This is a genomic window from Parasphingorhabdus pacifica, assembly GCF_054779195.1.
On sequence record NZ_BAAGYS010000004.1, the window covers coordinates 1 to 57671 of the forward strand.

At 67.6% G+C, this 57671-nt stretch carries 56 protein-coding genes and 1 pseudogene (1 of these 57 running past the window's edge); 13 read left to right on the plus strand and 44 right to left on the minus strand.

Annotated elements, in window-relative coordinates:
* The 5 genes from metK to mihF all read right to left on the minus strand — a co-directional run.
* A partial coding sequence (gene metK, locus ACYVAN_RS03950) for a methionine adenosyltransferase (protein WP_460955735.1) occupies nucleotides 1–761 on the minus strand: 761 nt, incomplete at its 3' end.
* A gap of 142 nt (nucleotides 762–903) precedes the next feature.
* On the minus strand, nucleotides 904–2157 hold the full coding sequence (gene coaBC, locus ACYVAN_RS03955; RefSeq protein WP_460955737.1) for a bifunctional phosphopantothenoylcysteine decarboxylase/phosphopantothenate--cysteine ligase CoaBC: 1254 nt from the start codon (nucleotides 2155–2157) through the stop codon (nucleotides 904–906).
* Nucleotides 2154–2450, minus strand: a complete 297-nt coding sequence (gene rpoZ / locus ACYVAN_RS03960; RefSeq protein ID WP_460955739.1) for a DNA-directed RNA polymerase subunit omega — start codon at nucleotides 2448–2450, stop codon at nucleotides 2154–2156. Before rpoZ ends, coaBC begins: the two co-directional genes overlap by 4 nt.
* A 179-nt stretch (nucleotides 2451–2629) precedes the next feature.
* Nucleotides 2630–3235, minus strand: coding sequence for a guanylate kinase (gene gmk, locus ACYVAN_RS03965; protein ID WP_460955741.1), 606 nt, complete (start codon nucleotides 3233–3235; stop codon nucleotides 2630–2632).
* Nucleotides 3232–3549, minus strand: a complete 318-nt coding sequence (gene mihF, locus ACYVAN_RS03970; protein ID WP_460956362.1) for an integration host factor, actinobacterial type — start codon at nucleotides 3547–3549, stop codon at nucleotides 3232–3234. Before mihF ends, gmk begins: the two co-directional genes overlap by 4 nt.
* Nucleotides 3550–4136: 587 nt before the next feature.
* Between mihF and ACYVAN_RS03975 the strand changes: the two genes are divergently transcribed.
* Together ACYVAN_RS03975 and ACYVAN_RS03980 are read left to right on the plus strand one after the other, a co-directional pair.
* Complete coding sequence (locus ACYVAN_RS03975; RefSeq protein WP_460955743.1) at nucleotides 4137–4730, plus strand: TetR/AcrR family transcriptional regulator; 594 nt, start codon at nucleotides 4137–4139, stop codon at nucleotides 4728–4730.
* Nucleotides 4731–4799: 69 nt separating this feature from the next.
* Nucleotides 4800–5729 carry an alpha/beta hydrolase gene (locus tag ACYVAN_RS03980; protein WP_460955745.1) on the plus strand — a complete coding sequence of 310 codons (930 nt, stop codon included), beginning with the start codon at nucleotides 4800–4802 and terminating at the stop codon, nucleotides 5727–5729.
* A 21-nt stretch (nucleotides 5730–5750) separates the two neighbouring features.
* On the opposite strand, the gene ACYVAN_RS03985 is transcribed toward ACYVAN_RS03980, so the two are convergent.
* The 3 genes from ACYVAN_RS03985 to ACYVAN_RS03995 all read right to left on the minus strand — a co-directional run bounded on the left by ACYVAN_RS03985 (nucleotide 5751) and on the right by ACYVAN_RS03995 (nucleotide 8742).
* Nucleotides 5751–6260, minus strand: a complete 510-nt coding sequence (locus ACYVAN_RS03985; RefSeq protein WP_460955747.1) for a hypothetical protein — start codon at nucleotides 6258–6260, stop codon at nucleotides 5751–5753.
* Nucleotides 6257–7435, minus strand: a complete 1179-nt coding sequence (locus tag ACYVAN_RS03990; protein ID WP_460955749.1) for a serine/threonine-protein kinase — start codon at nucleotides 7433–7435, stop codon at nucleotides 6257–6259. Before ACYVAN_RS03990 ends, ACYVAN_RS03985 begins: the two co-directional genes overlap by 4 nt.
* A gap of 425 nt (nucleotides 7436–7860) precedes the next feature.
* Nucleotides 7861–8742 (minus strand): LysR family transcriptional regulator, encoded by an 882-nt coding sequence (locus ACYVAN_RS03995; protein WP_460955751.1) that lies wholly within the window; start codon nucleotides 8740–8742, stop codon nucleotides 7861–7863.
* 138 nt (nucleotides 8743–8880) lie between these two features.
* Between ACYVAN_RS03995 and kdgD the strand changes: the two genes are divergently transcribed.
* From kdgD to ACYVAN_RS04020, 5 genes are all read left to right on the plus strand, one after another.
* Nucleotides 8881–9807, plus strand: a complete 927-nt coding sequence (gene kdgD / locus ACYVAN_RS04000) for a 5-dehydro-4-deoxyglucarate dehydratase (RefSeq protein ID WP_460955753.1) — start codon at nucleotides 8881–8883, stop codon at nucleotides 9805–9807.
* A gap of 29 nt (nucleotides 9808–9836) precedes the next feature.
* The gene (locus tag ACYVAN_RS04005) at nucleotides 9837–11429 is read left to right on the plus strand and encodes an aldehyde dehydrogenase (NADP(+)) (RefSeq protein WP_460955755.1); all 1593 of its coding nucleotides are present in this window, start codon (nucleotides 9837–9839) and stop codon (nucleotides 11427–11429) included.
* Between the two features lie 127 nt (nucleotides 11430–11556).
* Nucleotides 11557–12912, plus strand: a complete 1356-nt coding sequence (gudD, locus tag ACYVAN_RS04010; RefSeq protein ID WP_460955757.1) for a glucarate dehydratase — start codon at nucleotides 11557–11559, stop codon at nucleotides 12910–12912.
* Between the two features lie 398 nt (nucleotides 12913–13310).
* On the plus strand, nucleotides 13311–13871 hold the full coding sequence (locus ACYVAN_RS04015) for a GntP family permease (RefSeq protein WP_460955759.1): 561 nt from the start codon (nucleotides 13311–13313) through the stop codon (nucleotides 13869–13871).
* Nucleotides 13872–14023: 152 nt separating this feature from the next.
* Nucleotides 14024–14758, plus strand: a complete 735-nt coding sequence (locus ACYVAN_RS04020; RefSeq protein WP_460956364.1) for a GntT/GntP/DsdX family permease — start codon at nucleotides 14024–14026, stop codon at nucleotides 14756–14758.
* Between the two features lie 83 nt (nucleotides 14759–14841).
* Here the strand turns inward: ACYVAN_RS04020 and pyrF are convergent, their stop codons facing one another.
* From pyrF to pyrR, 7 genes are read right to left on the minus strand one after another with little or no spacing between them, the layout of a single operon-like run.
* A complete protein-coding gene (gene pyrF / locus ACYVAN_RS04025; protein WP_460955761.1) occupies nucleotides 14842–15687 on the minus strand; it encodes an orotidine-5'-phosphate decarboxylase in 846 nt (281 codons plus the stop codon).
* Entirely contained in the window at nucleotides 15684–19004 is a 3321-nt protein-coding gene (carB, locus tag ACYVAN_RS04030; RefSeq protein ID WP_460955763.1) for a carbamoyl-phosphate synthase large subunit, read from the minus strand. Before carB ends, pyrF begins: the two co-directional genes overlap by 4 nt.
* Complete coding sequence (gene carA, locus ACYVAN_RS04035; protein WP_460955765.1) at nucleotides 19004–20140, minus strand: glutamine-hydrolyzing carbamoyl-phosphate synthase small subunit; 1137 nt, start codon at nucleotides 20138–20140, stop codon at nucleotides 19004–19006. Before carA ends, carB begins: the two co-directional genes overlap by 1 nt.
* The gene (locus ACYVAN_RS04040; RefSeq protein ID WP_460955767.1) at nucleotides 20137–20679 is read right to left on the minus strand and encodes a PH-like domain-containing protein; all 543 of its coding nucleotides are present in this window, start codon (nucleotides 20677–20679) and stop codon (nucleotides 20137–20139) included. The genes carA and ACYVAN_RS04040 overlap by 4 nt, the downstream gene beginning before the upstream one ends.
* Nucleotides 20679–21977, minus strand: a complete 1299-nt coding sequence (locus ACYVAN_RS04045; protein WP_460955769.1) for a dihydroorotase — start codon at nucleotides 21975–21977, stop codon at nucleotides 20679–20681. Before ACYVAN_RS04045 ends, ACYVAN_RS04040 begins: the two co-directional genes overlap by 1 nt.
* On the minus strand, nucleotides 21974–22906 hold the full coding sequence (locus ACYVAN_RS04050) for an aspartate carbamoyltransferase catalytic subunit (protein ID WP_460955771.1): 933 nt from the start codon (nucleotides 22904–22906) through the stop codon (nucleotides 21974–21976). Before ACYVAN_RS04050 ends, ACYVAN_RS04045 begins: the two co-directional genes overlap by 4 nt.
* Nucleotides 22906–23493: a bifunctional pyr operon transcriptional regulator/uracil phosphoribosyltransferase PyrR gene (gene pyrR / locus ACYVAN_RS04055; RefSeq protein WP_460955773.1), complete on the minus strand. Its 588-nt coding sequence runs from the start codon at nucleotides 23491–23493 to the stop codon at nucleotides 22906–22908. Before pyrR ends, ACYVAN_RS04050 begins: the two co-directional genes overlap by 1 nt.
* 260 nt (nucleotides 23494–23753) lie before the next feature.
* Here pyrR and bldD point away from each other — a divergent pair, with 260 nt between their 5' ends.
* Nucleotides 23754–24242 carry a transcriptional regulator BldD gene (bldD, locus tag ACYVAN_RS04060; protein ID WP_009943043.1) on the plus strand — a complete coding sequence of 163 codons (489 nt, stop codon included), beginning with the start codon at nucleotides 23754–23756 and terminating at the stop codon, nucleotides 24240–24242.
* A gap of 362 nt (nucleotides 24243–24604) precedes the next feature.
* Here bldD and nusB read toward each other — a convergent pair whose 3' ends face one another.
* From nusB to ACYVAN_RS04080, 4 genes are all read right to left on the minus strand, one after another.
* Nucleotides 24605–25060: a transcription antitermination factor NusB gene (nusB, locus tag ACYVAN_RS04065; protein ID WP_460955775.1), complete on the minus strand. Its 456-nt coding sequence runs from the start codon at nucleotides 25058–25060 to the stop codon at nucleotides 24605–24607.
* A 9-nt stretch (nucleotides 25061–25069) separates the two neighbouring features.
* Nucleotides 25070–25633, minus strand: coding sequence for an elongation factor P (gene efp, locus ACYVAN_RS04070; RefSeq protein ID WP_460955777.1), 564 nt, complete (start codon nucleotides 25631–25633; stop codon nucleotides 25070–25072).
* Nucleotides 25634–25870: 237 nt separating this feature from the next.
* Nucleotides 25871–26980, minus strand: coding sequence for an aminopeptidase P family protein (locus ACYVAN_RS04075; protein ID WP_460955779.1), 1110 nt, complete (start codon nucleotides 26978–26980; stop codon nucleotides 25871–25873).
* 248 nt (nucleotides 26981–27228) lie between these two features.
* Nucleotides 27229–27579 carry a hypothetical protein gene (locus ACYVAN_RS04080; protein ID WP_460955781.1) on the minus strand — a complete coding sequence of 117 codons (351 nt, stop codon included), beginning with the start codon at nucleotides 27577–27579 and terminating at the stop codon, nucleotides 27229–27231.
* A gap of 515 nt (nucleotides 27580–28094) precedes the next feature.
* On the opposite strand from ACYVAN_RS04080, the gene ACYVAN_RS04085 reads away from it, so the two are divergent.
* On the plus strand, nucleotides 28095–29270 hold the full coding sequence (locus ACYVAN_RS04085) for a glycoside hydrolase family 64 protein (RefSeq protein WP_460955783.1): 1176 nt from the start codon (nucleotides 28095–28097) through the stop codon (nucleotides 29268–29270).
* A gap of 110 nt (nucleotides 29271–29380) precedes the next feature.
* On the opposite strand, the gene ACYVAN_RS04090 is transcribed toward ACYVAN_RS04085, so the two are convergent.
* From ACYVAN_RS04090 to ACYVAN_RS04125, 8 genes are all read right to left on the minus strand, one after another.
* Complete coding sequence (locus ACYVAN_RS04090; protein ID WP_460955785.1) at nucleotides 29381–30871, minus strand: hypothetical protein; 1491 nt, start codon at nucleotides 30869–30871, stop codon at nucleotides 29381–29383.
* 195 nt (nucleotides 30872–31066) lie between these two features.
* The gene (gene aroQ / locus ACYVAN_RS04095) at nucleotides 31067–31498 is read right to left on the minus strand and encodes a type II 3-dehydroquinate dehydratase (protein WP_460955787.1); all 432 of its coding nucleotides are present in this window, start codon (nucleotides 31496–31498) and stop codon (nucleotides 31067–31069) included.
* Nucleotides 31495–32610 (minus strand): 3-dehydroquinate synthase, encoded by a 1116-nt coding sequence (gene aroB, locus ACYVAN_RS04100; RefSeq protein WP_460955789.1) that lies wholly within the window; start codon nucleotides 32608–32610, stop codon nucleotides 31495–31497. Before aroB ends, aroQ begins: the two co-directional genes overlap by 4 nt.
* A gap of 67 nt (nucleotides 32611–32677) precedes the next feature.
* Nucleotides 32678–33208, minus strand: coding sequence for a shikimate kinase (locus ACYVAN_RS04105; RefSeq protein ID WP_460955791.1), 531 nt, complete (start codon nucleotides 33206–33208; stop codon nucleotides 32678–32680).
* Nucleotides 33208–34401 (minus strand): chorismate synthase, encoded by a 1194-nt coding sequence (aroC, locus tag ACYVAN_RS04110; protein ID WP_460955793.1) that lies wholly within the window; start codon nucleotides 34399–34401, stop codon nucleotides 33208–33210. The genes ACYVAN_RS04105 and aroC overlap by 1 nt, the downstream gene beginning before the upstream one ends.
* Nucleotides 34402–34483: 82 nt before the next feature.
* On the minus strand, nucleotides 34484–35137 hold the full coding sequence (locus ACYVAN_RS04115) for a prepilin peptidase (RefSeq protein ID WP_460955795.1): 654 nt from the start codon (nucleotides 35135–35137) through the stop codon (nucleotides 34484–34486).
* Nucleotides 35138–35248: 111 nt separating this feature from the next.
* Nucleotides 35249–35704: a PTS sugar transporter subunit IIA gene (locus tag ACYVAN_RS04120; RefSeq protein WP_460955797.1), complete on the minus strand. Its 456-nt coding sequence runs from the start codon at nucleotides 35702–35704 to the stop codon at nucleotides 35249–35251.
* Entirely contained in the window at nucleotides 35701–35937 is a 237-nt protein-coding gene (locus ACYVAN_RS04125) for a glucose PTS transporter subunit EIIB (protein WP_460955799.1), read from the minus strand. Before ACYVAN_RS04125 ends, ACYVAN_RS04120 begins: the two co-directional genes overlap by 4 nt.
* 380 nt (nucleotides 35938–36317) lie before the next feature.
* Between ACYVAN_RS04125 and ACYVAN_RS04130 the strand changes: the two genes are divergently transcribed.
* The gene (locus ACYVAN_RS04130; RefSeq protein ID WP_460955801.1) at nucleotides 36318–37583 is read left to right on the plus strand and encodes a PTS transporter subunit EIIC; all 1266 of its coding nucleotides are present in this window, start codon (nucleotides 36318–36320) and stop codon (nucleotides 37581–37583) included.
* Between the two features lie 77 nt (nucleotides 37584–37660).
* Entirely contained in the window at nucleotides 37661–37936 is a 276-nt protein-coding gene (locus ACYVAN_RS04135) for an HPr family phosphocarrier protein (RefSeq protein ID WP_460955803.1), read from the plus strand.
* 101 nt (nucleotides 37937–38037) lie between these two features.
* On the opposite strand, the gene ACYVAN_RS04140 is transcribed toward ACYVAN_RS04135, so the two are convergent.
* From ACYVAN_RS04140 to aspS, 14 genes and pseudogenes are all read right to left on the minus strand, one after another.
* On the minus strand, nucleotides 38038–38892 hold the full coding sequence (locus tag ACYVAN_RS04140; protein WP_460955805.1) for a shikimate dehydrogenase: 855 nt from the start codon (nucleotides 38890–38892) through the stop codon (nucleotides 38038–38040).
* The gene (locus ACYVAN_RS04145; protein WP_460955807.1) at nucleotides 38882–40105 is read right to left on the minus strand and encodes an endolytic transglycosylase MltG; all 1224 of its coding nucleotides are present in this window, start codon (nucleotides 40103–40105) and stop codon (nucleotides 38882–38884) included. Before ACYVAN_RS04145 ends, ACYVAN_RS04140 begins: the two co-directional genes overlap by 11 nt.
* An 11-nt stretch (nucleotides 40106–40116) precedes the next feature.
* On the minus strand, nucleotides 40117–40599 hold the full coding sequence (gene ruvX / locus ACYVAN_RS04150) for a Holliday junction resolvase RuvX (RefSeq protein ID WP_460955810.1): 483 nt from the start codon (nucleotides 40597–40599) through the stop codon (nucleotides 40117–40119).
* The gene (gene alaS / locus ACYVAN_RS04155; RefSeq protein WP_460955812.1) at nucleotides 40596–43268 is read right to left on the minus strand and encodes an alanine--tRNA ligase; all 2673 of its coding nucleotides are present in this window, start codon (nucleotides 43266–43268) and stop codon (nucleotides 40596–40598) included. Before alaS ends, ruvX begins: the two co-directional genes overlap by 4 nt.
* A gap of 73 nt (nucleotides 43269–43341) precedes the next feature.
* On the minus strand, nucleotides 43342–43647 hold the full coding sequence (locus ACYVAN_RS04160; RefSeq protein WP_460955814.1) for a hypothetical protein: 306 nt from the start codon (nucleotides 43645–43647) through the stop codon (nucleotides 43342–43344).
* Nucleotides 43644–44045, minus strand: coding sequence for a DUF948 domain-containing protein (locus ACYVAN_RS04165; protein WP_460955816.1), 402 nt, complete (start codon nucleotides 44043–44045; stop codon nucleotides 43644–43646). Before ACYVAN_RS04165 ends, ACYVAN_RS04160 begins: the two co-directional genes overlap by 4 nt.
* A gap of 145 nt (nucleotides 44046–44190) precedes the next feature.
* Nucleotides 44191–45150 carry a 2-hydroxyacid dehydrogenase gene (locus tag ACYVAN_RS04170; protein WP_460955818.1) on the minus strand — a complete coding sequence of 320 codons (960 nt, stop codon included), beginning with the start codon at nucleotides 45148–45150 and terminating at the stop codon, nucleotides 44191–44193.
* A 35-nt stretch (nucleotides 45151–45185) separates the two neighbouring features.
* Complete coding sequence (locus tag ACYVAN_RS04175; protein ID WP_460956366.1) at nucleotides 45186–45407, minus strand: AAA family ATPase; 222 nt, start codon at nucleotides 45405–45407, stop codon at nucleotides 45186–45188.
* Nucleotides 45408–45469: 62 nt separating this feature from the next.
* Nucleotides 45470–46456: pseudogene (locus ACYVAN_RS04180) on the minus strand (replication-associated recombination protein A); the annotation flags it as partial.
* Between the two features lie 119 nt (nucleotides 46457–46575).
* A complete protein-coding gene (locus ACYVAN_RS04185) occupies nucleotides 46576–48156 on the minus strand; it encodes a SulP family inorganic anion transporter (RefSeq protein ID WP_460955820.1) in 1581 nt (526 codons plus the stop codon).
* A 114-nt stretch (nucleotides 48157–48270) separates the two neighbouring features.
* Nucleotides 48271–48873: a carbonic anhydrase gene (locus tag ACYVAN_RS04190; RefSeq protein ID WP_460955822.1), complete on the minus strand. Its 603-nt coding sequence runs from the start codon at nucleotides 48871–48873 to the stop codon at nucleotides 48271–48273.
* Nucleotides 48874–48943: 70 nt separating this feature from the next.
* Nucleotides 48944–49327: a hypothetical protein gene (locus ACYVAN_RS04195; protein ID WP_460955824.1), complete on the minus strand. Its 384-nt coding sequence runs from the start codon at nucleotides 49325–49327 to the stop codon at nucleotides 48944–48946.
* Between the two features lie 544 nt (nucleotides 49328–49871).
* A complete protein-coding gene (locus ACYVAN_RS04200; RefSeq protein WP_460955826.1) occupies nucleotides 49872–51089 on the minus strand; it encodes a phosphotransferase family protein in 1218 nt (405 codons plus the stop codon).
* A 344-nt stretch (nucleotides 51090–51433) separates the two neighbouring features.
* Nucleotides 51434–53248 carry an aspartate--tRNA ligase gene (aspS, locus tag ACYVAN_RS04205; protein WP_460956368.1) on the minus strand — a complete coding sequence of 605 codons (1815 nt, stop codon included), beginning with the start codon at nucleotides 53246–53248 and terminating at the stop codon, nucleotides 51434–51436.
* 432 nt (nucleotides 53249–53680) lie between these two features.
* Here aspS and ACYVAN_RS04210 point away from each other — a divergent pair, with 432 nt between their 5' ends.
* Nucleotides 53681–54700 (plus strand): hypothetical protein, encoded by a 1020-nt coding sequence (locus ACYVAN_RS04210; RefSeq protein WP_460955828.1) that lies wholly within the window; start codon nucleotides 53681–53683, stop codon nucleotides 54698–54700.
* A gap of 309 nt (nucleotides 54701–55009) precedes the next feature.
* On the opposite strand, the gene ACYVAN_RS04215 is transcribed toward ACYVAN_RS04210, so the two are convergent.
* Together ACYVAN_RS04215 and ACYVAN_RS04220 are read right to left on the minus strand one after the other, a co-directional pair.
* Nucleotides 55010–55441, minus strand: a complete 432-nt coding sequence (locus ACYVAN_RS04215; protein ID WP_460955830.1) for a radical SAM family protein — start codon at nucleotides 55439–55441, stop codon at nucleotides 55010–55012.
* A gap of 17 nt (nucleotides 55442–55458) precedes the next feature.
* Entirely contained in the window at nucleotides 55459–56022 is a 564-nt protein-coding gene (locus tag ACYVAN_RS04220; protein ID WP_460955832.1) for a radical SAM family protein, read from the minus strand.
* 111 nt (nucleotides 56023–56133) lie between these two features.
* On the opposite strand from ACYVAN_RS04220, the gene ACYVAN_RS04225 reads away from it, so the two are divergent.
* Nucleotides 56134–57501 (plus strand): YibE/F family protein, encoded by a 1368-nt coding sequence (locus tag ACYVAN_RS04225; protein ID WP_460955834.1) that lies wholly within the window; start codon nucleotides 56134–56136, stop codon nucleotides 57499–57501.
* Between the two features lie 91 nt (nucleotides 57502–57592).
* On the opposite strand, the gene ACYVAN_RS04230 is transcribed toward ACYVAN_RS04225, so the two are convergent.
* Nucleotides 57593–57671 carry the end of a hypothetical protein gene (locus ACYVAN_RS04230; RefSeq protein WP_460955836.1) on the minus strand. 554 nt of this gene lie beyond the right edge of the window, so 79 of the gene's 633 nt are visible here — the last part of the coding sequence; its start codon lies off the right edge, out of view — the gene reads right to left on this strand; the stop codon is at nucleotides 57593–57595.

Here is a 57671-nt window from a genome sequence, read left to right on the forward strand (position 1 = left end):
CCACAGTCACCCATCGGGCCACCCACCACGAACCGACCCGTCGGGTTGATCAGCAGACGAGTGTCCGAGGTATCGATGTCAAGGACCTCGATCTCCGGCTCGACGACCTTCTCGCGGATGTCCTTGTCCAGGGTCGCGTCCAGGTCCACGTCCTCGGCGTGCTGCGTCGACAGCACCGCCGTGTCCAGCCGCACCGGCTGGTCACCGGCGTACTCGATCGTCACCTGGGTCTTACCGTCCGGACGCAGGTACGGCAGCGTGCCGTCCTTACGCACCTTGGTCAGCCGACGGGACATCCGGTGCGCCAATGCGATCGGCAACGGCATGAGCTCGTCGGTGTCATCGCAGGCGTAACCGAACATCAAGCCCTGGTCACCAGCACCCTGCTTCGCGATCTCATCGATCACGCCCTCGACCCGGTTCTCATGAGCGGTGTCCACACCCTGCGCGATGTCCGGGGACTGCGCATCGATCGCGACGTTCACGCCACAGGAATTGCCGTCGAAACCCTTGTCCGACGAGTCGTACCCGATCTCCAGGACCTTGTCCCGCACGATCGTCGCGATATCGGCATAAGCCGCGGTGGTCACCTCACCGGCCACGTGCACCTGGCCGGTCGTCACCAACGCCTCGATCGCGACACGCGACCGAGGGTCCTGCCGTAGCAACTCGTCCAGCAACGCGTCACTGATCGCGTCACAAATCTTGTCCGGGTGACCTTCGGTCACCGACTCACTCGTGAACAACCTGCGCTGAGTCACGACACTCCCAAGGATTCAAAAGGTCCGACGGTGTCGGTCGACGACCGGGGGTCACCGGCCTGGCCCGGGTTCCGCGCTGGCCCTCACGACGCCACGGATCCTCAACCAGCCGGGTCACCACGGGTGACCTGCTACGATCAGCCTAATCGCGGTTGAGCCTGCGACTCACAGCATCCCACAATGTGGCCGCGAGTCGGGACTTCGCACCGTGCGGGATCGGCTCCTCGATACCCTCCGCGTCCAGCAGCCAGCCGGCGTTGTCCTCCACCTCGAACGCCATGCCGTCACCCACCGAATTGACCAGCAGCAGGTCGCAGCCCTTGCGCGCCAGTTTGGCCCTGCCGTGTTCCAGCACGGAGGTGTCCGGATCGCCCGTCTCCGCGGCGAAGCCGACCACCAGCGGCACCCGGATGCGGTCGTCTCGACGGGCCTCGATCAGTTCGGCCAGGATGTCCGGATTGCGGGTGAGCTTCACAGGATCGGGATCCGAGCCCGTCTTCTTTATCTTGTGCTCGGCCAGCCGGACGGGCCGGAAATCGGCAACGGCCGCCGCCATCACCACCACGTCGGCACCGTCGGACTCGGTCAGCATCGCCGACCGAAGCTCTTCTGCGGTGCTGACCGGCACAGTTCGCACACCGGAAGGTTCGCCAAGGTCGACGGTGTAGGCGGAGACCAGTGTGACCTGCGCGCCACGCTGGGCGGCCACCCGCGCCAAGGCGTAGCCCTGGCGACCGGAGGAACGGTTGCCGAGGTAGCGGACCGGATCCAGCGGTTCCCGCGTACCGCCCGCCGAAATCACCACTCGCCGACCTTCGAGGTCGCGGGGCAACGCTGCGGGAGCTGCCAGCAGGAGCCGTGCCAGATCCACGATCTCGGCGGGATCGGACAGCCGTCCCTTGCCGGTGTCGGCTCCGGTGAGGCGTCCGCTGGCGGGTTCGGCCACCATCACACCCCTCCGCCGCAGCAAGGCGATGTTGTCCTGCGTCGCAGGGTGCTCCCACATCTCGGTGTGCATCGCGGGCACCATCAGCACCGGGCAACGCGCGGTGAGCAGGGTGGAGGTCAGCAGATCGTCGGCCAGCCCGTTCGCCGCACGCGCGAGCACGTCCGCGGTGGCGGGGGCGACGACGACCAGGTCGGCTTCCTGCCCGAGCCGGACGTGCGGAACCTCATCGACGTTGCTGAAGACACCGGTCTGCACCGGCTGCCCGGACAACGCCTCGAAGGTCGCCGCTCCGACGAACCGGAGCGCCGCCTCCGTCGGGACCACCCGCACCTCGTGCCCGGACTCCGTCAACCGCCGCAGAACCTCGCAGGCCTTGTACGCGGCGATCCCACCACTCACCCCGAGGACCACCCGCGGTGGGCGATCCTCGGAGGCTTGCCGCGTCACTCGCCTTCGGTGTGCTCGAGCAGACCGGAGTGGATCTCACGAAGCGCGATCGACAACGGCTTCTCGCGCGGGCCGGGCTCGACCAGCGGGCCGACGTACTCCAGCAGACCCTCACCGAGCTGCGCGTAGTAGTCGTTGATCTGCCGCGCGCGCTTGGCCGAGTAGATCGCCAGCGCGTACTTCGAGCTGACCTGTTCGAGCAGGTCGTCGATCGGCGGGGTGGTGATGCCCTCCGAGTTGGAGGAAGAAGACGGGCTGTTGTTCAGCGCCGCAAGAGCGTTGGGCGTGTTCACGTGGAGGGCTCCTGGGAGAAGCTGCTGGTGGTCTGGTCCGGGCCGGGATCGAATCGCTCGCCCTGGCTCGATGTCGTCGGCCGTGGGCCGCCGTCACCGATCCGGCGTCCGGGTCGATCGCCGAGGAGTGTGGACGATACCGATCAAGCCGGACGATACCGATCAATCGGGGATATCCACTACTCGAGATCCCGGCCGACCACCAATCCTATCAATTCACTGGTCGCCGACCGCACATCGGCGTTTACCACAGTCCGGTCGAACTCCGGCTCGGCCGCGAGTTCGCGTCTGGCCGTATCGAGCCGGCGCCGAACAACCTCGGGATCCTCGGTGCCCCGACCGGTCAACCGGTCCACCAACACCTCCCAGGAGGGCGGCAAGAGCATGACCAGCTGTGCTTCGGGCATGCTCTGCCGAACCTGGCGCGCGCCCTGCAGTTCGATCTCGAGGACCGCGGCACGGCCGGACGCGAGCGCCCGTTCAACCGGCCCGCGGGGAGTTCCGTAGTAGTTGCCCGCGTAGTGGGCGTGTTCGAGCATCTCCCCGTCCGCGACCATCCGCTCGAACTCGGACTCGTCGACGAAGTGGTAGTGCTCCCCGTCGACTTCACCGGCACGGGGTGCTCTGGTGGTCACCGAAACGCTGAAGTACACCTCCGGGGCCCGCGCACGCAGCTCGGCGAGCACGCTGGACTTGCCGACCCCGGAAGGCCCGGAAACGACGGTGAGCCGGGGCTCGCCCTGACGGGCTCGCCCCGGCTCAACGCCGGTTTCAGTGTCGATCACTCGCCGCTGAACTCGGTGAGCAAAGCCTTGCGCTGCCGCTCGCCCAGTCCACGCAACCGACGGCTGTTGGCGATCTCCAGCCGTTCCATGATCTGCTGAGCTCGCACCTTGCCGACACCCGGAAGGGCCTCGAGCAGTGCGGACACCTTCATTTTGCCCAGAACCTCGTCGTTGTCGGCGGTGTCCAACACCTCCGACAGACTGGTTCCGCCGCGCTTGAGGCGCTCCTTGAGCTCAGCTCGGGCGCGACGGGCGGCAGCCGCCTTTTCCAATGCTGCTGCCCGCTGCTCCTCGGTCAGCTGGGGAAGGGCCACCATGTCCTCCGTGATGTGGGGTTTCTCTTGATCGGTGCGGCGACGGTACCGGCCCCACCGGACCTGCTTCCACGCGGGTCCAGCTTTTTGTGAACGGGATTCACCAGCAAGTCCGCCACCCGCCCCTTCGATTCGCTCGTACAAGGCGTGCACGAACGAAGGGCCGTAGCAAGTACTACCAACAATGCCGCTGAAGTGCACTAATCTCAGGCAAAACTCTTCCGATCTGTCCGATTTTCGGACGGTTAAGCCATGCTGATGGTGTCATCGCAGGTCATATCGACAACAGGCACCCCCTCCTCGGCGCGACTCCCCGGACGACGACCCCGAGAAGTCGATCAACCTTCGAGTTCCGCTCTTCGGCCGAGTACCGCTGGGCTGTTCGCCGGTGACCGATGACCACCATCCGGCGCAACATCCGCCGAACGCCGGCTCCGAGCACGCAGGCGACCGAGATCGCCCTCGCGCACCCATCCATTCCCGGTCATCCGGGCCGAGTGGACCGACCGCACTCGACAGGACCTCCATTCCCACTCACTCGTCCGGGCGACGTAAGCTACGCGCGCACCGGCCAGAAGTGAGAGAACTTGCCACGGATCACCAGCACCACGATCGCCGAGCACCGGCAGACGATCTCGGGTCGCCTGCTCGACGCGTTCGGCTCACTGCTCACCGAGCACGGCTACGAGCGCCTCGCGTTGCGAGACGTCGCGGAACGCGCCGAGGTCGCCCGGACCGCGATCTACAACTACTACCGGGACAAGCCGGGCCTGCTGTTGGCCTGGATGCAGCGGGAGGTCGCTCATTTCGACGAGGCGCTGCGCTCGGCCCTCACGGACTGCGACGAACCCGCGGACCGGCTCCACCTGTTCGTCGTCACGCTGCTCGCCGAGTTCACCTCCCGCCCCATCAGCGCCGGGACCAACCTCGCCGCCGCCCTACCTCCCGGCCAGCGCGAGGAGTTCCGCAACCAGATCGACCCGGTGCGCACCATCCTGATCGACATCCTGGCCGCCGGTCACGCGGCGGGCACCTTCCAGACGAACGAGATCGGCAGCACGGCGGACCTCATCCTGGCGTGCCTGGAAACCCAGCGCGTCCCGCTGGCTCGCGGCCAGGACCCGGATCGGGCGGCCGAACAGGTCCTGCCGTTCATCATCCGCGGCCTGGGTTTCCCGTAGGGCTACCGACCCGCGCGTCACACCCGGCCTCTCAGGAGGGGGTGGTCGGGGTACCGCACACTGATGTGTATGGCGAAGGACATCCTGGGCGAGCCTTACCGGGCTCGAACGCTGAAGTTGAGCGACGGCGCCGAAGCCACGCTGGTTCACCGGACCGCACCGCGCTCCGACCGGGGCGCGGTGCTGTACGTGCACGGGTTCTGCGACTACTTCTTCCAGAAGCACCTCGCCGAGCACTTCGTCGAGCTCGGCTACGACTTCTACGCCGTCGACCTGCGGGGCTACGGACGATCGCTGCGCGAGGGTCAGCTGCCGAACTACATCACCGACCTGGCCCAGCACTTCGAGGAACTCGACGCCGCCGCCGAGATCATCCGGGAGGAACACGGTCACCAGCGGCTGGTGGTGGTCGGCCACTCGACCGGTGGACTGATCACCTCGCTCTGGGCGAACGACCGCCCGGAGCGGGTCGACGCGCTCGTCCTGAACAGCCCCTGGCTCGATCTCGCCGAGTCCTGGTTCCACCGCACCATCGCGACCAAGGTCAACCACGTTTTGGGCAAGCTACTGCCGAAACTCGTGATGCGCCGGGGCAACTCCCCCGTCTACGCCCACAGCCTGCACTCCCGGCACCACGGCGAATGGGACTTCAACCTGGCTTGGAAGCCGTTGACGGCCTTCCCCGTGCGTGCGGGCTGGCTCCGCACCGTCCGAATCGGACACGCCAGGGTCCAACGCGGGTTGGCGGTACGAGTTCCGGTTCTCGTGCTGCACTCCGAACGCAGCCTGTTGCACCGCAAGCGGTGGGACCCGGGCGCCGGGAGCGCCGACACCGTGCTGGATGTCGGCCAGATCGCGCGCTGGGCGTCCAAAATTGGTCCGCACGTGACGACCGTGGCCATCCGGGATGGCTTGCACGACCTCGCGCTGTCCGCCAAACCCGCCCGTGAGCGGTTTTTCGCCGAGGTCGACAGCTGGCTGGCAAACCACGCGACCTGAAACGGGCGGGCCGTTCGTTCCCTATCCGTCGCCCTTCTCGTCGGCCTCTTCCTGCTTCTCTTCGGCCTTCTTCTTCGCCTCTTCGCGCTTCTTCTCGCCCTTGTTCTCGCCCTCTTCGGCCTTCTTCTCCGCCTCTTCGCGCCTCTTCTCCGCCTTCTCACCTTCCCCGTTCTGCTCGGGGGATTCGAGCGGCGCCTGCTCCGGAGTGGGCACCGTGACGGTCACCGGCGGTTCCGGCGCCGGATACCGCAGTGTTCGGACGTCCGCAGCGACCCGGTCGGTCGCGGTGAGCATCTTCCGCGCCGTTGCCGTGTCCAACTCGCCCCGTGCCTGCGCGGCGGCGATGTCCCGATGCAGCGCGGCCAACGCCTCCTCGGACGCGGGCCGGTCCTGCCTGCTCGCCGCCTCCTTCACCGCGGCCACGTCCGACACGAGCAAACTGCGGGTCTCACCGCTCAGGACGGCTTCCGAGCCGTCCGAGCACGCGCTCAGGGCGAACCCGACCGCCAATGCGGGAACAAGACGTCTCACCTTCGAACCAACCTCTCCAGATTGGCGAGATCCTCATCGAGTCGTTCGACCCCGGGAGGCCCCGAAGTGGGTGGCAACGGCGGGGATTCCTCCGATTCCGGCGACGAGGGCAGCAGCAGGAAAAGCAGTGCCACCAATCCGACCGCTCCACCTGCCGCGACGAACAACCAACCTCGCGGAATGCGCCGCTCGTGTTGATCCTCCCCGCCGTTCGGCGTGGTGTCCGGCGGGAACATGCGGGTATTCGGAGCCGTCGCGGCGCCGGCGTTCACCTGCGCCGTCGACTCCTCATTCGGCCACGGCCCGACCACGGTGCTGTCCTCGGTTCCCGGCCAGAGTGGGGATTCGGGCTCCGTCCGGACAACCGGGATCGTCTCGGTGACCTCGCTGCCGAGCAGGTCCGCGCAACGAACGGAAGACGGGCGTTCGGCCGGGTCATCGGCCAACATCGCCCGCAACGTCGAAGCCAGGTACTCCGGCAGGTGATCCGGAACCCTCGGCGGGCGGGTGAGCCGGGCCATCGCCGCCTCCGCGCCCACCCCGTCGTATTCGACCCGGCCGGTCACGCACTCCAGCAGGACCAGTCCGAGCGCATACACATCCACCGGGTAGGCGATGTCGGTGCCACGGACTTGCTCGGGAGCCATGTAGCTGGCAGTTCCCATGATCACGCCCGATGCGGTCATCCGACCCACCGCGTCCGCCAACCGGGAGACCCCGAAGTCGGCGAGGAAAACGCGGCCCTCTCGGGAGAGCAGCACGTTCGACGGTTTCACATCGCGGTGCACGATCCCGTTGCTGTGGACGTAGTCGAGCACCTCGGACAGCTGCCGCCCCAGCCCCGCGACTTCCGCCGGAGGCAACACTCCGCGGGCGATCAGGTCAGCCAGCGTCGACCCCTCCACCAGCTGCATCACCAGGTACAGCTCGTCGCCGCTGGCGCTGGCATCGTGCACGGGTACCAAACCGGGATGGCTGAGCCCCGCCAGCAGGCGAGCCTCTTCCTCGAAACGTTCCCGCCCCGCCGCGTCGGTGCCCGACCGGAACAGCTTGACCGCCACCGTCCGATCCAGCCGCGTGTCCTGCGCACGGTAGACATCGGCCATGCCGCCGCCACCAAGGCACGAACCGAGGCGGTAACGGCCTCCGAGCAGAGGCACGTCACCCTCGTCCATCGCTCCTCCGAACAGTCCTGGACCAGACCGCCGCGAGGCCTAGTCGACTCCACGAGAACTTTCCCAGGCCGCGACCGGCCGAAGCGCGGTACCCCGTCCGGAAACGGTCGCGAACACGGCAAGCACGACGAACGGGACAGCACGACTTCCCGGTTCGGCAACACCACGCCGATGCGGGTGATTCAGCTCTCGGCCCCGTTCGCGAGCGGTCACGTCGGAACGACTGGGAATCCCCGGAGCCGAGTTCTTCGCTCGAATGGACGCATCCGGTTTCAACCGGGCTCACCCCAGGTTCATGGGCGGCATGGCTGTCGTCAGGGTGGCGACGTGCCAGTTCCCGGTCAGCGTGAACATCCGAGATCAACGGCGTGCGCTGCGGTGCTCTCATCGTCCGCTCGCGAGAGGTCGACGAACGGGGCGCACTCTCAATCGCCGACCAAGGACAGCAGGGAATCCAGCGCGGGGTTTTCGTGGTCTCGCCGCCAGGCCAGGTGCAGTTCCACCGGGCGGGGGTCGGGCAACCGGACCTCTCGAAAGGCCACGCCCTCGAACCGCAGCCTCGCGGCCGACGCCGGAACGAGAGCGGCACCCAGGCCGGCTCGAACGAGTGCCAGCAAGGTGTGGACCTGACTGACGTATTGGGAGTACCTCGGTGTGACGTCCGCGCGGTTGAACATGCCGACGATCAGCTCGTGGAAATAGCGCGCGTCACTCGGCGAGTACATCACCACGTCCGCGCCGTCGAACTCGGATAGCTCCAAGGTTTCGCCACGGCAGGCACGCGGATCGCTCTCCTGGAACGCGGCCAACAACGGCTCCGAGAGGAGCGGGCGGCTGCAGAGTTCCTCACGGCTGATCGGTGGCCGCATCAGACCGAGATCCAGCGTCCCCGACGACAGCAGGTCCAGCTGGTCGCGGGTGACGAGTTCCCGCAGCACCAGCTCGACCTGCGGAAGACGATCGCGCGCCGTTTCCAGCAGGCTCCCCAGCACGCCGTAGGCGGACGTGGCGGTGAATCCGATCCGGACGAGCCCGGAACGGCCGTCGATCACCCGGTGGACCGCCAAGGCCGCGTCCTCGGACTCGCGCAGCAGGCGCCGCGCGTCCTGGAGGAATGAGCGGCCTGCCGGGGTCAGCCGAACCGATCGGCTGCTCCGGTCGAACAACTGTGCCTTCAGCTCCTTCTCGAGCTGTTGGATCTGGCGACTCAGTGGCGGCTGGCTCATGCGAAGGCGTTCAGCGGCCCGCCCGAAGTGCAGCTCCTCGGCGACGGCGACGAAGTTCGCCAACTGGTTGAAGGTAAACATCGATGCTCTTCCGGTATCAGTGGATATCTTTTTCGAGTTGGACGCACATCGATCGCCGACCCTACGGTTTTAAGCGACCCGCGACAGGTGATTCACACCACGACTTCGCGATTCCACGAAATGGAGAGAAGCACGCCGATGCCTTCCACCTCACCCGCCGAAATCGCAGAGCGGCTCGGCTCGGGGCTGCTGTCGTTTCCCGTGACCCACTTCCGGGAAACCGACCTCGTATTCGACGAAACCGCCTACCGGGAAAACATCGGTTGGCTGGGCCAGTTCGGTGCGGCCGGACTGTTCGCGGCAGGCGGCACCGGGGAATTCTTCTCCCTCACACCCGCCGAGGTCGAGACCGTGGTCACGGCAGCCGTGCAGGAAGCCCCCGCAGACGTCCCGGTGATCGCGCCCGCCGGTTACGGGACCGCCATCGCGGTCGAGATGGCGCGGTCGGCCGAGCGCGCCGGAGCCCACGGCATTCTGCTGTTGCCTCCTTACCTGACCGAGGCCGACCAGGAGGGTCTGGCCGCACACGTACGAGCCGTCTGCGCCGCCACCTCCCTCGGAGTGATCCTCTACAGCCGGGCCAACGCCGTCTTCGGCGACGCCACGGTCGCCTCCCTCGTCGAGACCTGTCCGAACCTGGTCGGCTTCAAGGACGGGGTCGGCAACATCGAGGCGATGACCCGCATCCACACGCGGATCGGCGAGCGACTCACCTACATCGGCGGGCTACCCACCGCGGAAACCTTCGCCCAGCCCTACCTGGAACTGGGCGTGACCACCTACTCGTCGGCCATGTTCAACTTCGTCCCCCGGTTCGCCATGAACTTCTACAACGCGGTCCGCGGCCACGATCACGAAGCGGTCCGCGGATACCTCGACGAATTCGTGCTGCCCTACTGCGACATCCGCAACCGCAGGCAGGGTTACGCCGTGAGCATCGTCAAGGCAGGCATGAAAGCCATCGGACGTCCTGCCGGACCGGTGCGCAGCCCGCTGGTCGACCTGGACGAGGACGAACTGCGCATGCTGGACGAGCTCATCGCAGACCTGAAGGCAGCGACGTGAAACCGACCCCGTTGAAGGAGACGACGAGCATGGGACTGAACAGCGAACCGAGCGGCCGGATGCTGATCGCGGGCAAACCGGTCTTCGGTGCCGGTGAGCAGATCCGCGCGGTGAATCCCAACACCGGCGCCGAGCTGGCACCCGCTTTCGGACACGGCAGCCGATCCGAAGTGGAGCGCGCATGCGCACAGGCGCAGGAAGCCTTCGCGACCTACCGCAACACCACGAACGACCAGCGAGCTCGCTTCCTGGAGACGATCGCCGACAACATCGAGGCGATTGGTGAGGCCCTCATCGAGCGCGCCAAGGCCGAGAGCGGTCTGCCCACGGGCCGAATCACGGGTGAATGCGGCCGTACCACCGGTCAACTCCGGCTGTTCGCCGAGGTGGTGCGCGAGGGCAGCTGGGCCGGTGCGCGCGTCGATCCGGCGCTGCCCGACCGCAAGCCCGCGCCGCGCGCCGACATCCGCCAGCGCAGGATCGCACTCGGCCCCGTCGCCGTGTTCGGTGCGAGCAACTTCCCCCTTGCGTTCTCGGTCGCCGGTGGGGACACCGCGTCGGCACTGGCCGCGGGATGCCCTGTCGTGGTCAAGGGACACGACGCGCACCCGGGAACGTCCGAACTCGTCGCCCGTGCCATTACCGATGCCGCTGCTTCGTGCGGTATGCCCGCGGGCACGTTCTCGCTGTTGTTCGGCGACGGTCCGACGTTGGGTACGGCACTGGTTACCGATCCGCGCGTCCAAGCGGTCGGATTCACCGGGTCCCGGTCGGGCGGCCTGGCCCTGGTGTCCGCCGCGGCCGCACGTCCGCAACCGATTCCGGTGTATGCGGAGATGAGCAGCATCAACCCCGTCTTCCCGCTTCCCGGTGCGTTCGCGGAACGTGCGGAGGAGCTCGGCGAGCAGTTCATCGGCTCGCTGACGCTGGGATCCGGACAGTTCTGCACCAACCCCGGACTCGTCGTCGCCGTGGACGGTCCCGAACTACGGACGTTCCTGGACGCCGCCGTTGCCGCGATCGGCGACAGCGCCGCGACGACGATGCTGACTCCGAACATCGCCAGAACCTACGGCGCCGGCGTCGAGACGCTGGGAGCGCACGAGAACGTCTCGGTTCTCGCTCGAGGTCCGGAGACCGATCAGCCGAACGCATGCCGACCGGCCCTGATGTCCACCGACGCCGCGAGCTTCCTCAACAGCGCGGCACTGCGTGACGAGGTTTTCGGAGCGTCCTCGCTCGTGGTCCGCTGCGCGGACACCGCCGAGGTACGTGCGGTCGCGGAGGCGGTCGAAGGCCAGCTCACCGCCACCGTGCTCACCGCCGACAGCGACCGGGCGCAGGCCGCGGACCTGCTGGGGGTGTTGGAGACCCGTGCCGGGCGAATCCTGTTCAACGGCTGGCCCACCGGTGTCGAGGTCGGGCACGCGATGGTCCACGGCGGCCCTTTCCCGTCCACTTCGGACTCGCGAACGACCTCGGTAGGCACCCTCGCGATCGAACGTTTTCTGCGTCCCGTCGCCTACCAGGACGTCCCCGCCGAACTGTTGCCCAGCGCGATCGCCGACGGCAACCCCGACGGGATCTGGCGCCGCCTGAACGGCGAGCTGGGCAAGCACTAGGAAATGCCGCGCCGCGGTCCCGGCGCGGCCACCCAATCGGGTCACGTCCGGTTCCACACCGCGGCACCGCCACCGAGGAAACCGAACCCCCGACGCTTCTCACCTCTGATGCGAAGGAACGACCGACATGACGAACACGGCCGCTCGGGAATGCCCGATGGTAACGCGAATGCGGGTGGTCCCGGTAGCGGGGCACGACAGCATGCTGCTCAACCTCAGTGGAGCGCACGCACCGTTGTTCACCCGCAACCTGGTGATCCTCACCGACTCCGCGGGCAACACCGGAGTCGGTGAGGTTCCCGGTGGCGAAGCGATCCGCAGCACCCTCGAAGCCGCCACCGAACTGGTCGTCGGCAAGTCCATCGGGCGATACAACTCGGTGCTCGGCAGCGTGCAGAGGAGCTTCGGCGACCGCGACTCCGCAGGACGAGGTGCTCAGACCTTCGATCTGCGCATCGCCGTGCACGCCGTCACCGCGATCGAAGCCGCGATGCTGGATCTGCTCGGCAAACACCTCGGTGTGCCCGTGGCGGAACTGCTCGGAAACGGTGTGCAACAGGACACGGTTCCGGTCCTGGGATACCTGTTCTTCATCGGAGACCGCACGCGCACCGACCTCGCCTATCGTTCGGGCGCCGACGAGTCCGCCGACGCGGACGACTGGATGCGACTACGGCACGAGGAAGCACTGACGCCGGAATCGGTGGTACGGCTCGCCGAGGCCGCGCACGAGCGATACGGGTTCCGCGACTTCAAGCTCAAGGGTGGTGTTCTCCCCGGGGCGGCGGAGGTCGACACCGTCCGTGCGCTGGCGGAACGCTTCCCCGATGCCCGCATCACGCTCGACCCCAACGGTGGCTGGTTGCTGGCCGATGCGGTGGAGCTGTGCCGCGACCTGCACGGGGTACTGGCCTACGCCGAGGATCCGTGCGGGCCGGAGCACGGCTACTCCGGCCGAGAGGTGATGGCGGAGTTCAAACGTGCGACGGGCCTGCCCACGGCAACGAACATGATCGCGACCGACTGGCGCCAGCTCGGACACGCCGTCCGCACCGACGCGATCGACATCCCGCTCGCCGATCCGCACTTCTGGACGATGAGCGGGTCGGTCCGAGTGGCGCAGCTCTGCGACGCGTGGGGACTGACGTGGGGTTCGCACTCCAACAACCACTTCGACGTGTCGCTGGCGATGTTCACCCACGTCGCCGCCGCTGCTCCCGGGAACATCACCGCGATCGACACGCACTGGATCTGGCAGGACGGCCAGCGGCTCACCCGTGCACCGTTGCCGATCGACGACGGGGCGATCGAGGTTCCTCGCGAGCCCGGCCTGGGCGTGGAGCTGGACCCGGACCAGCTCGAAGCCGCTCACGAACTCTACGAGCGCGAAGGGCTCGGAGCGCGCGATGACGCCGTCGCGATGCGGTACCTCGTTCCGGGGTGGACGTTCGACAGCAAACGCCCCGCTCTCGCACGGGACTGACGAACCGGAACCGTTCACCCGTTTCCGTTGGATTCGCGCGATCCGCGAGAACGCGTCATTCCCCGCGATAGCGGGTCTCCCCGCCGCACTCTCCGCAGCACTGTCCTCGGACGGCGACCACCCCACGAACTCGACCGACCGGATCAGCATCCGCAACGTCGCCCGGGAGTCGTCGCCGTACCGGATGCTGCCCAGGCGCCGATCACCGCACTCATCCACTACTCGTCCGTTCCCGAACCGACCGGAGGCAACGACGTTTACCGCTGGAGAACGCTCCGCCACGCCTCACCTGGCCCGGGCGGAAGGTCCACACCGATGAACACACCCGGAATCGCCAACACCGCCGGAGCAGTGCCGCACCCGCTCGCAAACCAGGAACTGTCCTGGACGTTGTCGCCATGGGCGTTGCTGCTGGTCGTCGCAGGAGGCTCGTGCTCCTGTTCTTCCTCCTCATCAAAGACGAGTTGCACGCGTTCGTCGCGCTGCTCCTCGTCAGCATCGCCGTCGGTTTCGCCGCAGGCATCGCCCCCTCCGAAATCCCCCGACTGTTCGAGGACGGGATCGGCTCCACTCTCGGCGACATAGCCATCATCGTCGCGCTGGGCGCGATGCTCGGCCGGATGATGCAAGAGTCCGGGGCCGCCGAGACGCTCTCCGAATCACTGCTCAACGCGTTCGGAGAGCGGCGGGCCCCACTGGCCGTGGGACTCACCGCGTTGATCTTAGGCATCCCGGTCTTTTTCGACGTCGGGTTCATCATCCTGCTACCGCTGATCCACGCGGTGGCGGCTCGCACCGGCCGTTCATTTCTCACGGTCGCCCTGCCCGCCGTCGGCGGTCTGGCCATCATGCACGCGGTGCTGCCGCCGCACCCCGGACCGGTGGCTGCGGCGGGCATGCTCGGCGCGAGCCTGGGAGGGGTCGCCATCATGGGGTTGGGCTGCGGCTTGCCTGCCTAATTCATCGGCGCGTACCTCTTCGGCACGCGGTTGGGAGACCGGCTCTTCGTCCCCGTGCCGCAGAAGCACTTCGACCGGACCAGCGGTTCCGGAACCGGTGGACGGCCCGGCGGAGCGACAAACGAGGCGACAACCACCGAAGACGACAGCGGATCGCCGGAGTCCTCACCAGCCCCGCAGCCGGTACGACAACGGTTCCAGTACCGAACCCTCCCTCGCTGGCCGTCACGATCACGGTCATCGTCCTGCCGGTGCTGTTGATCATGCAGCGCACCTTCTCCGAGTTGATGGTCCCGGCAGGTTCCGTCCGCGAAGCGCTCCAGTTCATCGGAAACCCGGTGACCGCGTTGATCATCGCCACCTTGTTCTCCTTCTGGATCCTCGGAATCCGGGGTGGGTTCAGTAAATCCCGCATCGAGAAGGCCGTGTCCGCATCCCTCGGTCCAGTAGCACTCGTCCTCCTCGTCACGGGGGCCGGTGGAGTGTTCGGCGAGGTGCTGGAACGCACCGGCGCCGGCGAGGCATTGGCCGGTGTGCTGGGCACGACCTCGCTGCCGGCGATCGTGCTGGCATTCATGATCGCCACCGCGCTCCGCAACGCGCTCGGTTCCAAAACGGTCGCGACCGTGACGACCGCACCGATCGTCGCCCCGCTGATCGAACAGGTCGGACTCTCCCAACCGGAAATCGCGCTGGTCGTGGTCGCGATCGCCTCGGGTGGCACCGTGCTGTCGCACGTGAACGACTCCGGGTTCTGGTTGTTCAGCCGCTACATGGACATCGACATCAAGACCACGTTGAAGAGCTGGACCTTGATGGAGACCTTCATGGGCGGAACCACGTTCCTCATCGCGGGGACCATCAGCTTCGTCCTCGCCATGACGTAACCGTCCCCTACGTCACGCGAAAGGGCGCTGTTCCACGTCGGAACAGCGCCCTTTCGACGGCTACCGGCGCTACCGGCACGCGGTCAGATCTGGAGCATGCTCGCGAAGTCGTCCCCAACCCGCCTCGCCGCGCTGCGCAGCGCAGCGACATCGGGGCCGTGCCGGAGCACGTCCCGCGCGGTCGCGGGAAGCACATGCGGCAGTGCCGCACCGAACACGGCACGCAACCCCTGCACCGTGCCGCCCTGGGCGCCGAGGCCCGGCGCCAGGATCGGTCCGTTCAGCCGGGAGAAGTCCAGGTCGCCGCTGCGGATCGTCGCGCCCGCGACCACACCGACGTGGCCCATCGGCGCGATTCCCGCGTTGTTCTCCGCCGCCGCGTCCACCACGGACTGGGCAACGGTGCGCTCCTCGCCGTTGACCGCCCGCTGCAGGCTCACACCCTCCGGATTGGACGTTCGAGCGAGCACGAACACCCCTCGCCCGGTCTGCTCGGCGATGCCCAGCGCGGGCGCCAGCGAACCGAAACCGAGGTAGGGCGAGACGGTCATGGCATCCGAGGCCAGCGGAGAATGCTCGTCCAGGTACGCGTTGGCGTAGGCGGCCATGGTGGAACCGATGTCGCCACGTTTGACGTCGAGCAGTACGAGAGCGCCCGCCTGCCGCGACTCGGCGACGACCCGCTCCAGTATCGCGATCCCGACCGACCCGTAGGACTCGAAGAACGCCGATTGCGGTTTGAGCACCGCGACCTCACCGGCCAGCGCTTCCACCGCCGTCATCGCGAACTTCTCCAACGACGCGGGACTGTCGCTCATGCCCCACGCGTTCAGCAAGGCCGGATGCGGGTCGATGCCCACGCACAGCGGTCCCCGGCTCGCGACCGCGTCCGCCAGTCGCTGCCCGAAGCCCGCTCGAACGGTCGTCATCGCCCGTCACCGCCCTGCCGCAGCGCCGCCTGCAGTCCCTGCAACGAACGGACGCCGATGACCCCGCGGATTCCGGACTCGATGCCCTGGACGGCGGCTGCCGCGCCTTGCACCGTGGTCACGCACGGGATGTCGCGGGATACCGCGGCCGTGCGGATCTCGTAGCCGTCGAGCCGGGGTCCGTGGTTGCCGTAGGGCGTGTTCACGACCATGTCGACCTCGCCCGCCTTGATCAGATCGATGATGTCCCGCTCCCCGTCGGATTCCTCGTTGTGCTTGCGCACCACCGTGCACGGAATTCCGTTCCGGCGCAGGACTTCCGAGGTGCCCGCGGTCGCGAGGATCTCGAAGCCGAGGTCCGCGAGCCGCTTGACGGGGAAGATCATCGCGCGCTTGTCCTTGTTGGCCACCGAGACGAACACCCGGCCCGAAGTCGGCAACGATCCGTAAGCACCGGCCTGGGACTTGGCGAAGGCCTGCCCGAACGAGACGTCGATACCCATGACCTCGCCGGTGGACTTCATCTCCGGGCCGAGCAGCGAGTCGACACCGTGGCCCTCCGGTGTCCGGAAGCGGTGGAACGGCAGCACTGCTTCCTTGACCGCCACGGGTGCGTCGATCGGCAGATCGGCACCATCCCCGACCGGCGGCAGGATGCCCTCGTTGCGCAAGTCGCTGATGGTGGCACCGAGCATCACGCGAGCGGCGGCCTTGGCCAGCGGGGCCGCGGTGGCCTTGGAAACGAACGGCACGGTGCGGGACGCACGCGGATTGGCCTCCAGCACGTACAGCACGTCGTCCTTCAGGGCGTACTGCACGTTGAGCAGACCGTGCACGCCGATCCCCCTGGCGAGTGCCGCGGTGGAGCGACGCACCTTCTCGATGTCCTGGCGACCCAGCGTGATCGGCGGCAACGCGCAGGCCGAGTCCCCGGAGTGGATACCGGCTTCCTCGATGTGTTCCATGACTCCGCCGAGGTAGACCTCGGTACCGTCGCAGAGGGCGTCGACGTCGATCTCGATGGCGTCGTCGAGGAAGTTGTCCACCAGGACCGGGTGCTCGGGGGTCACCTCGGTGGCGCGGGCGATGTAGTTCTCCAGCGACGGCTCGTCGTAGACGATCTCCATCCCGCGACCACCGAGCACATAGGACGGGCGCACGAGCACCGGGTAGCCGATGTCGTCGGCGATGCGCTTGGCCCCGTCGAACGAGGTGGCCATGCCGTACTTCGGCGCGGGAAGACCCGCCCCCGCGAGGACGTCCCCGAATGCGCCCCGCTCCTCGGCGAGGTGGATGGCCTCCGGCGGGGTGCCCACGATCGGAACACCCGCGTCGGCCAACCGCTGCGAGAGCCCGAGCGGAGTCTGCCCGCCCAACTGGACGATCACCCCGGCCACGGTTCCGGACGCCTGCTCGGCGTGCACCACTTCGAGCACGTCCTCGAAAGTCAGCGGCTCGAAGTACAGGCGATCGGAGGTGTCGTAGTCGGTGGAGACCGTTTCCGGATTGCAGTTGACCATGACGGTCTCGAAACCGGCCTCGCGCAACGACATCGCCGCGTGCACGCAGGAGTAATCGAACTCGATGCCCTGCCCGATGCGGTTGGGGCCCGAACCGAGGATGATCACCTTCGGTCGGTCGCGCTGTTCGGTGATCTCTGACTCGGCCGCCGGATCCGACTCGTAGGCGGAGTAGTGGTACGGCGTGCGGGCGGCGAACTCGGCCGCACAGGTGTCCACCGTCTTGTACACCGGGCGTACACCCAGCCGGTGGCGCAACGCGCGAACACCGTCCTCACCGGCCAGCTCCGGCCGCAGCGAGGCGATCTGCCGGTCGGACAGACCGGTACGCTTGGCCAATCGCAGCGAGTCGCTGTCCAGCACCGGAGCGCCAACGAGCTCGGCACGCAGCTCCACGAGCAGCAGGATCTGGTCGAGGAACCACGGGTCGATGCCGGACGCCTCGTGCACCTGCTGCACGGTGGCCCCCAGCCGCAACGCCCGCTCCACGGTGTAGAGCCGGCCGTCGTGGGCGACCCGCAGTTCGTCCAAGGTGGAATCAAGGGTCGCGGCCGCGGGATCCGGCTTGGTCCAGAAACCGATCCGCGGCGTCTCCATCGAGCGCAACGCCTTGCCCAGCGCCTCAATGAAGCTCCGGCCCAACGACATCGCCTCGCCGACGCTCTTCATCGTCGTCGTCAGCGCCGGATCGGCTCCCGGGAACTTCTCGAAGGCGAACCGCGGCACCTTGACGACCACGTAGTCCAGTGTCGGTTCGAAGCTGGCCGGGGTTTCACCGGTGATGTCGTTGCGGATCTCGTCGAGCGAGTACCCGATGGCCAGCTTCGCGGCGATCTTGGCGATCGGGAAACCGGTGGCCTTCGACGCGAGCGCCGACGACCTCGACACCCGCGGATTCATCTCGATGACGACCATCCGGCCGGTCCTCGGGTGAATGGCGAACTGGATGTTGCAGCCACCGGTCTCCACCCCGACCGCGCGAAGCACGTCGATGCCGACATCGCGCATCTTCTGGTATTCGCGGTCGGTCAGCGTCATCGCCGGTGCCACCGTCACCGAGTCGCCGGTGTGCACACCCATCGCGTCGATGTTCTCGATCGAACAGATCACCACCACGTTGTCGCGGTGATCCCGCATCAGCTCGAGCTCGTACTCCTTCCACCCGAGCACGCTCTCCTCGATGAGCACCTCGTGCACGGGTGACTCGGTCAACCCGAGCGAAGCCATCCGCTCGAGGTCCTCGTGGGTGTGGGCCATGCCCGATCCCAGACCACCCATGGTGAAGCTCGGCCGGATGACCACCGGCAGGCTGTGCTCGGCGACGAAGTCACGGACCTCCTCCATCGATCTGCACACGGCGCTTTCCGGCACCTCGCCGCCGATCGAACGAACGATGTCCTTGAACCGTTGCCGATCCTCGCCCCGCTGGATCGCCTCGATGTCGGCACCGATGAGTTCGACGCCGTACTTCTCCAGCACGCCCCGCTCGTCCAGCGCCATCGCCGCGTTCAACGCCGTCTGTCCGCCCAGCGTCGCCAACAACGCGTCCGGCCGTTCGGCCTCGATGACCTTCTCGACGAACTCCGGGGTGATCGGTTCCACGTAGGTCGCGTCGGCGAACTCGGGATCGGTCATGATCGTCGCCGGGTTGGAGTTGACCAGACTGACCCGCAAGCCCTCTTCGCGCAACACCCGGCAAGCCTGCGTACCGGAATAGTCGAACTCCGAAGCCTGGCCGATCACGATCGGACCGGAGCCGATGACCATGACGTGGTGGATGTCGGTCCTCTTCGGCATCAGCGTGCCTCACTCATCAGGTTTGCGAACTGGTCGAACAACGGAGCGGCGTCGTGCGGTCCGGCCGCCGCCTCCGGGTGGTACTGCACGCTGAATGCCGGGCCATCGAGCAACTTCAGACCCTCGACAGCGCCATCGTTGGCGCAGTGGTGGCTGACCATCGCACGCCCGAAATCGGTGTCGAACCGCTCCCCCGGCTCGCCCTCGACGGCGAAACCGTGGTTCTGCGCGGTGATCGCGACCTTGCCGGTATCAGCATCGATCACCGGGATGTTGATCCCCCGGTGTCCGTAGGGAAGCTTGTAGGTGCCCCGGCCCAGCGCGCGCCCCAGGATCTGGTTCCCGAAGCAGATGCCGAACAGCGGCAGCTTGCGGTCGAGCACCTGCCTGGTCAGCTCGACCTGCCGGTCAGTGGTGGCCGGGTCGCCCGGACCGTTGGAGAGGAATACGCCGTTCGCCCCGGTCGCCAGCACCTCGTCGAGGGTGGAATCCAGTGGCAGGACATGCACCTCCATGCCCCGCTGCGCCATCATCCGTGGCGTGTTCGACTTGATCCCCAGGTCCAGTGCCGCCACCGTGAAACGCTTGTCGCCGACCGCTGGAACCACGTACGGCTCACTCGTGGTCACGTCCCCGGCCAGATCGGCACCGACCATCTGCGCGCTACCTGCGACCTGGTCGACCATCTCCTCGTCCGACCGCAACGCCGCACCCGAGAAGATCCCCGCGCGCATCGCACCGCGCTCGCGCAGATGCCGGGTAACAGTGCGCGTGTCCAGGCCTGCGATACCGACGATCTCGTTTCGCGCGAGCTCCTCCTCGAGCGAGCGGCTGGACCGCCAATTCGACGGCGCGCGGGCGGGATCGCGCACCGCGTAGCCCGCGACCCAGATCCGCTGCGACTCGTCGTCCTCGTCGTTCCAACCGGTGTTGCCGATCTGCGGAGCGGTCTGCACCACGATCTGGCGGTGGTACGACGGATCGGTCAACGTTTCCTGATAACCGGTCATCCCAGTGCTGAACACAACTTCGCCGAACGTGCGGCCGACACTGCCGTAGGCGTGCCCGCGGAAGATTCGGCCGTCCTCGAGTACCAGTACTGCCCTCGAGTGAGCGTCCTGAATGTGCGCCGTCATAGGTCCTCCTGCCGCGTGCTCGCGGTCTCGTCTCGGGGCGTGCGGGTGGGCGCGAGCGCCCGGACCGCATCGGCCCACTCTGTCTGGAGCGCCTTCTCATCGGCGCGGAAGCCGGTATCGAGGGTGTGTTCCCCGAGCTGCCAGGTCACGACCAGCATTCCCGCACCGGGAACGACCTTGTTCGCGAGCTTGCTGTCCACCCGCGCGTCCCGGAACCGCTCGGCCGGGATCCACATGGGCGTCGCTCCGGTGCGGTCCAGCAGCAGGCCGGAGCGGTAGAGCCGGGCCACCGCGTCGGCGCGGTGGCCGACGTCGCCGACCACGATGCGGTCCTGCCAGTCACCGGACCTGGTGGTCCCCACATAGAAGCCGGACTGCTCGGGCAGCTCCGCCTCCTCGGAAACGGTTTCGGGTGCGGCCGGGAAGTCCGGCAGCTCGGCCGCCTGCTTTCGGGCCCGGTTCACCCAGCCTCGCCGCATCCCGTACACGGCCAGCACGGCGAGCACGAGCAGCACGAGAACCCACAGGGCGCGTTCCATCAGCGAGCCACCTTGCCTTCGTTCGCGGTGATCCGTCCTCGCAACATCGTTGTGACCACCCTCCCCGGGAGCTCCATCCCCTCGAACGGGGAGTTGTTCGAGAGGCTCGCCAGATCCGCCCCACGGACGGTCCAGCCGGAGTCCTCATCGACCAACACCAGGTTGGCCGGCTCACCGACGGCGATCGGCCTGCCCTGGTCACCGAGCCCGGCGATCTCGGCCGGGCGCTCGCTGAGCACACGCGCCACACCACGCCAGTCCAGCAGGCCGGTCTCGACCATCGCCCTGGTGACCACACCGAGGGCCGTCTGCAGTCCCAGCATGCCCGGGCGGGCCGCCGACCACTCGCAATCCTTGTCCTGTTCGGTGTGCGGCGCGTGGTCGGTGGCCACGCAGTCGACGGTGCCGTCGGCCAACGCTTGCCGCAGTACCCGAACGTCTTCGTCCGTGCGCAACGGCGGATTGACCTTGTTGACCGGATCGTAGGTGGCCAGCAGCTCGTCGGTCAGCAGCAGGTGGTGCGGGGTGACCTCGGCCGATACCGCACCGGCGCTGCCGCGCGACTTCGACCAGCGCAGGAGCTCCGCGGTGCCCGATGTGGAGACGTGGCAGACGTGCAACGACCCGCCGGTGTGCCCGGCCAGCAGGCAGTCGCGGGCGACGATGGCTTCTTCTGCCGGTGCGGGCCAACCCGCCAGACCGAGCCGGGCCGCGTTCGGGCCCTCGTGCGCCTGCGCGCCGACGGTGAGCCGGGGCTCCTCCGCGTGCTGGGCGACGACTCCCCCGAGCGTCCTGGTGTATTCCAGGGCACGCCGCATGATCAGCGGATCGTGCACGCAACGGCCGTCGTCGGAGAACAGCCGAACCCCTGCGGCCGAGCGCGCCATGGTGCCGAGCTCCGCGAGCTTCTCCCCTTCGAGGCCCACGGTGACCGCACCGACCGGGTGCACATCGACCAGCCCGACCTCCCGGCCGCGACGCCATACGTGCTCGACGACGACAGCGTTGTCACCCACCGGATCGGTGTTGGCCATCGCGAAGACGGCCGTGTACCCACCGAGCGCGGCCGCGACCGAACCGGTCTCGATCGTCTCGGTGTCCTCCCGACCCGGCTCGCGGAGGTGCGTGTGCAGGTCCACGAAACCCGGCAGCGCCACCGCTCCACCCGCGTGCACGATCTCGTCGGCATCGACGTCCGGGTCGGAACCGATCCGGACGATCGTCTCGCCCTCGACCAGTACGTCGACCGGTTCACCTTCGCCGTAGGGGCGAACATCCTTCAACAGCACCCGGCTCATGCCGTGATCTCCTCTCCGGCCAGCAGGTGGTAGAGCACCGCCATCCGTACGTGCACCCCGTTGCGGACCTGGTCGGTGATGGCCGCACGCGGCGAGTCGGCCACTGCAGGCGCGATCTCCATGCCTCGCAGCATCGGGCCGGGATGCAGGACCACGGCGTGCTCGGGCAGCGCGGCGAGCCTGGCCTCGTTCATGCCGTAGGCGATCGAGTACTCGCGGGCCGACGGGAAGAACCCGCCGTGCATCCGTTCGGCCTGAACCCGCAACAACATCACCGCATCGAGATCCGGCAATTCGGGATCGAGTTCGTGCCGGACCTCCGCGCCCCAGTGCTGCACGCCTGTGGGCACCAGGGTCGGTGGCGCGATCAGCACCACCTCGACGCCGAGAGTGCGCAGCAGGTGCACGTTCGACCTGGCCACCCGGCTGTGCAGCAGGTCGCCGACGATCGCGACCCGTCGCCCGGACAGCGTCCCCAGCCGTTCGCGCAAGGTGGCGGCGTCCAGCAACGCCTGCGTCGGGTGCTCGTGCATGCCGTCACCGGCGTTGACCACCTGCGTTCCGGTCGGTTCGAGCCATCCGGCCAACCGCTGGGCCGCACCGGATGCGGGATGGCGCACGATCACGCAGTCGGCTCCCGCCGACGACAGGGTCAGCGCGGTATCCCGCAACGACTCACCCTTGCCGACCGACGACGCGGAAGCCGAGACGTTGATGACATCGGCGCTCATCCATTTGCCCGCGACTTCGAACGAGACGCGGGTACGGGTCGAGTTCTCGTAGAACATGGTCATGACCGTGCGACCGCGCAACGTCGGGAGTTTGCGGACCTCCCGCCCCAGCAGGGTGCTTTTGAGGGAGTCGGCGGTGTCGAGCACGCTCGTGGCGGTCGTCCCGTCGAGCCCTTCGGTGGACAGCAGGTGGCGCATCACCGGTCTCCCTCCCGCCGCAGCACGACGGCGTCCCGCTCGTCGACCTCGGCGAACCGGACGGCCACATCCTCGGTGCGCGAGGTGGGGACGTTCTTGCCGACGTAGTCGGCGCGGATCGGCAGTTCGCGGTGACCCCGGTCGACCAGCACGGCCAGCTGGACCGCGCGGGGGCGTCCCTGGTCCCGCAGCGCGTCCAGCGCGGCGCGCACGGTTCGACCGGAGAACAGGACGTCGTCGACGAGTACGACCAGCGCGTTGTCGATTCCGGCCGTCGGCAGGTCGCTGGCTTCCAGCGGCCGGGTCGGGCGTTGGCGGAGATCGTCGCGGTACAGCGTGATGTCCAAGGCCCCCGTGGGAACCGTCACACCGCTGAATTCGCTGATCCGTTCGGCCAACCGCCTCGCGAGCGGGGCACCACGGGTGGGGATTCCGAGCAGGACGACGTCGTCGTGTCCCGCGTCCAACGCGGTCTTTTCGATGATCTGATGGGCGATCCTGGCGATCGTGCGCGCAACGTCACCGGCCGAGAGGAGCTCTCGCTCCCCGGTCGGGTCCGCCGCGCCCGCCTGCAGGCGTGACGCCACGGTGGACCTCCTTCCCCGCCTCACCGGACGGGTCCTTAAAGGACGTCTGGAGCCCGGCGGTTGCCGGACTTGCCCTGTACGCTATCAGCGTCGGATGGTCAATCGTCCGGGTGGTGTGGGCGTACTCGCCCCGACGCCACAGAAAGACCAACTTGACCTGGTGACGCTCGCAAGCGAACATTACTCTCCGTATCGATCTGAGCTTTCCTCCCCGGCATCCTGAATAGGCTGACGGGGCGAATGAAACGGAGAAACGCCACATGGGCGACTACGCCAAGGCGCTGGGCGGCAAGCTCCGCGCTATCCGCCAGCAGCAAGGTCTCTCGCTGCACGGCGTCGAGCAGAAGTCAGGCGGGCGGTGGAAGGCCGTGGTCGTCGGGTCCTATGAACGTGGCGACCGCGCGGTTACCGTGCAGAAGCTCGCCGAACTGGCCGACTTCTACGGTGTTCCGGTCGCGGAGCTGCTCCCGGAGGGCCGCGTGCCCTCGGGCGCTGAGCCCGCCACCAAAGTTGTGATCAACTTGGAGCGGCTGCAACAACTCCCCGCGGAGAAGGTCGGACCATTGGCCCGATACGCGGCCACCATCCAAAGCCAGCGCGGCGACTACAACGGCAAGGTGCTGTCCATCCGCACCGAGGACCTGCGATCCCTCGCCATCATCTACGACATGACCCCCGGTGAGCTCACCGAGCAGCTCATCGACTGGGGCGTGTTGCCGCCCGAAGCACGACCGGCTCGGGAGGAGTGAGAAGCGAATAGCGTACGACACAGCTGAGCGGATTTCACTCTTCCGAGTGGGATTCGCTCAGCTGTTCAGTCTTCGAAGTCGTCCTCCGACTGCGAAGTCGTCCTCCGGGCGCGCCCTTCCGGCAGACCGCCGCGAAAGAGCCCGCGCAGGACGAGCTCACTCGCCTCAGCACGGGCTCATTCGCATCAGCACGGGCGCTCGCCCGATACGCCGCGGACGGCGGCGGAGAACAGCACCCGGCACGGCGCGGTACCGGGTGCTGAGTTCATGATCGGAGCACGGGAAACGGGGTTACCGGATCCGCGGGCACGGTATTGCGGCACGACACCGCACCGCCGGACCGCGGCTCCGCGTCGGCCGGCTCAGTCGACGCCCTGCTCCGCTGCCTGTTCGGCAGCGCGCACCGAGGCACGCAACCTACTGCGGATTCCGGCGATGCGGCCGAGCACACCGTTGACGAACCGCGGCGAATCATCGGTCGACAACGACTTGACCAGTTCGACCGATTCGTCGATGGCCACCGCCGAAGGCACGTCGTCGCACCACAGCAGTTCGAACAGGCCCAGCCTCAGCACCGACCGGTCCACCGCGGGCATTCGCGACAAGCTCCAGCCTTCGGCGTGCTCGACCAGGACTTCGTCGATCCGCGACCGGTTGCCGGTGATGCCCTCGACGAGGGTCACGGTGTACTCGTTGATCGGTGGATCGTCGGGCGACCCCATCCGCTCCGACAGCAACGTCACGGCATCGATTTCGCGCAGGTCGGCCTCGTAGAGGACGTCCACCGCCCGTTTCCGGGCTTTGCTCCGAGAGCCCAACTCACACCCTCACTTGTTGACGCGGCCGAGGTACCGACCGTCGCGGGGGTCAACCTTGACCTTGTCACCCGTGTTCAGGAACAGCGGGACCTGGACCTCGGCACCGGTTTCCAACGTGGCCGGCTTGGTACCACCCGTGGAGCGGTCGCCCTGCACACCGGGATCGGTGTGGGCGACGTTGAGCTCCAGGGAGGCAGGCAGCTCGACGTACAACGGATTGTCCTCGTGCCGCGCGACGACCACGTTGCTGTTCTCCAGCATGTAGTTCGCCGCCTCACCCACCACCTCGGGGGAAACGCCGACCTGGTCGTAGGTGTCCTGGTCCATGAACACGTATTCGCTGCCGTCGTTGTAGAGATAGGTCATCTCCCGACGGTCCACGTTCGCGGTGTCGACCTTCACACCAGCGTTGAAGGTCTTGTCCACCACCTTGCCGGACAGCACGTTCTTCAGCGTGGTGCGCACGAAGGCAGCACCCTTTCCGGGCTTGACGTGCTGGAAATTCACGACGGACCAGAGCTGGCCGTCGAGGTTGAGCACCAGTCCGTTCTTGAGGTCGTTCGTGGAAGCCACGGTCGAGGTCTCTCCTGTGGTGATGGCTGCGGGTATCTCGTCGGCGCGCGCCACCACCTCCTGGGAGGAAATGCGCACGCCGCGCTCGGAGCCTGTCTCTGCGGCCCGTCTTGAATTGTTCGGGACGGGTGTGGGTTCCGGTGTCGGCCGACCTGCTCGGAGGCCGACGTTCAGGCCGGGTGAAGTCGCCTTCACCAACCGGCCCGGCGCCCCGAACCAGCGGTCCCCGAACCTTCCTCAGACGGCGACGAGCTCCTTCGTCGTCAAAGTGAGGAGCTCCGGCGTGCCCGAACGCACGACCAGTGTGTCCTCGATGCGGACACCGCCACGATCCGGCAAGTACACGCCGGGTTCGACGGTGACCGTCATCCCGGGTGCAATCGTACCGTCCCCTCGCTGGGACAACGTTGGTGCCTCATGGATCTCCAGCCCGACGCCGTGGCCGAGACCGTGCAGGAAGCGCTCCCCGTAACCGGCGTCGGTGATCACGTCGCGCGCCGCGCTGTCGACCTCCGGCATGCCGGCACCGACCCGCACGGCCGAGCTTCCGGCACGTTGGGAGGCAGCGACCAGATCGTAGACCTCTCGTTGCCACTCGGCGGGCTTGCCGAGCACCAGGGTTCTGGTCATGTCCGAGTGGTAACCATCGACGAGCGCCCCGAAATCGATCTTGACGAAGTCGCCGTCGGTCAGCACCGAACCATCAGGCCGGTGGTGCGGTACGGCCGAGTTGGCCCCGGTGGCGACGATCGTCTCGAAAGACGGCCCCGCCGCCCCGTTGTCGAGCATCCGGCCTTCCAGCTCACGCGCGACGTCCTGCTCGGTCCGGCCCGAACGCAGCCCGCCGTGTTCGATCAGATCGGCCAGCGCGCGGTCGGCAGCCGCGCACGCCCGCCGCAGCGCGTCGATCTCGTCCTCGTCCTTGAGCAGGCGCAGCCCCTCGACCAGCCCCGGCGCTCGAACGAGCTCGGCGGGGGCGGCCGATTCGGCCAACCCGTCGCGGCCGTCAACGGTGACGTGCCCGCTCTCGAATCCGACCCTGCGGTGGTGAGCCAGGTCGTTTCCGGCGCGTTCGGCCAGTGCGAGATCACTCGCCCGTTCGATGACGTGCCCGAGGTCCGGAACCTGCTCCGCGGCCTGGGACAGGTACCGGCCGTCCGTGCAGAACACCGTGCGGTGTTCTGCCTCCGGCTCGTCGGCGGAATGCACCAGCAAGGCGGCGTTCGAGCCGGTGAATCCGGTCAGGTACCGAACGTTGAGCAGGTCGGTCAACAGCATCGCGTCCAGTTCGCGCTCGCGGAGGCGATCGCGAAGAGCATGACGTCGACGGGCATGCGAATCGGGCATGTCCGGCAGCTTAACCGCTCATCACCACGCTCGGCGGTCCACCGCGGCCGGTCGGCGAAAAGCCGCCACCTCTCCCAAAACCTTCCCTCGTCGCGATAGAGGCGAAATACCCTACAAACAATCGAACAATTGCGGACGATCACCGAGCGGGCGACGATCGACACGAGCACGGAGACGACATTCATGTCATCTCCGTGCTCATTCAGACGAGGCCCCGGGATTACGCCGGGATAGCGATCATCTCCGTACTACTTGTGATAACGCTTTGCCTTGTCCTTGTAGTGGTCCTTCTTGTCGTCCCACTTGTCCTTCTTGTCGTCCCACTTGTCCTTCTTGTCCTCCCACTTGTCCTTGTAGTGGTCCTTCTTGTCGTCCCACTTGTCCTTGTGGCTCCAGGACTTCTTGTGCCACTTGTGCCCGTCGCCCCAGGAATCGAAGTACTTGTGGTGCCAGTGGTGGTTGCCCTCAGAGGACACGGACACCGACTGACGCACCTTGACGCTGGTGTCGTCCCCTCCGGCCGATGCCGCTCCGGCACCCCCGAGTACCAGCGGCACCGACAACGCGAGCCCGATCACGGTCCGTCCTGTCGAACGCATGGCTTTCCCCTCAGTACGCGAAACATTCGTTTCCTACCCCAGTTGCACGTGCGCGCATTTGCACCGCAGAAGCGGTACCGGTAGAGATTTATCGGCGCCATCACCCACATTAGTGGGTCAACGCGAGCACGCAAGCTGCGGGAACATGTTTCCCAGAATTGACTGTATGTGTCGATCAGCGGGCGTGGATATGGGGTTCTCACCCCGGAGGGAACGAACCCGGCGGGCCCGCCCACCACGCAACCGGCAAGAACGGAAGGCGCCAACACTCCCTGTTCGAAATGCTCCGGTTCACAGTGGAGACGGGCGAGCGTTCGCCACACCCCACGAGGAGCCTCGGCCACGGTGGACGTCGGCCGAATACCCGCGAACCGACCGGGGCCCTGCTGCGAACACTTGCGCCGAACGGACCACCGCTCACGGCAGAAGGGAGCCTTTCCCAGCCTTGAGAGCGCTCTCACACTGGAGAACGTCCGTGCCCGGGCCCGTCGGGCCAGACGACCACAACCCGAAGGATGTCGACTTTGTTCAGCAGAAGATCGTTCATCGGTGGCATGTCCGCCGCCCTCCTGGCTACCCCCGTGCTCGGCGCCAGCTCCGGTCTCGCCATCGGGAAGCGCGGCTTCGCCCCCGCCGCTTTGCCTGTGACGATCACCAACAAGAGCGGTGCCTACGACAACGCGTCGATCTCGGTTTACATCGTCGGTGTCAACCTGGAGACCGGCGAGCAGTCGCGCGTCACCCCCGATGGCCAACTCGTCCCGGTATCGATCTCCGACAACGGCCCCGACGGCTACACCGACTACTCGATACCGCTGGCGAGCGGCAACACCGCACTGTCACTGCCCCACATGTCCGGACGCATGTACTTCGCTCTCGGGGACGAGCTCAAGTTCAAGGTCGTCGAATCCGGCAGCGGCCAAGCCGCCCTGCAATACCCGGCCGGGTGGGTGGCCACCGACCCGAACTACGGCGTCCTGCACGACACCGTCGAGTTCACCTTCAGCCCCGACGGGATGTTCTGCAACACCACGATGGTCGACATGTTCAGCGTGCCACTGTCGATCCACCTCACGGGTGCGCAGGACCAGACCACCGGCACCCTGCCCGCCGGTTCCAGGGAGAAGATCCTGTCGGCATTCGCCGACAATCCCGAATTCTCCCGGCTGCGCCAGGACGATCTCCGCGTGATCGCCCCCGGACACGGGCTCGACCTGGGCGCCTTCTCCGAGACCTACTACGACTCCTACATCGACGAGGTCTGGAACAAGTACGAGTCCACCTCGCTGCGAGTGGACACCGACAACGGCCAGATCTACACCGGACGGATTTCCGGCGGCAACTTCACTTTCGACGGCGGCGTCGAGCCCATCTCGAAACCCTCGACCCGCGATGTGCTGTTCTGCGACGGCGCGCTGGCCGCGCCGAACGACGGGGTGACCGGCCCGGTCGCGGCGATCCTCGGAGCCGCGTTCAACCGTTCGACGCTCCTCTCCCACACGGACCAGCCGACGACCGAACCCGCGGGCTTCTACCAGCACCAGATCACCAACCACTACGCCAAGGTGATGCACGAGCACACGGAGGACGGCAAGGCGTACGGGTTCGCATTCGACGACGTGGCCGGATTCGCCTCGTACGTCCAGGACCACTCCCCCGCCGAGTTCGCGGTGACCCTCACCCCCTGGTGATCGGCTTCGCCTCTCGTCCTACCGCCCGCCGGCGGCTGCAAGGCCCCGGTGCGGCGGTAGGACGCGCGAACGCGATCCCGTTCCGCGTACCCGCTGCGGTGTCGGGCGGTTCATCCGACGTCGCGGTCGTGGAGCATCGCCTGCCATTCTCGCTCGGTCACATCGGTGACCACCGAGTCGTTCGCCTCGGCAGCCGAGGGATCGACCTCCCACATACGGCCGCGGTCATCGAGCAGGCCGACCGATCCGTCGGGAGCGCGGAGCGCAGGCGCTGCCGCCGAAATGGTCCCCGCGATCGGAAGTTCGTCCAACGCGGGCACACGCTCCGCCAACACCGCCGATGCCATCCCTTCGGCCACCGACCGCCGCTCGACCCGCAACCTCGCATCGCCGAGCACTACGTCGACGGTCCGTCGCGGCGACGGGACACCGAACCCCTCCAGCAGGCTCCGCGTGTCGCGGAGGCCCTCACACGCCCGCACACCGATGACATCGACACCGACGTGCCGAAGTTCCGTCGGCGACGGATTCGCCGTCGTCGCCCGGATGACGTCGAGCGGCACGTCACCGCACGGGTTTTCCGGCGACACCCTCGCGCTACCGTCCGGCGCACGCACCAGGCCGGGGCCTTCACGCCACCGGCCGGACAACAACAACCGCTCGTACGGATGCCGGGTGAACTCCCGGTCCCAGAAGGTGATCGCGGTGCCACCATCCACCTGGTGGGCGATCGCGAACACGTCCAGCGCCTCCACCCACATCCAGTCCGCGCTGAATGCGTCCACCACCGACCACGAACGCGTCGAGCTCTCGTCCACCGGCCGGAATCCCGCCTCGGTCAACGCTTCGACCCGGTTCGAGAACTCCGCATCCCGCGCACGCAGCACGAACTGGCCCGCACCGTTCGCCCCCGTGCCCGCGGCCGTGGTGTCGGTGAACATCAAGTAGAACCAGCCGTCCAAGTGCAGCACCGACGGCTGTCCGGCTCCGTAGGTGTTCCCCCGTCGCTTCTCGTTCGCCGCGGTCACGATCGGTTCTCCCGCTGCCTCCCGCCGCCATCGGGTTCCGTCCGGGCTGCTGGCGACGCCGATCGCGTTGCCATGCGCGTGATCCCCCGAAGCTCCCGTGTAGTAGAGGAAGTACCGTCCCCCGACCTTCACCACCGATGGGTCGCAGGTGTGCATGCCGTCGAATCCGCCCGGCCGTCCGTTGAAGACCGGTACCGCGGGAGCGCCTCGCTCGGACCTGAACTCCTCATCGAGGGCGGGAGCGGAGGCGTGCAGGATGTCGTCCCCCGGTGGCCCCGTATTCGGGACTTGACTGCACCACCACGCCCGGTACCGCCCGTCCTCGAACAGCACCGTCGGTCCGTAGTTGTACGGCGCGGCGGAGCCGCCGGAAGCCACCACGTCGGCACTCCGCCTGGCGGCCGACACGTCGAGTGCCACCGCCGGAGGTGGTGGGTCGGGGTCGGCCCGGCGCTGCCCGACATCAGGCTCGTGCTGGACGCCGCACGCACCCAGCAGAGCGAGGACCAGTGCCGTGGACACCGCGCGCGGCACCCCGGAACTCAGCCCGAGCCGTCTCGACTTCGCGACCATGACGCGGCACGACCTCCCCCAGGAACCCGCGTATCGACGGGCAGACGCGCTGGAGCCCGGACGACTGCAGGCACGTCCGCGATCACCTACTCGTACCGGCACGATCCTCGCCACCGGAAGACCGCTGTCCACGGCCCGTGCCGCGTCACTCCACAAGACCGGCCCGGCCACCGGCGGGGCGGCCAGGCCGCGGCATCATTCCTGCTGGTCCGCCAACCAGCGCAATGCCAGCGCGTAACCCTGAACACCGAAGCCCGCCAGCACACCGGTCGCGATGTCCGACAGATAGCTGTGGTGTCGGAAGGACTCCCGCTTGTGCACGTTGGAGATGTGCAGTTCGAGCAAGGTGGACCGCAACTGGGAGCACGCGTCCCGCACGGCGACGGAGTAGTGCGTCCACGCCGCGGCGTTGAGCACCACGGGAGCTCCGTGGTCGGCCGCTTCGTGCAACCACTCCAGCATGACGCCTTCGTGATCCGTCTGCCGCACCTCGACGTCCAGCCCAAGGTCCCGGCCCGTCTGCTCGCACAGTTCCACGAGCCCCGCATAGGTGATGCTGCCGTAGATTCCCGGCTCGCGGGTGCCCAACCGCCCCAGGTTCGGCCCATTGAAGACGAACACCTTCACAACAACACCTCCGTGGCCGAACGCTTCTGCTCCTCACCACCGGTCAACGCCGAGTAAGCGGCTGCGATAAGCGACGGGTCGGGGCCTTCCAATCGGCCCGGCTTGGCCAGTCCGTCGAGCACGACGAACCGCAGCACACCCGAGCGGCTCTTCTTGTCCAGCTGCATCGACTCCAGGAGCTGTCCGAGAGCGTTCGGGTCGTAGCTGGTGGGCATTCCCAACGAGTCCAGCACGTTCTTGTGCCGATTCGCCGTCTCGTCGTCCAGCCGCCCCGCCAGCCGGGCCAGCTCGGCCGCGAACACGAGACCCACGCTCACCGCCGCACCATGACGCCACTTGTAGCGTTCCCGGCGTTCGATGGCGTGGGCGAGCGTGTGGCCGTAGTTGAGCACCTCGCGCAGGTGCGACTCCTTGAGGTCCGAGGCCACCACATCGGCCTTCACCTGGATCGCGCGGCGCACCAGCTCACCGAGGACATCGGCTGTCGGGTCCACCGCCCGTTGCGGATCGGCCTCGATGAGGTCGAGGATTGCCGGGTCGGCGATGAAGCCGGCCTTGACGACCTCGCCCATGCCGGCGATCAGCTCGTTGGTCGGCAGGCTCTCGAGCGTGGCCAGGTCCACCATCACGGCGCTCGGCTCGTGGAACAGTCCCACCAGGTTCTTGCCCGCTTCGGTGTTGATGCCGGTCTTGCCGCCGATGGCGGCGTCGACCATCCCGAGCAGGGTCGTCGGCACGTGCACGACTCGGACACCGCGCATCCAGGTCGCCGCGACGAACCCGGCGAGGTCGCTGACCGCGCCACCGCCGAACGACACCACGACGCCACCGCGGTCCATCCCGATCTTGCCGAGGACCTCCCAGCAGAACCCCGCGACCGCGAGACTCTTGCCGTCCTCGGCGTCGGGAATCTCCACGCGGTGGGCATCCACGCCCGCCGCCGCGAGTTCGTCGCGCACCGCTTCCACGGTCTCGGTGATGCTCGGCTGGTGGACCAGGGCTACCACGGAGGTGCCGCGCAGCTGTTCGACCAGATCACCCAGCAGTCCGCGACCGACCACCACGTCATAGGGCTGCTCGCTGTCGACCCTGATCCGCACGGGTTCGGTCATCATCGTCCCTTTCGCATGTCGACACCGAGCCGAGCGCCTCGAGCGCTCGCTCGCGCGTTTTCCGTGATCAGTTCGTGGGGCGGCCGGCCTCGGCGCGAGCCAACTCCTCGACGGCCTGCTCGGCCAACCCTTGCGGCGGTACGCCATCGGTGGTCAGTTCCACGGTCGCCACCTCGCGGTAGAGCGGCATCCGCGCGTCCAGCAACGCTTTGAAGGTCGCGCGGGGATTGACTCCCGCCAGCAGCGGCCGGGCCGTCGACAACCCCGTCCGGCGTGCTCCCTCGGCCAACCCCACCGACAGGAACAACACGGTGTGCTCGGCCAGCAGTCCGCGCGTGCGCTCGGAGAGCACCGCACCTCCACCCAGGGACAGCACACCGTCGTGCTCACCCAACGCGGCGGCGACCACCTGCTCCTCCAGCTCGCGGAACTTCGGCTCGCCGTCCTCGGTGAAGATCGCCGAGATCGCCTTGCCCGCAGCCTCCTGGATCATCGTGTCGGTATCCCGGAACGGCTTGTCGATCAGGTCGGCCAGCAATCGGCCCACCGTCGACTTGCCCGATCCCGGTGGACCGACCAGCACCACGTGCGGCCGCATCAGTCGACCTGCCACCTCTCCACACGTTCGGCCAGCGCCGCCAGGTATCCCTCGACGTTGCGCGTGGTCTCCGGCAGGGAATCCCCGCCGAACTTCTCCAGTACCGCTTCGGCCAGCACCAGGGCCACCATCGTCTCGGCGACCACGGCCGCCCTCGGCACGGCGGTCACGTCGGACCGCTGGTGCATCGCCTGCGCTGGTTCTCCGGTGGTCACGTCGACGGTCGCCAGCGCCCGCGGCAGACTGGAGATCGGTTTCTTGGCGGCGCGCACGATCAGCGGTTCGCCGTTGGTGATGCCGCCTTCCAGACCGCCTGCACGGTTGCTGCCGCGACGCACCCACCGCGCGCCGTCGGCGGGGTAGATCTCGTCGTGGGCCGCGCTGCCCCTGCGCCGGGCGTTGGTGAAGCCGTCACCGATCTCCACCCCCTTGATCGCCTGGACGCTCATCAGCGCACCGGCCAGCCTGGCGTCGAGCTTGCGGTCCCAGTGCACGTGCGAACCGATCCCCGCGGGCAGGCCATAAGCGATGACCTCGACGACGCCGCCGAGGGTGTCACCTGTCTTCTTGACCTCTTCCACCTCGGCCATCATCCGCTCGGTGGCGGTGTCGCCGAAAGCCCTGACCGGGTTCTCGTCAATCGCCTGGAGGTCGTCCGGCGCGGGCAGCAGATCGCTGTCCGCGTCGACTTCACCGAGGCTCGTGACGTGGCTGACCAACTCGACACCGAGCGCCTGCTGCAGGAACCGGCGGGCGACGGTGCCCACCGCCACCCTCGCAGCGGTCTCCCGCGCGCTGGCGCGCTCCAGCACCGGGCGGGACTCGTCGAAACCGTACTTCTGCATGCCAGGCAGATCCGCGTGGCCGGGGCGGGGGCGGGTCAGCGGCTCGTTGCGGGCCAACGAGGCGAGCACCTCCGGATCCACCGGGTCGGGTGCCATCACCTGTTCCCACTTCGGCCATTCGGTGTTGCCGATCCGAACCGCGATCGGTCCGCCCTGCGTGACGCCGTGGCGGACACCACCGATCACCTCGAGCTCATCGGCTTCGAAACTCATCCGCGGACTGCGTCCGAAACCGAGCTTGCGGCGTTCCAGCTGGTGGGCGATATCGGCCGTGGTGACCTCGACCCCGGACACCATTCCCTCGAGGGTCGCCACCAAGGCGGGCCCATGCGATTCCCCAGCAGTCATCCAGCGCAGCACACCTGTAGATCCTGCCACGCACCTCGACCAACGATCCGCTCCGGGGGCGACTCGTCACCCGTTCCGAGCTTCACCACATGCCGGGCTGCCCGGCGATCGCGGTGGGGAACGCGGCGGCGAGCCAGGCCGGGGCCAGCATCGCCGGGCCGTGCGGCACACCGTCCTCCTGCCACCGCCATGCCGACAGCAGCGTCAGGACAGCGGCCGCCACGATCGACAACATCACGGCTGGGACCGACACCGCTCCGACCACCGCTCCCAGCGTGCCGGAGAGCTTCACGTCGCCCGCACCCATCGACCGGGCGGAGACCAATCGGATGAGCAGGTAGGTCCCTGCGTGCAGCACGCAACCGGCCACGGCCCCGGGCAGCAGACCGGAGGGACCTCCCCAATGGGCCGCGCCCGCGAGGAGCCCCCACAGAAGGGGATACGCGGGAAGCGTCAGAGCGTCCGGCAGTCGTCTGGCCACCACGTCACAGGCACTCAGCAGCACAGCCAGCCAGCCCAGCCCCAACGGGACCGGTGCCCACCACCAGGGCAGCGCACCGGAAAACACGGCTGCCGCGAGGACGGACCACAGCACCGCCACGCCCACTTCACACCACAGCGCCGGCGGGCGCACACCCCGGCGCAACAGGAGCAGCAGGCGACGCCCCCAACTACCGGCCGAGGCCCCGGCCGCACCACCGGCGACGAACACCATCCAGAACACCACGGATTCCATCCCCGCAGCGTCGCGAAGGCGAACGGGCACCGGTGGTACGACCGGCCCGGAGGTCCGCGTGTCGGACACCGGGCCGGGATTCCGTCCCGAGCTACCGGACCGGGTCGCCGGTCAGGTGTCCACGGTGAAGAGCACGTCCCCCGCGACGACCTCACCGTCGTCCCGGACGTCTCCCAACGACTCCGCCGCCGTATCGAGGGCCACCACCGGGCAGACCGAGGAGTACCCGTGGGTCTCCACACCTCGCGGGTCCCAGGAGGCGATCCGCTGACCCCGCTCCACGACGTCCCCCTTGGCCACGTGCAGTTGGAAACCCTCACCCTGCAGCTTGACCGTGTCGATGCCCAGATGAACGAGCACACCGGCGCCTTCTCCCGTGCCGATCACGAAGGCGTGCGGATGCAGTGTCAGCACGGTTCCCGCGATGGGAGCGAGAACGTCCTCGGCTCCCCGACCCGGTTTGACCGCCGAACCCGGACCCACCATCGCCTGCGAGAAAACCGGATCGGGTACCTCGCTGAGCGCGACGGCCAAACCGGGCACCGGGCTCCCGACCTCGACGCTCACAACAGGTCCTCGATATCGGCCGCAAGGGTGTCGGCCTCCGGGCCGACCACGACCTGCACGACCGAACCCTGCCGCATCACACCATGCGCACCAGCGGAACGCAGCGCCGCCTCGTCGACCTTCGCGTCGTCCTCGACCTCACAGCGCAACCGCGTGATGCACGGCTCGATCTCCACCACGTTGTTCCCGCCGCCCAGTGCGGCGAGGATCGCAGCGGCCTTGTTCTCAGCCACCCGAGAGCTCCTTTCATTCCGGCCGGCATCCACGCGGCCGACAGCACCGCGCCCGGAGATCTTCCGCCATCGAATGTCGATGCGGCAACGAAAATCGCACCGTCTTGACACCCGACACATCACCGAGCATGGTTCGCAACCAACTGGTTTAGACCGGACAGTACCAACTTTCGGAACCCGGTCCACGATCTCGACCCTGGCGGCTGGCGAAGGAGGCAACGTGGGCGGACACCCCGGCCGGCACCAAACCCCGCTTCGCACTCAACGCGCGACGGCCTCATGAGCGTGCGGATCCGGGCCGATTCGCACCCATACACGCTGCGGTTCGAGAACAATCCCGATCAACAGGTATCCGAATCGGCACCCTCTGGAGGTACCCGATGAGCGCGAGCGCCACCTCGGCGACGAGTGGCCCCCGGAAAGGCTTCGCTCAGCTGCAGCGACTAGGTCGAAGTCTCATGCTGCCGATCGCGGTGTTGCCCGCGGCGGCACTTCTGCAACGGCTCGGACAAGACGATCTGCTCGGCAGCATCGGCGGGTTCGCGGCCATCGCCGGGTTGATCGGCGCGGCCGGCGGGGCCCTGTTCGACAACCTCCCGCTGCTGTTCGCCATCGGCGTGTCGATCGGATTCGCCAAGAAAGCCGACGGCACCACCGCACTGGCCGGTGCGGTCGGCTACCTCGTGCTGGCGAACGTGCTGTGGGAGATGACCGGCACCGAAGCCGGAACCACGTTCAACAAGAGCCCCTACGGGGTGCTCGGCGGCATCATCGCCGGGTTGTCCGCGGCGTGGCTGTGGCAGCGCTACCACCGCATCAAGCTGCCCGACTACCTCGGATTCTTCGGCGGGCGCCGGTTCGTTCCGATCGTCACCGCCTTCGCGATGCTCCTCGTCGGCATCGTCCTCGGTCTGCTGTACCCGCTGTTCGACGCCGGTCTGACCGCCTTCAGCGATGCCATCACGGCCAACGCGGTGATCGGCAGCGGCATCTACGGAGTGGTCAACCGCCTGCTGCTGCCGTTCGGCCTGCACCACATCCCGAACAACGTGGTGTGGTTCCTCTTCGGCGACTACCACGGCGAGAAGGGCGACATCGCGCGGTTCTTCGCCGGTGACCCGAACGCGGGCACGTTCATGACCGGCTTCTTCCCGATCTTCATGTTCGCGCTGCCCGCCGCGGCGTTGGCGATCTGGCACTGTGCCAAGCCCGAACACCGCAAGGTCGTCGGCGGGGTCATGCTCTCGGTCGCGCTGACCTCGTTCCTCACCGGCATCACCGAACCGCTGGAGTTCGCGTTCATCTTCGTGGCCTGGCCGTTGCTGCTCGTCCACGCCTTGCTCACCGGTACCGCGCACGCCCTCGTCAACGCACTGGACATCCACGCCGGCTTCGGGTTCTCCGCCGGCGCCATCGACTACGTCCTCAACTTCGGCATCTCGCAGGGCTCACTGTGGCTGATCCCGATCGGTCTCGGTTACGCGGTGATCTACTACTTCGTGTTCCGGTTCATCATCACCCGCTGGAACCTGGGCACGCCCGGCCGTGAAGAACCGGACTCGGCGGGTAGCGGCGACGCTTCGTCGGCCATCACCGACAATGGCGGAGCCTCGTCCACCCCGGACAGCAACCGGGACGAGGGGTAGAGCTGAGCCGGAAGCGCTGCTCATCGCCGGATCGATCGCACCGGTACGAGCCGGTGCCCTCTGGAGAATGGAGACACATGTCTGAGCGACGGGTCACCGTGGCGAGCAAGGTGGGTCTGCACGCACGTCCGGCCGCGGTGCTGGCCAAGACCGCAGCCGCGCAGGCCGTCCAAGTCACCATCCGCAAGGACGACGCACAGCCGGTCGAGGCCGCCAGCATCCTGGGGCTGATGACGTTGGGCGCCGCATGCGGGGACGAGGTCGTGCTCGCGGCCAGCGGTGACGGCGCCGACGCGGCGCTGGACGAGCTCGCGGAGATCATCAGCACGGACATGGACGTCGAGACGGCGTAGTGGGAACTCCCCGGTGAGCGTCGCCCGGCAGGTCGCAACGCTCGCATTCCGTCCACGCGGGTCCGGGACCCTGTCGCAGCAGTCCCGGACCCGCGTGGACATCACAACCGAATGGCGATCTCGTTTCCCGTGGCGGTGGCCAACGCATCCCGCATCGCCTCACGCGGGGCCGCCTGTCCGGTGAACTGCTCGACCTGACCGAACGCTTGGTGCAGCAGCATGTCGAGCCCGGTCGCGAATCGGCCACCCGCTCGCTGCACGGCAGTTGCCAGCGGCGTTGGCCACGGGTGATACACGACGTCGAGCAGGCAGGCGGTCCCGGCCAGCACCGATGCATACCCGTCGACCGCTCCGGCAGGCAAGGTGGAGACGACGACGTCGCAGGCCCCGGCTTCAGCAGCGAGATCGACCGAATCCAAGCGTTCCACCCGGACCCGGGTGCCGATCCGCTCAGCCGTGTCCAACAGGTCCGCGGCGCGCGCGGGCTCGCGCACGGCCAGAGTCACGTCGTTCACGCCGAGTTCGGCGAAGCCCGCCAGCGCCGCGGCGGCAGTGCCACCCGCCCCCAGCAGCAATGCCCGGCGGCCGGTGGTGAATCCGCCCGCCGCCCGGAGCGCTCCGGTAACACCGTCCACATCGGTACAGTCCGCGAACCACCCGAACTCCCCGCGTACCAGCGTATTGGCCACGCCGACCGCCACAGCCCGCGAACTCGCGTCCGAAGCGACCTCCAAGGCGGCCCGCTTGCCGGGCATCGTCACCGACAACCCGACCCATTCCGGACCGAGCGTGGTCACGAGCCGCGTGACGCCGTCGGCGTCGACCTCGATCCGCTCGTACGACCACTCGTCGAGTCCCAGCGCGGCGTAGGCCGCACCGTGCAGCACCGGGGACAGCGAGTGCGCGATGGGCGAACCGAGCACGGCCGCCTTGCGGCCGGCAGGATCAGTACGCACCGCGTTCCTGCGCTTCGTCCCGGTAGATCAGGTGCTGCTCGTGCGTGTCGGAGAAGCACGAAGTGCCGTCCTTGTAGCACCGCACGAAATACAACCAGCTGCCCTCCGTCGGTTTCTCGGCGGCGTTGACCGCTTCCTTGCTCGGTGCGGAGATCGGCGTCGGCGGCAGACCGTAGTTCCGGTACGTGTTGTACGGTCCTTCGCGCTCCCGGTCGGACGGGTCGGTCAACAAGGCCGGTTTGTCCGAGGGATAGTTGATGGTGGAGTCGAGGCCGAGGCGCATCACGGACTGGTCGAGCCGGTTGTAGATCACCCGCGAGACCTTTCCGAAGTCCTTCGTGATCCCCTCGCTCTGTATCAGCGACGCGATCGTGAGTACCTCGTACGGCGTCTTGCCCGTGTTCTCGGCGGCTTGCGGCAGCCCGGCCGCCTGTAATTTGGCCGCCGAGGAGGTGACGATCTCGGTGAGGACCTCCTGAGCGCTCTGCCCGGGCTTGACGTCGTAGAGACCGGGCATGATCAACCCCTCCAGACGCCGGTTGGGAGCCGCCGCCGAAGCAGGTCCGATCGCCCATTCCGGAACGCCGAGCGAGGCGAGATCCGCTTCGGCCGCGACCTGGTGCACCTCTTCCGAGGTCAGGCAGTCCTCGCCACCTTCCGGATCGGAGCAGCTGGCCTTCGCGATCTTGGTCAGGACGCCCGGGGTTTTGCCTCCGTCCGGCGCCAGCTGGTCTTCCAGTCGCATACCGCCCCGGATCTCCAGGCGACCCGTCTTGGCTTCGGGTGAGACCAGTCGCTCGACCGCAGCCTTCCCGGACATCTGCTTCTTCATGACGTAGTAGCCGGGCTGGATGCCGCTGATCTCGTTGTTGCTTTCCGCGGCCTTCGTGAAGGCTGTGACGCTGGCGACGACGTCCTGCTCGACCAACGTGCCACCGATCGCACTGATCGTCTCGCCGGAAGCCACTTCGATCACCGCCTGACCGCTGCCGCCACCGTCGTAGTCCTCGTAGGTGCCGATCTGGAAGATCTGGCTGGCCCCGTAGAGCACACCCGCACCCACGATCAGCAGGACGAGCACACCAGCCAGCGCGGTCACCGATCGGCGCCGCCTGCGGCGCCTGAAACGCTCCCGTTCCGCACGTGTCTGTTGACGGCCGCGCCGACGCGGCTCCGTGGACTCATCGGCGAACAAGCCGAGATCGTCGCTCACGAAAGATCCTTTCAGATGGTCTGGCCGCGCCTGTCCAGCCACGCTTGCAAGATCTCCACCGCCGCGGCCTGGTCGACCACTGCGCGCTGGCGCTTGCCCCGCACACCACGCTTGCTCAGCATGCGGCTGGCGGTGACCGTCGTGAGTCGCTCATCACTGAACCGAACCGGAACCGGATCGACCCGCGCGGCAAGAGCTTCCGCGTAGGACTGCGCCGCTTCGGCAGCGGGACCATGCCGGTCGGCCAAGGTTTTCGGCAAACCGACCACGATCTCGACGATCTCGTGCTCGGCGGTCAACGCGACGAGCTGGTTGAGGTCGGAACCACCGGCCTCGTCGCGTTGCAACGTCACGAGCGGTGTGGCCAGCATCGGCGCCGGATCGCTCAATGCCACACCGACGCGCACGGCGCCGACGTCGATGCCGAGTCGACGCCCCGGGCCCGGATCCGCCTGCGGCTCGCTGCTGTCCACGGCTCGCGGGCGATCGTTCACCCTCGAACACCCACCTCTTCGACCGCCTTGCGCAGGGCTCCGATCGCAGCCGTGATCCCGGCGGGATTGGAACCGCCGCCCTGCGCCATGTCCTGCTTTCCGCCACCGCGACCACCGACCTCGGAGGCGAAGGACGGAACGAGCTTGCCCGCCGCGATCCCCGCTTCCCGGGCGGCCTCGTTCGTGCCGACCACGAAACTGACCTTCTCCTGCTCGGGGGAGAACAACGCGACCACACCGGGACGGGACCCCAGCCGGGCCCGAATCTCCGCGGCCAGCGCCCGCAGCGCTCCGCCGTCCACGCCTTCCGGCACCTGCTCGGCAACCAACGTCACACCGTTCGCGTCGACGCCGCGCTCGGCCAGGTCACCCGCGGACTGCAGGACCTGAGACACCCGCAGCTGCTGGAGTTCCTTCTCCGCGCTGCGAAGCCGGCTCACCACGCCCTCGATGCGCTCCGGCAGGTCCTCGGCGGGCACCTTGAACTGCTCGGCGAGCTGCGTGACGAGCAGGTGCTCCTTGTTGATGTGGCGCATGGCGTCCATCCCGACCAGCGCCTCGACGCGGTGCACACCCGAACCGACCGAAGAGTTCGAGACCAGCTTGACCACGCCGAGCTGACCGATCCGGTTCACGTGCGTCCCACCGCAGAGCTCACGCGAGTAGTCGCCCATGTCGACGACGCGCACCTGGTCGCCGTACTTCTCGCCGAACAGCGCGACCGCACCGAGCTCCATCGCCCGGTCCATCGTGGTGGCGTAGGACTGCACCTCGACGTCGTTCTGCAGGTAGTCGTTGACCTCTTCTTCCACCCCGGAAAGCACCGATCCGGAAACCGACGACGGGGCCGTGAAGTCGAACCGCATCCGGCCGGGCGAGTTCAGCGAACCGGCCTGAGCCGCGCGTTTGCCGTAGGCGCTCCGGACCGCCGCGTGCACCAGGTGGGTAGCCGAGTGCGAGCGTTCGATCGCACGGCGGCGCTGGTAGTCGACAGCGGTCTCGAGGCCGGTGTCCACGGCGACTTCACCTTCGATGACCTTCGCTCGGTGCACGAACAAGCCCGGCACCGCACGTTGGACGTCGGTGACCTGCAGCTGGACGCTGGGGCCGACGAGCGTTCCGGTGTCGGCGATCTGTCCACCGCCCTCGGCGTAGAACGGGGTCCGGTCCAGCACCAGCTCGACCTCGTTTCCCGCGCCGGCCACCTGGACCGGAGCACCGTTGACCAGCAGGCCGAGCACCCGGCTCTTCGACTCCAGGTCGGTGTAGCCGATGAACTCGGTGTCCCCGTGCTGGTCGAGCAGCGAGCGGTAGGTGGACAGGTCGGCGTGACCCGTCTTGCGCGCCCTGGCGTCCTCCTTCGCGCGCTCCCGCTGCTCGCTCATCAGCTCCCGGAAGCCCTGCTCGTCGACCGAGAGGCCCTGCTCCGAGGCCATTTCCAGAGTCAGGTCGATCGGGAACCCGTAGGTGTCGTGCAGCTGGAACGCCTTCGCCCCGGGCAACTGCGATCCGCCGGACTTCCTGGTCTCTGCCACCGCGACATCGAAGATCTTCGAGCCGGTGCTCAAGGTCGCGAGGAAGGCTTCCTCCTCGTTCCGCATGACCGAGTCGATCCGGTCGAACTCGGTGACGAGTTCGGGGTAGCTCGGCGACATCGCGTCGCGAACGATCTTGCTGAACTCGCCGAGCACCGGTTCCTGCACACCGAGCAGGCGCGTGGAGCGCACGATCCGGCGGAGCAGGCGGCGCAGCACGTAACCGCGCCCGTCATTGCCGGGGGTCACGCCGTCACCGACGAGCATGACACCGGAGCGGGCGTGGTCCGCGATCACGCGGAAGCGCACGTCGTCGGTGTGGTCATCGCCGTAGCGGCGGCCGGACAGGTCCTCCGCCTTGCCGATGACGGGCCGGACCAAGTCGGTCTCGTAAACGTTGTCCACACCCTGCAGCAGGCAGGCGACCCGCTCGACACCCATCCCGGTGTCGATGTTCTTGGTCGGCAGCTCACCGAGAACCGGATAGCCCTTCTTCGGACTGTCCTCACCTCGGATGTCCTGCATGAACACCAGGTTCCAGATCTCGATGTAGCGATCCTCGTCGACCGCCGGGCCACCCTCGCGGCCGTACGCCGGCCCGCGGTCGTAGTAGATCTCCGAGCAGGGCCCGCCGGGACCGGGAACACCCATGTCCCAGTAGTTGTCCTCCGCGTCGCGGTACTGGATCCGCTCCGGCGGGATGCCCGTGGCCTTCTGCCACAGTCCCGCCGACTCCATGTCGTGCTCGAAAACGGTCACCCACAGCCGGCTCGGGTCGAGCCCGAAACCGCCGTCGCGCTCGGAAGCGGTGAGCAGCTCCCAGGCGTTCTCCATGGCGCCCTGCTTGAAGTAGTCGCCGAAGGAGAAGTTGCCGGCCATCTGGAAGAACGTGTTGTGCCGAGTGGTCTTGCCGACCTCGTCGATGTCACCGGTGCGAACGCACTTCTGGATGCTCGTCGCACGCGGGTACGGCGCGGGAGCTTCGCCCAGGAAGTACGGCTTGAACTGCACCATCCCGGCGTTGACGAACAGCAGCGTCGGGTCGTCGAGGATCAGCGAGGCACTGGGCACCACGGTGTGACCGCGCTGCCGGAAGTGCTCGGTGAAGCGATTGTTGATGTCGTGGGTCTGCACGGTGGAGTCCTTCTACGATGCGGAGCGGCCGGTCAGTGGTCGGCGGAAGGCTGGCGCGTCGGCAATGTCAGCTTCAGCGTTCCGCCCGGCGAGCTCGCCTGGCACCCGCACGTGCGGATGGCTGCTCGGACGACCGAGCGGCGAGGCTGCCTTGCCGCTCGGTCTCCTCGACGACGTCGTGCAGCTCGTTCTCCCGCTCGCTCATACCCGCCCGTACCTCGGCGCCGAACGAGCCGACCGCACCGGCGATCTCGCGCATGGCACCACCGAGTTGTTCGGCCATGCCGTTCGGGGTCGCCTTTCGCGCGGTCTCGTTGACCTTCCGGCTCAACGCCACACCGGCTGCGACACCGGCTCCGAACCAGAAAGTGCGCCTCACTTGCGACCCCCCTTGCGGCGGGAATGCCTGCCCATCGGCTCGTCCTTGCGCTTGCGTCGAGCGCGCAGCGCTTTGCTCACGCCGTAGGAGAAGGCCGCGGTCTTCACCAACGGGCCACCCAGTGTAGCCGTGAACAGGGAAGACAATGCCGAGACATTGCCGCTGACCGTTTTCGCGTTGGCCGTGATCCCGTCCACCCGTTCCAGCTGGGTGTTGACGTGGGTCAGCGTCGAGTTCGCGCCGGTGAACAGCGGGTCGGTGTTCTCGTGCGCCTTGCGAATCGCGACGGTCGTCTCGTCCAGTGTGCGGCCGAGCTTGACCAGCGGGATCGCCAGCAGCACGACCAGCAGCACGAAAGCGCCTGCTGCGATCAGCGCGGCGATCTGCGTGGGCGTCACGTGCCCTCCCGGTTTCCACGTGGTTTTGTCCTTACCGCCGGTTTCGACGGCGGCGTGTTGATCGCGCGTCAGGTTACCGTGTCGCCGCACCGCCGACGTGTCCGCCTGTCCCGGCGCGCCGGGACAGGCGTTCAGCCGAACGGCCTCAGCTACCGACCGGAGTCCGGGGATCGTTTCCGGCGAGCACGTCCGCGACGTTCGCAGCGGCCAGTTCGGCCATCGCCGTTCGCGTTTCGACGGTCGCCGAACCCAGGTGCGGCACCATCACGACGTTGTCCAGATCGATCAGGCCCGGCTCGACTTCCGGCTCCCGCTCGAAAACGTCCAGCGCGGCACCCGCGATCCCGCCGTCGCGGAGAGCGCGCACCAGTTCCCGTTCGTCCACGACCGGCCCCCTGCTGGTGTTCACCAGCACCGCGGAGGGCTTCATCGCCGCCAGCGCCGCAGCATCGACCAGATGACGAGTCTCGTCGGTCAGCGGGCAGTGCAGCGAGATCACATCGGCCTGCTCGAAGAGCTCGGCCCGCGTCAGGTACCTCGCTCCGAGCTCGGCCTCCATCTCGGCGCCGACGCGTCGACGACCCGTGTAGGCGATGTGCATCCCGAACGCCCGAGCACGCCGCGCGACCGCCTGACCTATCTGGCCGAACCCGACGATGCCGAGGGTCTTGTCCCGCAAGCCGGTTCCGAGCATGAACGACAGGTGGAACGACCACGGTTCACCGGAACGGAGTAGCCGCTCCCCTTCGGCCAGGCGACGCGTGACCATCAACAACAGCGCCAAGGTCAGATCGGCGGTGGCATCGGTCAACACCCCGGGGGTGTTCGTGACGACGACGCCACGCCGAGCGAGCTCCCCGACGTCCACGTTGTCGTGGCCGACCGCGATGTTGGCCACCACCCGCAGTTGCGGTCCGGCAGCGGCGCACACGTCCGCGTCGATTCGATCGTGCAGCATCGACACGATCGCGTCGGCGCCCCGGACCGCGTCGTGCAGCTCGTCGACCTCCAGCGGTCGATCCTGCTCGCAGACCCGCACGTCGCCGACCGTCCGCAACGATTCCAAGGCCGATTCCGGGATCCACCTGGTCACCACGATCTTCACGTGTTTCCACCTCCTCGAATGCCGCCTCGGCGGCGTCAGTCCCCGCCGGCCTGGTCCCGCACGATGCCGCGCAGCTTCGGCACCCGTTCGGCGAGCACGCGCTCACCTCCACGGCCGGTCGGGTGGTAGTAGTCGGTGCCCACGAGCTCCTCCGGCGGGTACTGCTGGGCGAGCACACCTTCGGCCCTGCTGTGCGGGTATTGGTAGCCCTGCGCGTTGCCCAGCTTGTCCGCACCGGCGTAGTGACCGTCGCGCAGGTGCGGCGCGGGACCGGACCGGCTTTGCCCGCTCGCACGTCGGCCATCGCGGCGTCGATGGCCGAGATGACGGCGTTCGACTTCGGCGCGGTCGCGAGGTGGACGGTCGCCTGCGCCAACGGCAGCCGTCCCTCGGGCATTCCGATGAACTGGACGGCGTCCGCTGCCGCGACGGCCGCGTTCATCGCGGTGGGGTCCGCCATCCCGATGTCCTCGCTGGCGTGCACCACGAGCCTGCGCGCGATGAACCGCGGATCCTCGCCTGCTTCGACCATCCTGGCCAGGTAGTGCAGCGCGGCATCCACGTCGGAACCCCGGATCGCCTTGATGAAGGCGCTCGCGACGTCGTAGTGCTGATCGCCGCCCCGGTCGTAGAGGACCGCGGCCCGGTCCACGGTGGCCTCCACCGTGGCGAGGTCGATCGTCTCGGTGGCGTTGGACTCCGCGGACTCCGCTGCCGCCTCCAACGCGGTCAACGCGCGCCGCGCATCACCGCCCGCCAACGCGACCAGGTGGTCCTCTGCTTCGTCGTCGAGCCGCAACCGCCCGCCGAGCCCGCGTTCCTCCGTCACCGCACGGCGCACCAGCGCACGGACGTCATCCTCATCCAGACTGCGCAGCTGCAGGACCAGCGAACGGGACAGCAGCGGAGCGACCACGGAGAAGAATGGATTCTCCGTGGTCGCCGCCACGAGCAGGACGGTGCGGTCCTCGACGGCCCCCAGCAAGGCGTCCTGCTGGGTCTTCGAGAAGCGGTGAACCTCGTCGATGAACAGCACGGTGGCCTCACCCGAGCGCCCCAAGCGGTGCCGAGCCTCCTGGATCACCGCCCGGACTTCCTTGACGCCGGAGGACAGTGCCGACAACGCCGCGAACCGCCGTCCGGTCGCCTGCGACACGAGCCCTGCCAGTGTCGTCTTCCCGGTTCCGGGCGGACCGTAGAGCAGGACGGATGCCGGTGCAGCACCCTCGACCAGGCGGCGCAGCGGGGCACCTGAACCCAGCAGGTGCCCCTGGCCGACCACCTCGTCGAGAGTTCGTGGTCGCATCCGCACCGCCAGCGGCGCGTTGTCCGCGATCCGCTCCCCCGCGCGATCTTCGGTATCGGCGCCGAACAAACCCTCGTCGAACAGACCGTCACTCACATCGGGAGACGCTACCCGCGGGGTCAGGAAGTCCGAACGAGCGTGTCCTCCTCGGCTTCCTCGACGCCGTCGCCGGAGTCGGCGCTGCTCCTGCGCTGCTCGGGCATCACCACCTCCACCGCGCAGTCCTGCTTGCGCCGCTGCTCGACCCAGTTCTCCACCGCCTGGTGGCACGCTCGATCCAGGTGGTTGACCGTGGTCATGTCCAGGTGCACGGTCCCGGCCCTCGGGACCCGCTCCAGACGGTCCAGCAGGCTCGGCAGGCGGAGGAACGTGGCGTTGCCCCCGAGTTCGACCCGCACGTGGTCATCGGCGTGCTCGGCGTTCACCGACAGACGGGACGTGTCGAAGGCGGTCTTGAGGATGGCGGCCGCGAGTCCCGCCATGGTGCCGATCAGCAGGTCGGTGGCCACGATCAAACCCGCGGTCAGGATCAGCACGAAGGCTTCCGCACGGTGTTCTCGCACCAAGGCCACGACCTGATGGATCTCCAGCAGCTTCCACCCGGCCTGGATCAGCAGGGCCGCCAGCACGGCGGTGGGGATGTAGCCGAGGATTCCGGGGAACATCACGACGAACATCAACAGCCAAACCCCGTGCAGGACGCGGGAGAGTTTGGTCCTCGCACCGGCACGCACGTTCGCCCCGCTCCGGACGATGACCGCCGTCATCGGCAACGCGCCGAAGAGCCCGCAGACCGCGTTGCCCGCGCCCTGGGCGACGAGCTCCTTGTTGTACTGCGTCCTCGGCCCTTCGTGCATCCGATCGACGGCCGCTGCGCTGAACAGGCTCTCGGCGGAAGCGATGAGCGCGAAGGTCACGATGGTTCCCAGCAGGGCCGGGCTCGCGAGGTTCCCCCACGCCTCGGGCGCCGGCACGTTGATCGTGTCCAGCAGCGAGCCGACCTCGATCTTGGCGACCGGGAGCTCGAAGACGGCGACCACTGCGCTGAGCACGACCACGGCGACCAGCGCTCCGGGCACGGTGCGCATGGGAGCGGGCATCCGCTGCCAACCCAGCACGATCAGCAGTGTTCCGATCGCCACGCAGAGTCCGGCCACGCCGGCCGGGGTGGTCACCGCGGCCATCGCAAGATCGGGGAGCCCACCGATCTTCGCGGCTGTGTTGGAAGGCTGGTCGAGTCCTGCCACCGGGTAGAGCTGACCGAGGATCAGCACCAGTCCGATGCCGGCGAGCATACCTTGCACCACCGACGGTGAGATGGCCCGGAACAAGGCCCCGACCTTGCCGATCCCCATGAGGATCTGCAACGCCCCGGCCCCGAGCACGATCACTCCGAGCGTGGCCAGACCGTGGTCGTTGACCGCGGAGGCCACGAGCACCGTCAGCCCTGCGGCGGGGCCGCTGACCTGCATGGTGCTTCCGGGCAGCAAGCCCACCACGAGGCCACCGACGACGCCGGTGATGATGCCCAGCTCGGCGGGCACGCCCGATGCGACCGCCACTCCCACGCAGAGCGGCAGAGCGACGAGGAAAACCACGAGCGAGGCTGCCAGGTCGGCACCGAACGTCTCCTGTGGCCAACGGGATACAACGGTCGTACGACGGCCCGGCGGTCCGGCCTGGTCGACGTCATGAGACACGAGAACACTCCAAGTTTCATAGCCGGGCTCCAGCTGGTGCGGAGCCCGGAAAAGGGCACGGATGCTCGCGCCCGCGCACTCCATCGGGCACGGGCGCTCGTAGGAACGCTGTGGTTACAGCGGCAGGAGGTCGCCTTCGGAGAGGTCCTCGGGTGAGGTGAAGACCAGACCGGTATCGATCTCGTAGAACCAGCCGTGCAGCCGCAGTCGGCCGGCCCGGACGAGATCGTCGATGAACGGGTACTCGCGAAGGGTGCGCAGCTGCCCGAGCAGGTGGGCCTTGCTTTCGGTCCGTACTGCCGGATCAGGCTGTCGCCGGGGCTCCTCGGTCGCGTCGTCGGTGCCGAGCCAACTGCGCATGGCCGGCAACCGGTCCAGACCGCGACCGGCCGTGCTCAGCGCCGTGACGGCACCGCAGTGCGAATGTCCGCACACGATTATCTCGGGAACGCCCAGCTGCAGAACCGCGTACTCGATCGTGGCCATTTCACTCGACGCCGAGTCCGGGAAATACTCGGGCACCACGTTTCCCGCGGTGCGCAGTTCGAACAATTTGCCCGGTTCCGCCCCGGTGATCTGGGAAGGAACGACCCGCGAGTCCGAACAGGTGATGAACAATGCAACGGGTTGCTGCCCCGCAGCAAGCTGTTGACGGTGGTTCGCCGAAAGGCCACGCGCGTGGCTCCGAGCGTGTTCCACCAAGTTCTGGAAATCCATCTTCGCCCTCACTGAGCAAGGTGTGCATGGCGTGGTGGTGGCAAAGTCCCGAACGGGACACGGCCACCACTCAGCGCCGGAACACCTGCAGCAATGACGACGAGTGTCTCTTTCTCGCGTGATTCTGGCGGCGCTGCGCGGTCGAACGCTCGGCCTCGGACCGCGTGGCGGTACGTTCGTCGGCGGTCACCACGTCGCGCTGTGAAACCGAGGGGTGCGCGGACTGCGCCGGCCGTCGCCGCTCGCGTGCGCGGCGACCCTGCGCGACCTCGGGCAGGCGTTCCCGGAGTTTCGCGCTCTCGCGGTGCTCTTCCTTGTGCTCGGCCGTGGAGCGAAGGAGGATGTTCGAACTGGCCGAGGTCTGCAGCGGAGACAGCACGAGTGCGGCGACGAAGAGCAGGAAGAGTCCTGCCCTGATCACGCCGGACGTGTATCGCATCTGCATCCCCGCCATGGAATCTCACCCTTCCCGAACGACATCAACATTACCGGAAGGAGGTAGCGAACTGTTGAACACAAGGTATCCGAAAGTGCTGAACCGGCCACAAGTATCTGATCGAGTGACCCACTGCACAAAACGCGAGAAAACGGCCGCGCGTCGCCGGCTCGGAGCCAAAAATCACCCGAATGTTGGGATCAATACCGGGAGAGACGCGTCACCGACCCAACGAACGCACATATGCGAATAATCCGATGCGTTTCGCCGGATTCACGACGCCGAAACAGACGGCGTACGTCCCGAACAGCTGGCTCCTCCCGAAGATCGCGCGCCGGAGGACTCCGTACACCCCGGTTCCCGCAACGCGCCGGAGGGCGCTGCGTCACCGCGAACCACGTTCTACCGACCGGATACCACTCGCGAGCAGGACACTACGCAACCCGACCGGACCGGGCGACACCTCGCGACCGGGACCGAACGGACAGCACCGACCGCCACCGCGCACAGCGCGGGTCCTTGCGCGGGACACCCGCACAAGGACCCGGCTCTGCTCGCTCGCCTACTTCTCGCCGGCGCGGAACGCCGGATACTGCAGCAGCTGAAGCGCTCCGGCGCCGAAACGCTCCACCAACGCATCGACCATCGCGGACGCGAACTCCGCAACCGTGTTCCGATCCGTCGCCACGGCCTCGTCACGGAGACGCCGCCAGCGGTCGACCAGCGCGGTGCTGCGACGCGGCGAGGGCATGTGCAGGTCGATGGGCCGGTCCGACTCACCCGTCCTCGGCAGGAACCACCAGGTCGAAACCCAAACCCACAACAGCTGGGCCGCGAAAAGCCTCGGGAACAGGACCTCGTCGTCATCGAGGTCCGGCCACACCTCGGTGACCTCCGCGCGCCACGTCGCCAACATGCTCTCGGCGAGGTTGTCCGGCAGCGCGTACGAACACCACGACGACGGGAACGGGTACTGCAGGTACGCCGCGTCCAATGCGACGTCTCGGACGCAACCCCACTCGAAGTCGAGGAACCGAACGGCCGACCCGGTGACGAGGCTGTTGTCCGGGCAGATGTCCGAGGGGCTGAACGAGCGATACCGACCCGGCCCCAGCAGCTCGGAGGCGGCATCGAGTTCCGCAGGCATTCCCGGCGGCATCGTCACACCGAGGGAGTGCTCCAACAGGGCGGGGAGCTCCGCGACCGAGCGCACGATGTCATCGGCGACCGGATCCGTCCACGACTTCGTGCCGAGCCGACGCATCAGCGCGTCGAAGTCCGCTTCCCGGCCGGCCATCGTCGTGTGCAGCCGTCCCAACGCCCTGGCCCACGCCAGCAGCGCGCGTTCAGCCGCTCGCGGGTCGTCGGCCAGCAACACGTCGGCAAGCGTGGAACCCCGTCCGAGATCTTCGAGCACGAGGATCCGCTGCGAAGCGTCGTGGGCGATGAGCTCCGGTCCGACCCGGATCTCCGGCGGAAGCGCGGTGGCGAGCTGACAACTCGCCGCCTCGTGCGCGAACGGATCCGACTGCGCGGACTCGGGGCAGGCGCCGTAGTGCTTGATCACGAGCGTGCGCGGAAGTTCGTACGGCGACTCCGCGACTCTCACCCGCATCACGACCGAGCGTTCGCTGCCACCGAGGTCCTCGGCGTCGGCGAGCCGGACAGCGGCCCCCGTCCTGCGGCTGAGTACGGATTCCGCGGTGCCGACGGTGTCGGTCACCTCCGCACTTGCTGGGACACGAACCTCCGGCGGACCGGTGGTGATCTCCACGCTCATCGTCTCCAGACCTTACCCCCACTTCCTGAACCCGGACGGGCATGACCGGTCAAGTGACACACAACTGGTGGTTGTGTGTCTCCGCTGCGTACTCAACGGCGCGCGCCTCGACGCGCCCCCTTGAGTCCCCGACTACGCAGCAGGCATGCCCGACTCGACAGTGACGGAAAACAACATCGGTGAGGTTGCACAGCCGGAACGAATACGAAACCACGTACCCGGCCTCATTCACCAGAGAAATCACCGAAACAGCCGCACTGGCCCCGGCCGGCACACGCCGCCCGTGGGCCTCCGTTCGTTTCGGGGTGGTACCCGACGGCCCCGGTAGGCCGCCGGAACGCACGTCAGCCCTGCTTCTCCACCACGTTCGGCGACTCCACCGAGATGCTTTCACCCGACTTCGCCGCGGGCTTCGCGTCTACCCCGGCTTCCTTGCGCTGCTCCGTCGTGATCGGAGCCGGAGCACCCGTCAACGGATCGAACCCACCACCGCTCTTCGGGAACGCGATCACGTCGCGCAGCGAGTCCGCCCCCGCCAGCAACATGCAGATCCGATCCCATCCGAAGGCGATGCCGCCGTGCGGCGGCGGACCGTACTTGAACGCCTCCAGCAGGAAGCCGAACTTGTCCTGTGCCTGTTCCTGCGAGATCCCCAGCACGTTGAACACGCGCTCCTGCACGTCCGTGCGGTGGATACGGATCGATCCGCCGCCGATCTCGTTGCCGTTGCAGACGATGTCGTAAGCCCAGGCCAGCGCGTTCTCCGGGTCCTGGTCGAAGTGCTCGACCCAGTCCTCGTTCGGCGAGGTGAAGGGGTGGTGCACCGCCGTCCAACGACCGGTCCCGACCGCGATGTCGTCGCTGTCGGCGATCGACTCGAACATCGGCGCGTCGACGACCCAGACGAACGACCAGGCCTCGTTGTCGATCAAGCCGCAACGCTCGCCGATCTCCAGCCGTGCGGCACCGAGCAGACCTCGGGACGGCGAACGCTCGCCCGCCGCGAAGAACACGCAGTCACCGGGAGCCGCACCGACCGTCTTGGCCAGGCCCTCGCGCTCAGCGTCCGACAGGTTCTTGGCCACCGGGCCGGACAGGGAGCCGTCCTCGCCCACGAGCACGTAAGCGAGACCCTTGGCGCCCCGCTGCTTGGCCCATTCCTGCCAGGCGTCGAGCTGGCGCCTGGGCTGGTCGGCGCCACCGGGCATCACGACCGCGCCCACGTACGGCGCTCTGAACACCCGGAACGGGGTGTCCTTGAAGTATTCGGTGAGCTCGGTCAGCTCCTGCCCGAACCGCAGGTCCGGCTTGTCCGTGCCGTACCGGGCCATCGCATCGGCGTAGGTCAGCCGAGGAATCGGCCGCGGGATCTCGTGGTCGGCCAGCTTGCTCCACATCTCGGAGAGGATCTGCTCACCGAGCTCGATGACGTCGTCCTGCTCGACAAAGCTCATCTCGATGTCCAGCTGGGTGAACTCCGGCTGCCGATCGGCGCGGAAGTCCTCGTCGCGGTAGCAGCGGGCGATCTGGAAGTAGCGCTCCACGCCGCCGACCATCAGCAGCTGCTTGAACAACTGCGGCGACTGAGGAAGGGCGTACCAACTGCCCGGCTGCAGGCGTGCCGGAATCAGGAAGTCCCGGGCGCCCTCGGGCGTCGACCGGGTCATGGTCGGAGTCTCGACCTCGACGAATTCACGTCCGTGCAGCACGTCCCGCGCGATTCGGTTGATCTCGCTGCGCATCCGCATCACCGCGGCCGGGCCGTTGCGCCGCAGATCGAGGTAGCGGTGGCGGAGGCGGGCTTCCTCACCGACGTCCAGGTGCTCGTCCAGCTGAAAGGGCAGCGGCGCGGCCTCGGAGAGGACCTCCAGCTCCGTAGCCGTCACCTCGATCTCGCCGGTGCCGACCTCGAGGTTCTCGTTGCCCTCGGGCCGCTGTACGACCTCGCCGACGACGCGGACGCAGAACTCCGCGCGAAGCCGGTGCGCGCGCTCGGCAATCTCGCCCTCGCGGAAGACGACCTGTGCGACGCCGGACGCATCGCGGAGATCGATGAAGACCACTCCTCCGTGATCGCGGCGGCGCGCCACCCACCCTGCCAAGGTGACGGACTGCCCGGCATGACCGGCGCGAAGCGATCCGGCCTGGTGCGTGCGCATCACGGGTACTGAACTCCTTCGATCAACAGCGCTGAAATGGCAGACGCCCACGCAACACCGGCCGGAACGGGATGACCCCGGCCGCGGGGGCGCACAAACTTCAAGGCTAGCCAACCGGGCCCGCAGAGCGTCGAGCAGGTTTGCGTTGGCGAGTCGTACCGAGCGGGCGGGCCGCGGCCGGCAGACCGCACCGACTTCCGGTCGAACCGGTGACCACCGTTGACGACGGGATAGACAGGCGGCAATCAATCAGCCCGGAACCACAATTGGTCCCGCTCGGCATCCGGCTACCCGCTCGGCCGCATTCTCGGAGGTGAACGACGAGCTGAATACCATCTTTAGTGGGGAACGCGGAACCGAAAGTCGGCCGTTGCGCATCCAGGTTCCACTCATTAGCGTTAAAGCCGAGTTCGTCGGACACGAGGAGTAACCATGACCGGTCCGAAAACCGATGACCGTTCGGTGACACGCACAGCCAGCCGAGACGAGCGGGACAAACCCATCCCTCCCGATCTCGCAGACGCTCTCAAAGCCGGCCCCTTCGAAGTAGCCCTGCGCACGGCGATCCGCGCCAGCCGCTTGAGCCTGGAACGCATTCAACACCGACTCCGAACCCGGGGAACCCCGGTCAGCATCACCGCCCTCAGCTACTGGCAGTCCGGGCGCCGCAGGCCGGAACGCCCCGATTCGCTGCTGGCACTGCAGCAGCTCGAAGACGTCCTCGGACTCCCCGACGGCGCTCTCTCCGCACTTCTCGGACCACCTCGCCCACGCGGGCGCACCCGGCAGGTCGCCAACGACGCCCCGCCGTTGAGCGCGCTGTGGTCGGAGAACGAATCCGCTGTCGAATTGCTGAACGAGCTCGACACCAGCCACGACGGCAAGCTCACCCGGCTCAGCCATCACGACGTGATCCACGTCGACGCGCACGGCAATCAGCGCAAGGTGCGGGTCCGCAAGCTCATTCGCGCGGAGTGCAACGGTGCCGACCGGTGGATCGTGATGTTCGACGGCGCGTCGTCGGCCGAACTCGCCCCGACCATCCGTCCGATCCGCGCGTGCAGGCTCGGTCAGGTCTACACCGACCACGCCCGCGACGTGATCGTCGCTGAACTGCTCTTCGACCGACCCCTGGAGCGGAGCGAGACACTCCTGATGGAGTACGAGATCGTCGAACTCCCCACCGGCGCGAACGAGGTCGACTACAGTTTCTGCAGGCTCTTCCGGCTCCCCGTCCGCCAGTACGTCCTCGAGGTGCAGTTCGATCCGGCCAGCCCACCGACGCACTGCGAAAGCTACGTCGGCGACTCGGCCGCCCAGGACGTGGAGCCGCCGAAGCCGATGACGCTGGACAGCTTCGGACGGACCCATGCGGTCGCGCTGGACTTCGGCATGGGGGTGTTCGGGGTGCGCTGGCATCCCTCTCTCGGCCCCGTGCTCGAAGCCCCGTGAGCAACCCCAGTTACCCACGAATCGCCGATTGCACAACCCGTCCGAGAACTCGCCAATCACTCTCAGTGACAACATTTCGGGGTTAAGGGCAGGCAATCCTTCGGGAAAACACCTGTGCCCCGTTCTTCACCCGACTGGAACTCGCACTGCCCGGCGCCGTGACAATTTCTCGCCACCCGCATCTCAACGCCGATCGAAACCAGCCAGAAACATTCTTGCCGTACATTCACAACAGCGACAACTGGTCCGGACGCACCAGAACCTCGCCATCCGCCGGAGCATCGGTGGCACCCGCGGCACCGCGAGAGTTCACTTCGTCGGCCGGCCCCCGTGCCGCTCTTCGGCGGCACGAACGAGATCGACCACCCGTCGCTGGAAGCGCTGGGGCGCGTAGGAACCAGCCCGGTACAACCGCTCATACAACGGCAACAGCTTCGGATGTTCCCGCTGCAACCAGGCGTGGTACCACTCACGGGCCCCCGGCCTCAGATGCAACACCAGTGGAGTGACGCTCGTCGCCCCTGCCCGCATGATGGCCTCGACCGTCTCCTCCAGCTGTTCCGGTGAGTCGCTCAGCCCGGGCAACACCGGGGCCATCAGCACCGAGCACCCGATCCCGGCATCGGCGAACCGCCGCACCACATCCAGTCTCCGTGCCGGAGAAGGGGCTCCCGGCTCCACCGACCGCCACAACCGCTCGTCGACCGACCCCACCGACACCGCAACGGAAACGTCCGTCACCTCGGCAGCTCGGACGATCAGGTCCAGATCACGAAGTACCAGCGTGCCCTCGTCAGGATCGAGAACGGATTGGCGTGGTCTCGAAGCGCGGGGATGATCTCGCGCATCAGCCGGTAGCGCCCCTCGGCCCGCTGGTACGGGTCAGTGTTGGTGCCCATCGCGATGGGTTCACCGCCCCACTTGGGACTCGCGAGCTCGCATCGCAACAACGTCCCGGCGTTGACTTTGACCACGATCTTGCTGTCGAAGTCGTACCCCGAATCCAGATCGAGATACGTGTGGGTCTTCCGCGCGAAGCAGTACCGGCAGGCGTGGCCGCATCCTCGATAGGGGTTGACAGTCCAGCCGAAGGGGCGGGCCTCTCCCGGCACCTTGTTGATGATCGTCTTCGCCCGGATCTCGATCGCGTAGGCATCCTCCGTACCCGCCTCGATCGGCGTCGGATCAGGCAACCGCAGACCGGCCCGTCCCGAACCACGACCGCCACCCGCACCGTCGGACACCTCGGGCAGATCCAACGAGAGCTCAGCCTGATCACCCGCCCTGGCTGGCGCGCTCAGGCGCTGCCTTTCCCATCGCATAAGGGTATTCGAACAGATTTTCGACTATCTGTCGAGTTGATCGTCCGAGGTCACGCGCCGGATCCGGCCGTGCACCCCGCGATGGGTTCGGGCACTCCTTATCATTGCCCGGTGACCGACGACCGATCAACGCCCCCGGGAAGGCGCCCCGGTTCCCGCCGTCCCGCCCCACCTGCCGCCGGACACGGCCACGGGCATGGGCACGGGCACGGCCAGGCGCCACCGGCTTCGAAGCAGGTTCGGCGCATACTCGCCGTCGCGCTGATCCCGTTCGCACTCGCCGCGATCGTCGGTGCGGCACTGCTGTACCCGTTCGGCCAAGACCAGAGCACCAGCGCGGCCGTCGGATTCGCGCAACACCCGGTCAACGCGGAGGTCGTCTCGGCGCGGGCGGGCTCGTGCAGCCAAGGAGCACCCACCGGCGGCGGTGGGGAGTGCGCGGTCCTGCAGTTGCACATGCAGGACGGGCCCGCCTCGGGAAACACCATCACCCAGCGAATGCCCACCGACCCCAGTAGCCCGCGCTTCGCCGTCGGTGACAAGGTCGTCCTCTCCTATGCCGGGGCGAACCCGGAGGCGGAGAGTTCGTACCAGGTGGTCGACTTCCAGCGCGGCAACGCACTACTGGTGCTCGCGCTCGTCTTCATCGCCGCCGTCCTGGTGCTCGGCCGATGGCAGGGCCTGGCCTCTCTCGCGTCGTTGTGCGTCAGTTTCGTCATCCTGATCGGCTTCGTGCTGCCTGCGATCCTCGCGGGCGAATCCCCGTTGGTCGTCGCGGTGACCGGCGCCGGGCTCATCATGTTCACCGCGCTCTACATCACCCACGGCTTTTCCGCCCGAACCTCGACGGCGGTACTGGGCACACTGCTGAGCCTGAGCCTCATCGGCCTGCTCAGCGCCCTTTTCTCGGCCACCACCCACCTGACGGGGCTGGACGAGAACACCGCGAGCCTGATCGGACTCCTCGGTGCCCCCATCGACGCCCGCGGACTGCTACTGGCCGGGATCGTGATCGGCGCGCTGGGCGTGCTCGACGACGTCACCATCACCCAGACCAGTGCGGTGTGGGAGCTGCGCGAGGCCAACCCGACGATGTCGTGGCGGAACCTCTACGGAGCCGGCCTGCGCATCGGCCGGGACCACGTGGCCTCCGCCGTCAACACACTGGTCCTCGCCTATGCCGGTGCCGCCCTGCCGCTGTTGCTGGCCTACTCGCTGTCCGGCCGGACCTTCGCCGAGGTGGTCGGAGCGGAAGCCGTCGCGCAGGAGGTCGTCCGAACCCTGGTCGGCAGCATCGGTTTGATCGCGGCCGTCCCCATCACGACCGCCATCGCAGCAGCAGTGGCCGTGCGAGAACCCACCCACCCCAACACGCGGGGACCGGGTTCGGCGGCGGACCGGATCGGTGAGGGCGCCACGAACACCGCGACGGGCCGCAGGCACCGACCTCGCCCGGGAAACGAAATCCAGAAGGAGTAAACCGGCCAACCGCCCCACCTGCGACGGCCCAACCCTCGACGACACCGACGGCGACCGCACCGCCCGCGACTGACCCGGTTTCGGCCGTGCGTCAGTCCAGCGCGGTGACGAACCGCGCCACCGCGTCGGACTTGATCTTCTGGGCCATCCGGCCCTGCGGCGCCAGCGAA

Excerpts from the sequence above, each read along its gene's own strand:
- ACYVAN_RS03980 (WP_460955745.1), top strand. The coding sequence starts at position 4,800 with ATGGCGAAGGACATCCTGGGCGAGCCTTACCGGGCTCGAACGCTGAAG.
- ACYVAN_RS03990 (WP_460955749.1), bottom strand. The coding sequence starts at position 7,435 with ATGGACGAGGGTGACGTGCCTCTGCTCGGAGGCCGTTACCGCCTCGGT.
- ACYVAN_RS03995 (WP_460955751.1), bottom strand. The coding sequence starts at position 8,742 with ATGTTTACCTTCAACCAGTTGGCGAACTTCGTCGCCGTCGCCGAGGAG.
- kdgD (WP_460955753.1), top strand. The coding sequence starts at position 8,881 with ATGCCTTCCACCTCACCCGCCGAAATCGCAGAGCGGCTCGGCTCGGGG.
- ACYVAN_RS04005 (WP_460955755.1), top strand. The coding sequence starts at position 9,837 with ATGGGACTGAACAGCGAACCGAGCGGCCGGATGCTGATCGCGGGCAAA.
- gudD (WP_460955757.1), top strand. The coding sequence starts at position 11,557 with ATGACGAACACGGCCGCTCGGGAATGCCCGATGGTAACGCGAATGCGG.
- ACYVAN_RS04015 (WP_460955759.1), top strand. The coding sequence starts at position 13,311 with ATGGGCGTTGCTGCTGGTCGTCGCAGGAGGCTCGTGCTCCTGTTCTTC.
- pyrF (WP_460955761.1), bottom strand. The coding sequence starts at position 15,687 with ATGACGACCGTTCGAGCGGGCTTCGGGCAGCGACTGGCGGACGCGGTC.
- carB (WP_460955763.1), bottom strand. The coding sequence starts at position 19,004 with ATGCCGAAGAGGACCGACATCCACCACGTCATGGTCATCGGCTCCGGT.
- carA (WP_460955765.1), bottom strand. The coding sequence starts at position 20,140 with ATGACGGCGCACATTCAGGACGCTCACTCGAGGGCAGTACTGGTACTC.
- ACYVAN_RS04040 (WP_460955767.1), bottom strand. The coding sequence starts at position 20,679 with ATGGAACGCGCCCTGTGGGTTCTCGTGCTGCTCGTGCTCGCCGTGCTG.
- ACYVAN_RS04045 (WP_460955769.1), bottom strand. The coding sequence starts at position 21,977 with ATGAGCCGGGTGCTGTTGAAGGATGTTCGCCCCTACGGCGAAGGTGAA.
- ACYVAN_RS04050 (WP_460955771.1), bottom strand. The coding sequence starts at position 22,906 with ATGCGCCACCTGCTGTCCACCGAAGGGCTCGACGGGACGACCGCCACG.
- bldD (WP_009943043.1), top strand. The coding sequence starts at position 23,754 with ATGGGCGACTACGCCAAGGCGCTGGGCGGCAAGCTCCGCGCTATCCGC.
- ACYVAN_RS04075 (WP_460955779.1), bottom strand. The coding sequence starts at position 26,980 with ATGCCCGATTCGCATGCCCGTCGACGTCATGCTCTTCGCGATCGCCTC.
- ACYVAN_RS04080 (WP_460955781.1), bottom strand. The coding sequence starts at position 27,579 with ATGCGTTCGACAGGACGGACCGTGATCGGGCTCGCGTTGTCGGTGCCG.
- ACYVAN_RS04085 (WP_460955783.1), top strand. The coding sequence starts at position 28,095 with ATGTCGACTTTGTTCAGCAGAAGATCGTTCATCGGTGGCATGTCCGCC.
- ACYVAN_RS04090 (WP_460955785.1), bottom strand. The coding sequence starts at position 30,871 with ATGGTCGCGAAGTCGAGACGGCTCGGGCTGAGTTCCGGGGTGCCGCGC.
- aroB (WP_460955789.1), bottom strand. The coding sequence starts at position 32,610 with ATGACCGAACCCGTGCGGATCAGGGTCGACAGCGAGCAGCCCTATGAC.
- ACYVAN_RS04105 (WP_460955791.1), bottom strand. The coding sequence starts at position 33,208 with ATGCGGCCGCACGTGGTGCTGGTCGGTCCACCGGGATCGGGCAAGTCG.
- aroC (WP_460955793.1), bottom strand. The coding sequence starts at position 34,401 with ATGACTGCTGGGGAATCGCATGGGCCCGCCTTGGTGGCGACCCTCGAG.
- ACYVAN_RS04115 (WP_460955795.1), bottom strand. The coding sequence starts at position 35,137 with ATGGAATCCGTGGTGTTCTGGATGGTGTTCGTCGCCGGTGGTGCGGCC.
- ACYVAN_RS04130 (WP_460955801.1), top strand. The coding sequence starts at position 36,318 with ATGAGCGCGAGCGCCACCTCGGCGACGAGTGGCCCCCGGAAAGGCTTC.
- ACYVAN_RS04135 (WP_460955803.1), top strand. The coding sequence starts at position 37,661 with ATGTCTGAGCGACGGGTCACCGTGGCGAGCAAGGTGGGTCTGCACGCA.
- ACYVAN_RS04190 (WP_460955822.1), bottom strand. The coding sequence starts at position 48,873 with ATGGATTTCCAGAACTTGGTGGAACACGCTCGGAGCCACGCGCGTGGC.
- ACYVAN_RS04195 (WP_460955824.1), bottom strand. The coding sequence starts at position 49,327 with ATGGCGGGGATGCAGATGCGATACACGTCCGGCGTGATCAGGGCAGGA.
- ACYVAN_RS04200 (WP_460955826.1), bottom strand. The coding sequence starts at position 51,089 with ATGAGCGTGGAGATCACCACCGGTCCGCCGGAGGTTCGTGTCCCAGCA.
- aspS (WP_460956368.1), bottom strand. The coding sequence starts at position 53,248 with ATGCGCACGCACCAGGCCGGATCGCTTCGCGCCGGTCATGCCGGGCAG.
- ACYVAN_RS04210 (WP_460955828.1), top strand. The coding sequence starts at position 53,681 with ATGACCGGTCCGAAAACCGATGACCGTTCGGTGACACGCACAGCCAGC.
- ACYVAN_RS04220 (WP_460955832.1), bottom strand. The coding sequence starts at position 56,022 with ATGCGATGGGAAAGGCAGCGCCTGAGCGCGCCAGCCAGGGCGGGTGAT.